The organism is Pseudomonas sp. P7758, assembly GCF_013386485.1.
Taxonomy (GTDB): Bacteria; Pseudomonadota; Gammaproteobacteria; order Pseudomonadales; family Pseudomonadaceae; genus Aquipseudomonas.
The window spans coordinates 1-55,302 of sequence record NZ_JACARS010000058.1; the positions used below are offsets into that span (position 1 = coordinate 1).

At 60.7% G+C, this 55,302-nt stretch carries 59 protein-coding genes and 1 tRNA gene (1 of these 60 only partly in view); 21 read left to right on the forward strand and 39 right to left on the reverse strand.

What is annotated here, in order from left to right; genetic code table 11:
- Positions 1-25: 25 nt before the first annotated feature.
- The 5 genes from HX873_RS12330 to colR all read right to left on the reverse strand — a co-directional run bounded on the left by HX873_RS12330 (position 26) and on the right by colR (position 3,799).
- Positions 26-256, reverse strand: coding sequence for a hypothetical protein (locus tag HX873_RS12330; protein ID WP_008433604.1), 231 nt, complete (start codon positions 254-256; stop codon positions 26-28).
- On the reverse strand, positions 256-972 hold the full coding sequence (locus tag HX873_RS12335) for a lipopolysaccharide kinase InaA family protein (RefSeq protein WP_023659223.1): 717 nt from the start codon (positions 970-972) through the stop codon (positions 256-258). Before HX873_RS12335 ends, HX873_RS12330 begins: the two co-directional genes overlap by 1 nt.
- Positions 973-976: 4 nt before the next feature.
- Positions 977-1,657, reverse strand: a complete 681-nt coding sequence (locus tag HX873_RS12340; protein WP_008433602.1) for a class I SAM-dependent methyltransferase — start codon at positions 1,655-1,657, stop codon at positions 977-979.
- 188 nt (positions 1,658-1,845) lie between these two features.
- A complete protein-coding gene (locus tag HX873_RS12345; RefSeq protein WP_008433601.1) occupies positions 1,846-3,126 on the reverse strand; it encodes a HAMP domain-containing sensor histidine kinase in 1,281 nt (426 codons plus the stop codon).
- Complete coding sequence (colR, locus tag HX873_RS12350) at positions 3,116-3,799, reverse strand: two-component system response regulator ColR (RefSeq protein WP_003208587.1); 684 nt, start codon at positions 3,797-3,799, stop codon at positions 3,116-3,118. Before colR ends, HX873_RS12345 begins: the two co-directional genes overlap by 11 nt.
- Positions 3,800-4,000: 201 nt before the next feature.
- On the opposite strand from colR, the gene HX873_RS12355 reads away from it, so the two are divergent.
- The 5 genes from HX873_RS12355 to HX873_RS12375 all read left to right on the forward strand — a co-directional run bounded on the left by HX873_RS12355 (position 4,001) and on the right by HX873_RS12375 (position 10,318).
- Positions 4,001-5,950, forward strand: coding sequence for an LTA synthase family protein (locus HX873_RS12355; RefSeq protein WP_177122731.1), 1,950 nt, complete (start codon positions 4,001-4,003; stop codon positions 5,948-5,950).
- 54 nt (positions 5,951-6,004) lie between these two features.
- Entirely contained in the window at positions 6,005-6,748 is a 744-nt protein-coding gene (locus HX873_RS12360) for a phosphatase PAP2 family protein (protein ID WP_102369811.1), read from the forward strand.
- A 73-nt stretch (positions 6,749-6,821) separates the two neighbouring features.
- Positions 6,822-7,520 carry a response regulator transcription factor gene (locus tag HX873_RS12365; protein WP_102369812.1) on the forward strand — a complete coding sequence of 233 codons (699 nt, stop codon included), beginning with the start codon at positions 6,822-6,824 and terminating at the stop codon, positions 7,518-7,520.
- Positions 7,510-8,805 (forward strand): HAMP domain-containing sensor histidine kinase, encoded by a 1,296-nt coding sequence (locus tag HX873_RS12370; protein ID WP_177022732.1) that lies wholly within the window; start codon positions 7,510-7,512, stop codon positions 8,803-8,805. The genes HX873_RS12365 and HX873_RS12370 overlap by 11 nt, the downstream gene beginning before the upstream one ends.
- 85 nt (positions 8,806-8,890) lie before the next feature.
- Positions 8,891-10,318: a glycosyl hydrolase family 8 gene (locus HX873_RS12375; protein WP_177122732.1), complete on the forward strand. Its 1,428-nt coding sequence runs from the start codon at positions 8,891-8,893 to the stop codon at positions 10,316-10,318.
- A gap of 131 nt (positions 10,319-10,449) precedes the next feature.
- On the opposite strand, the gene groL is transcribed toward HX873_RS12375, so the two are convergent.
- From groL to HX873_RS12395, 4 genes are all read right to left on the reverse strand, one after another.
- Positions 10,450-12,093, reverse strand: a complete 1,644-nt coding sequence (groL, locus tag HX873_RS12380) for a chaperonin GroEL (protein WP_003208597.1) — start codon at positions 12,091-12,093, stop codon at positions 10,450-10,452.
- A gap of 50 nt (positions 12,094-12,143) precedes the next feature.
- Positions 12,144-12,440: a co-chaperone GroES gene (gene groES, locus HX873_RS12385; protein WP_017846112.1), complete on the reverse strand. Its 297-nt coding sequence runs from the start codon at positions 12,438-12,440 to the stop codon at positions 12,144-12,146.
- 249 nt (positions 12,441-12,689) lie between these two features.
- The gene (locus tag HX873_RS12390; RefSeq protein WP_003208601.1) at positions 12,690-13,166 is read right to left on the reverse strand and encodes an FxsA family protein; all 477 of its coding nucleotides are present in this window, start codon (positions 13,164-13,166) and stop codon (positions 12,690-12,692) included.
- Between the two features lie 66 nt (positions 13,167-13,232).
- Entirely contained in the window at positions 13,233-13,964 is a 732-nt protein-coding gene (locus HX873_RS12395; RefSeq protein WP_003208603.1) for a HugZ family protein, read from the reverse strand.
- A 75-nt stretch (positions 13,965-14,039) separates the two neighbouring features.
- Here HX873_RS12395 and HX873_RS12400 point away from each other — a divergent pair, with 75 nt between their 5' ends.
- Positions 14,040-14,798, forward strand: a complete 759-nt coding sequence (locus HX873_RS12400; RefSeq protein ID WP_003208604.1) for an SDR family oxidoreductase — start codon at positions 14,040-14,042, stop codon at positions 14,796-14,798.
- A 15-nt stretch (positions 14,799-14,813) separates the two neighbouring features.
- On the opposite strand, the gene HX873_RS12405 is transcribed toward HX873_RS12400, so the two are convergent.
- A complete protein-coding gene (locus HX873_RS12405) occupies positions 14,814-15,821 on the reverse strand; it encodes a DUF481 domain-containing protein (RefSeq protein WP_003208606.1) in 1,008 nt (335 codons plus the stop codon).
- 202 nt (positions 15,822-16,023) lie between these two features.
- Here HX873_RS12405 and HX873_RS12410 point away from each other — a divergent pair, with 202 nt between their 5' ends.
- The 4 genes from HX873_RS12410 to HX873_RS12425 all read left to right on the forward strand — a co-directional run bounded on the left by HX873_RS12410 (position 16,024) and on the right by HX873_RS12425 (position 20,792).
- Entirely contained in the window at positions 16,024-16,338 is a 315-nt protein-coding gene (locus HX873_RS12410; protein WP_218166212.1) for an MGMT family protein, read from the forward strand.
- Positions 16,339-16,381: 43 nt separating this feature from the next.
- Complete coding sequence (locus tag HX873_RS12415) at positions 16,382-17,923, forward strand: AmpG family muropeptide MFS transporter (protein WP_008433581.1); 1,542 nt, start codon at positions 16,382-16,384, stop codon at positions 17,921-17,923.
- A 179-nt stretch (positions 17,924-18,102) separates the two neighbouring features.
- Complete coding sequence (locus HX873_RS12420; protein ID WP_003208614.1) at positions 18,103-19,818, forward strand: proline--tRNA ligase; 1,716 nt, start codon at positions 18,103-18,105, stop codon at positions 19,816-19,818.
- 20 nt (positions 19,819-19,838) lie between these two features.
- A complete protein-coding gene (locus tag HX873_RS12425) occupies positions 19,839-20,792 on the forward strand; it encodes a hypothetical protein (RefSeq protein WP_003208616.1) in 954 nt (317 codons plus the stop codon).
- A gap of 115 nt (positions 20,793-20,907) precedes the next feature.
- On the opposite strand, the gene dinB is transcribed toward HX873_RS12425, so the two are convergent.
- A complete protein-coding gene (dinB, locus tag HX873_RS12430; RefSeq protein WP_003208617.1) occupies positions 20,908-21,966 on the reverse strand; it encodes a DNA polymerase IV in 1,059 nt (352 codons plus the stop codon).
- A gap of 291 nt (positions 21,967-22,257) precedes the next feature.
- On the opposite strand from dinB, the gene HX873_RS12435 reads away from it, so the two are divergent.
- The 3 genes from HX873_RS12435 to HX873_RS12445 all read left to right on the forward strand — a co-directional run bounded on the left by HX873_RS12435 (position 22,258) and on the right by HX873_RS12445 (position 26,543).
- Positions 22,258-22,334 (forward strand) — tRNA-Met (locus HX873_RS12435).
- A gap of 280 nt (positions 22,335-22,614) precedes the next feature.
- The gene (gene mprF / locus HX873_RS12440) at positions 22,615-25,257 is read left to right on the forward strand and encodes a bifunctional lysylphosphatidylglycerol flippase/synthetase MprF (RefSeq protein WP_177122733.1); all 2,643 of its coding nucleotides are present in this window, start codon (positions 22,615-22,617) and stop codon (positions 25,255-25,257) included.
- Entirely contained in the window at positions 25,257-26,543 is a 1,287-nt protein-coding gene (locus HX873_RS12445; RefSeq protein WP_177122734.1) for a virulence factor family protein, read from the forward strand. The genes mprF and HX873_RS12445 overlap by 1 nt, the downstream gene beginning before the upstream one ends.
- A gap of 54 nt (positions 26,544-26,597) precedes the next feature.
- Here the strand turns inward: HX873_RS12445 and HX873_RS12450 are convergent, their stop codons facing one another.
- Positions 26,598-28,499: a potassium transporter Kup gene (locus tag HX873_RS12450; protein WP_003208622.1), complete on the reverse strand. Its 1,902-nt coding sequence runs from the start codon at positions 28,497-28,499 to the stop codon at positions 26,598-26,600.
- Between the two features lie 301 nt (positions 28,500-28,800).
- Between HX873_RS12450 and rimO the strand changes: the two genes are divergently transcribed.
- The 5 genes from rimO to tsaA all read left to right on the forward strand — a co-directional run bounded on the left by rimO (position 28,801) and on the right by tsaA (position 32,739).
- The gene (gene rimO, locus HX873_RS12455; protein WP_003208624.1) at positions 28,801-30,141 is read left to right on the forward strand and encodes a 30S ribosomal protein S12 methylthiotransferase RimO; all 1,341 of its coding nucleotides are present in this window, start codon (positions 28,801-28,803) and stop codon (positions 30,139-30,141) included.
- Positions 30,142-30,244: 103 nt separating this feature from the next.
- On the forward strand, positions 30,245-30,718 hold the full coding sequence (locus HX873_RS12460) for a GNAT family N-acetyltransferase (protein ID WP_177122735.1): 474 nt from the start codon (positions 30,245-30,247) through the stop codon (positions 30,716-30,718).
- A 71-nt stretch (positions 30,719-30,789) separates the two neighbouring features.
- Positions 30,790-31,500 (forward strand): rRNA pseudouridine synthase, encoded by a 711-nt coding sequence (locus HX873_RS12465; protein ID WP_003208627.1) that lies wholly within the window; start codon positions 30,790-30,792, stop codon positions 31,498-31,500.
- Positions 31,501-31,577: 77 nt separating this feature from the next.
- Complete coding sequence (locus HX873_RS12470) at positions 31,578-32,039, forward strand: DUF1456 family protein (protein WP_003208629.1); 462 nt, start codon at positions 31,578-31,580, stop codon at positions 32,037-32,039.
- 4 nt (positions 32,040-32,043) lie between these two features.
- The gene (tsaA, locus tag HX873_RS12475) at positions 32,044-32,739 is read left to right on the forward strand and encodes a tRNA (N6-threonylcarbamoyladenosine(37)-N6)-methyltransferase TrmO (RefSeq protein ID WP_102369819.1); all 696 of its coding nucleotides are present in this window, start codon (positions 32,044-32,046) and stop codon (positions 32,737-32,739) included.
- A 118-nt stretch (positions 32,740-32,857) separates the two neighbouring features.
- On the opposite strand, the gene fpr is transcribed toward tsaA, so the two are convergent.
- The gene (gene fpr, locus HX873_RS12480) at positions 32,858-33,637 is read right to left on the reverse strand and encodes a ferredoxin-NADP reductase (RefSeq protein WP_003189055.1); all 780 of its coding nucleotides are present in this window, start codon (positions 33,635-33,637) and stop codon (positions 32,858-32,860) included.
- A gap of 124 nt (positions 33,638-33,761) precedes the next feature.
- On the opposite strand from fpr, the gene HX873_RS12485 reads away from it, so the two are divergent.
- Positions 33,762-34,688, forward strand: a complete 927-nt coding sequence (locus tag HX873_RS12485) for a LysR family transcriptional regulator (RefSeq protein ID WP_003208633.1) — start codon at positions 33,762-33,764, stop codon at positions 34,686-34,688.
- On the opposite strand, the gene HX873_RS12490 is transcribed toward HX873_RS12485, so the two are convergent.
- The 3 genes from HX873_RS12490 to HX873_RS12500 form a co-directional block, all read right to left on the reverse strand.
- Positions 34,685-35,047 (reverse strand): diacylglycerol kinase, encoded by a 363-nt coding sequence (locus HX873_RS12490; protein WP_003208635.1) that lies wholly within the window; start codon positions 35,045-35,047, stop codon positions 34,685-34,687. The genes HX873_RS12485 and HX873_RS12490 overlap by 4 nt on opposite strands.
- Positions 35,048-35,122: 75 nt before the next feature.
- Positions 35,123-35,773 (reverse strand): response regulator transcription factor ErdR, encoded by a 651-nt coding sequence (gene erdR / locus HX873_RS12495; protein WP_003208636.1) that lies wholly within the window; start codon positions 35,771-35,773, stop codon positions 35,123-35,125.
- 254 nt (positions 35,774-36,027) lie between these two features.
- Complete coding sequence (locus tag HX873_RS12500; protein WP_177122736.1) at positions 36,028-36,738, reverse strand: tRNA-uridine aminocarboxypropyltransferase; 711 nt, start codon at positions 36,736-36,738, stop codon at positions 36,028-36,030.
- Between the two features lie 205 nt (positions 36,739-36,943).
- Here HX873_RS12500 and HX873_RS12505 point away from each other — a divergent pair, with 205 nt between their 5' ends.
- Positions 36,944-37,384, forward strand: coding sequence for a PA3611 family quorum-sensing-regulated virulence factor (locus tag HX873_RS12505; RefSeq protein WP_003208640.1), 441 nt, complete (start codon positions 36,944-36,946; stop codon positions 37,382-37,384).
- A gap of 375 nt (positions 37,385-37,759) precedes the next feature.
- Positions 37,760-38,869, forward strand: coding sequence for a TIGR00730 family Rossman fold protein (locus HX873_RS12510; protein ID WP_087695311.1), 1,110 nt, complete (start codon positions 37,760-37,762; stop codon positions 38,867-38,869).
- A gap of 168 nt (positions 38,870-39,037) precedes the next feature.
- Here the strand turns inward: HX873_RS12510 and recX are convergent, their stop codons facing one another.
- From recX to HX873_RS12620, 23 genes are all read right to left on the reverse strand, one after another.
- A complete protein-coding gene (gene recX / locus HX873_RS12515) occupies positions 39,038-39,505 on the reverse strand; it encodes a recombination regulator RecX (protein ID WP_003208644.1) in 468 nt (155 codons plus the stop codon).
- 8 nt (positions 39,506-39,513) lie between these two features.
- Complete coding sequence (recA, locus tag HX873_RS12520) at positions 39,514-40,572, reverse strand: recombinase RecA (RefSeq protein ID WP_003208645.1); 1,059 nt, start codon at positions 40,570-40,572, stop codon at positions 39,514-39,516.
- An 83-nt stretch (positions 40,573-40,655) separates the two neighbouring features.
- A complete protein-coding gene (locus HX873_RS12525) occupies positions 40,656-41,156 on the reverse strand; it encodes a CinA family protein (protein WP_003208648.1) in 501 nt (166 codons plus the stop codon).
- Between the two features lie 71 nt (positions 41,157-41,227).
- A complete protein-coding gene (locus HX873_RS12530) occupies positions 41,228-41,719 on the reverse strand; it encodes a lysis system i-spanin subunit Rz (RefSeq protein ID WP_177122737.1) in 492 nt (163 codons plus the stop codon).
- Positions 41,707-42,264 carry a glycoside hydrolase family 19 protein gene (locus HX873_RS12535; protein WP_087695309.1) on the reverse strand — a complete coding sequence of 186 codons (558 nt, stop codon included), beginning with the start codon at positions 42,262-42,264 and terminating at the stop codon, positions 41,707-41,709. Before HX873_RS12535 ends, HX873_RS12530 begins: the two co-directional genes overlap by 13 nt.
- A 30-nt stretch (positions 42,265-42,294) precedes the next feature.
- Positions 42,295-42,894, reverse strand: a complete 600-nt coding sequence (locus HX873_RS12540) for a phage tail assembly chaperone (RefSeq protein ID WP_102369821.1) — start codon at positions 42,892-42,894, stop codon at positions 42,295-42,297.
- Positions 42,895-42,902: 8 nt separating this feature from the next.
- Positions 42,903-44,228, reverse strand: a complete 1,326-nt coding sequence (locus HX873_RS32090) for a tail fiber protein (protein ID WP_177122738.1) — start codon at positions 44,226-44,228, stop codon at positions 42,903-42,905.
- 11 nt (positions 44,229-44,239) lie between these two features.
- Positions 44,240-44,839, reverse strand: a complete 600-nt coding sequence (locus HX873_RS12550) for a YmfQ family protein (protein WP_177122739.1) — start codon at positions 44,837-44,839, stop codon at positions 44,240-44,242.
- On the reverse strand, positions 44,827-45,867 hold the full coding sequence (locus HX873_RS12555; RefSeq protein WP_177122740.1) for a baseplate J/gp47 family protein: 1,041 nt from the start codon (positions 45,865-45,867) through the stop codon (positions 44,827-44,829). The genes HX873_RS12550 and HX873_RS12555 overlap by 13 nt, the downstream gene beginning before the upstream one ends.
- Positions 45,857-46,255: a phage GP46 family protein gene (locus HX873_RS12560; protein ID WP_087695304.1), complete on the reverse strand. Its 399-nt coding sequence runs from the start codon at positions 46,253-46,255 to the stop codon at positions 45,857-45,859. Before HX873_RS12560 ends, HX873_RS12555 begins: the two co-directional genes overlap by 11 nt.
- On the reverse strand, positions 46,255-46,764 hold the full coding sequence (locus HX873_RS12565; RefSeq protein ID WP_177122741.1) for a phage baseplate assembly protein V: 510 nt from the start codon (positions 46,762-46,764) through the stop codon (positions 46,255-46,257). The genes HX873_RS12560 and HX873_RS12565 overlap by 1 nt, the downstream gene beginning before the upstream one ends.
- A 16-nt stretch (positions 46,765-46,780) precedes the next feature.
- Positions 46,781-47,818: a phage baseplate assembly protein gene (locus HX873_RS12570; RefSeq protein WP_177122742.1), complete on the reverse strand. Its 1,038-nt coding sequence runs from the start codon at positions 47,816-47,818 to the stop codon at positions 46,781-46,783.
- A 3-nt stretch (positions 47,819-47,821) separates the two neighbouring features.
- Positions 47,822-49,060, reverse strand: coding sequence for a DNA circularization protein (locus HX873_RS12575; RefSeq protein WP_177122743.1), 1,239 nt, complete (start codon positions 49,058-49,060; stop codon positions 47,822-47,824).
- Complete coding sequence (locus HX873_RS12580; protein ID WP_177122744.1) at positions 49,047-50,663, reverse strand: hypothetical protein; 1,617 nt, start codon at positions 50,661-50,663, stop codon at positions 49,047-49,049. The genes HX873_RS12575 and HX873_RS12580 overlap by 14 nt, the downstream gene beginning before the upstream one ends.
- A complete protein-coding gene (locus HX873_RS31790; RefSeq protein ID WP_010170085.1) occupies positions 50,663-50,788 on the reverse strand; it encodes a hypothetical protein in 126 nt (41 codons plus the stop codon). Before HX873_RS31790 ends, HX873_RS12580 begins: the two co-directional genes overlap by 1 nt.
- A 5-nt stretch (positions 50,789-50,793) precedes the next feature.
- Complete coding sequence (locus tag HX873_RS12585; RefSeq protein WP_102369827.1) at positions 50,794-51,090, reverse strand: phage tail assembly protein; 297 nt, start codon at positions 51,088-51,090, stop codon at positions 50,794-50,796.
- Positions 51,087-51,434: a phage tail tube protein gene (locus tag HX873_RS12590; RefSeq protein WP_010170089.1), complete on the reverse strand. Its 348-nt coding sequence runs from the start codon at positions 51,432-51,434 to the stop codon at positions 51,087-51,089. Before HX873_RS12590 ends, HX873_RS12585 begins: the two co-directional genes overlap by 4 nt.
- 64 nt (positions 51,435-51,498) lie before the next feature.
- The gene (locus HX873_RS12595) at positions 51,499-52,995 is read right to left on the reverse strand and encodes a phage tail sheath subtilisin-like domain-containing protein (protein ID WP_102369828.1); all 1,497 of its coding nucleotides are present in this window, start codon (positions 52,993-52,995) and stop codon (positions 51,499-51,501) included.
- Complete coding sequence (locus HX873_RS12600; protein ID WP_010170093.1) at positions 52,995-53,177, reverse strand: DUF2635 domain-containing protein; 183 nt, start codon at positions 53,175-53,177, stop codon at positions 52,995-52,997. Before HX873_RS12600 ends, HX873_RS12595 begins: the two co-directional genes overlap by 1 nt.
- A complete protein-coding gene (locus HX873_RS12605; RefSeq protein ID WP_177122745.1) occupies positions 53,174-53,764 on the reverse strand; it encodes a hypothetical protein in 591 nt (196 codons plus the stop codon). Before HX873_RS12605 ends, HX873_RS12600 begins: the two co-directional genes overlap by 4 nt.
- A gap of 64 nt (positions 53,765-53,828) precedes the next feature.
- Positions 53,829-54,836 carry a phage tail protein gene (locus HX873_RS12610; protein WP_087695296.1) on the reverse strand — a complete coding sequence of 336 codons (1,008 nt, stop codon included), beginning with the start codon at positions 54,834-54,836 and terminating at the stop codon, positions 53,829-53,831.
- A gap of 9 nt (positions 54,837-54,845) precedes the next feature.
- A complete protein-coding gene (locus tag HX873_RS12615) occupies positions 54,846-55,058 on the reverse strand; it encodes a tail protein X (protein ID WP_087695295.1) in 213 nt (70 codons plus the stop codon).
- A protein-coding gene (locus tag HX873_RS12620; protein ID WP_087695294.1) for a phage tail protein crosses the window boundary here: on the reverse strand, positions 55,051-55,302 show its 3' portion. The gene runs 132 nt beyond the window's last position; 252 of the gene's 384 nt are visible here — the last part of the coding sequence; its start codon lies beyond the right edge, outside the window; the stop codon is at positions 55,051-55,053. Before HX873_RS12620 ends, HX873_RS12615 begins: the two co-directional genes overlap by 8 nt.

The window sequence follows — 55,302 nt, forward strand, 5'->3', positions numbered from 1 at the left end:
GCCTTTTATTTGGGCTTCAATCTCTTCAACTCTGTGGCCTCATCCCTTGGGACATCCCAAACATGAACAACAACAACTCATGATCAGGCTTGGCCGCGACACCGACCTTGGCGATCCGCGGCATCGGGCATTGCTGCCCGACACCCTGCACCGCACTGAGAACTTGTGTCCGGGGCTGCTCCCAGGCAGCCAGGGCCAGGGCAGCTATGCCCAACGCCCCCAACAGAAACAAACCTCGTGCAATTTCTAGCTTCATTACGTTAAACCCTTGATAGCGCTGCCAAACGCCGTCTCGTAAAAGTAGCTCAGTTTTTGCCAGTCCGTAGCATTCCACGACGAATGGCGGCGCAACTGCAACATGTCATGCCGGGCCGCCCGCAAAGCGGTCAAGCGCTGCCGGCACTTCTCGAAATCCAGCAACGCCACCTCAACCTTCGCCGCGTCACCCTCACCCGTCACCCGCACAAAGATATGCTTGATATACAGGCAACCATGCTGCCAACGCCCCTTGTGCATCCGCGCCAACGTACCCGCGAGTTCCTTGAGCAAACGCTCATGCACCAACTCGCCATACTGCTCACGACCACCGGCGGCGTACCAGTTTTCGATCTCGTCGAAACCGTCCAGCGACGCCGTGACCAACAACGCCTTCCATTGGTGCTCAGGATCGCGGCGGGCCTCGCAGAACACCAACTCCGGCACGCGTACATCCAGCAAGCGCAGGCCCTTCAGGGCGTCACGCTCACGCAACACAGTGGGGCGCCCAAACGGATGGAGCCAACTACGGTAGATATGACCGGTCTGGCGCTTGCTGTAGAGCAAACGCCCATTGGTGCCCGTCACCCGTTGCACACCACTTTCACCGCCGCGACGACGATTGGGCTCTTCGACCCACTCGCCCTGCTGGCGCCAGAAATAATCAAATCGCTCCTCGGGAGCTACTTCACTACCTGGTAAACACTCGACAGCCATCCTGTTACCTCTTGCGCAATACATACACTCGCCACATGGCGTAGAGCGGTATGAAGTCCAGAGATTCCTGAACACGGAAACCGGCTTGTTCAAACTCTGCCTCAACAGTAGCAGCCGGTAACACAAACCGATTTTGGTAACCTTCCTGCTCACCTTTGTTGCGACGCCGCACTTCGGCACGCTTGCGTTTCCAGGCCTTGAAATTGCCGTCCACCCACAGCGAGATAATCACGCTGTCACGGGTAACACGCTGAAATTCGCGCAGTATTGCCAGCCTGTGCTCGGGGTCACCAATGTGGTGCATCAAGCGCATGCAGAAAATACTGTCGACCGCATTATCTGGCAAATCGATATCAAAGGCAGACGTTTGCAAGGGGCGTACCCGTTTCACCACATCCGCCGGCTGGGCGACGGTGGCAATCTTCAACATCGACGCGGAGTTGTCGGCACCGATGATCACGCGGTTGGGCTTTTCGGCCAGCAACGGCCAGAAACGCCCGGCACCACATGGCAGGTCCAGCACCAGGCCAGGCTCACCGGCCATGGCCAGCGCACCACGGGCCAATTGCTCGTCGCGTTTGTGGGACAACCGGCGAGCCAGATTGTCCTGGTGTTTGAGTAAATAATTCTGCGCGTGCTGATCGTCGTACTTTTCGGAAAATTCGAGCTTGATCGGGGTAGGCATCACCGGGTCTCCAGTTACTGATGCCTACAACCTTAAAAAGAATCCTGTGATCAACAGGTCAACACGTTGTGAAAAACTTGTCCTGTCGAATCGTATACATTACAAAACTTTGCAGACACAAGTCGTGGCATGATGCCATCTTCGGCGAAAATCAGGAAGTCTGCCGCAGCTTAGCGGCAGGGCAGGCATCAGGCTTTGACTTGACTCAATTCGACGTGAAAGCGGCAGCCGTTGGGCTCCATGGTGCTGAGGCTGACGCTCCAACCCTGGTTCTCGCAGATGCGCTGAACCAAGGACAAACCCAGGCCGAGGCCTTCACCGCGCTTTTCACTGCCACGCACAAACGGTTCGAACATCGCTTCGCGCTTGTCCTCGGGAATGCCCACGCCAGTGTCTTCCACCACAAAACCGCTCGGTTCCAGGGTAAGGCGGATCAAGCCATGCTCGGTGTAGTGCAGGGCATTACGCAACAGGTTGCCCATGACCGCGTGCAGGAAGGTCGCGTTGTAGCGGGTATCCAGTGGATTGCCCGGTTGATAGATCAGCTCAAGGCCTTTGCGCTCGATCGGCTCACGCCAGATCCCCAGCAAGTCCTCGGCCACCTGGGCCAGGTTGGCCTGGGGCGACATGCCGGCCTCCTCGCGCTGGGCACGAGCCAGCATCAGGAAGGTCTGCACCAGTTCGCGCATTTCTTCACAGGCCCGCGCAATGCGCTCGACCTGCTTGCGGCCGCGCTGGTCAATCGCGGGGTTCTCCAGCAACAGTTCGCAGGAGCTGGCGAGCACCATCAGCGGGGTGCGCAATTCGTGGCTCACGTCACTGGTAAACAGTTGCTCCCGGGACAATGCCTGGCGCAAACGGCCCAGGGTGGCATCGAAGGCCACAGCCAATTCGCCGACTTCATCCGCGGCGTAATCCGGCGCCAGCGGTGGTGCCAGGCCAAGTAACTGGTCGCGGTGCCGCACCTGGCGGGCCAGGCGTACGACCGGCGCCATTACCTTGCGCGCCAGTACCCAACCGAGAAATACCGCCAGCGCCAGGCTGAGTACAAACCCCACCAGCACGACAGCAAACAGCACGCGCTCGCGTTCTTCAAAATCGCTCTGGTCTTGCAGCAGGACATAACGGCGACCGTCAACGATTTCGACCATCGCGTGGTAGGAAAGCTGTTCGCGGAACACCTCGTGAAAACCGGCGTCGAGGTGGCGCAAGTCCTTGGGCAGTTCAAAATCGCCAGGGCCGCCGCTGAAGTAGAACAACTGGTCGGGCTCGGGGCGATGGCTCCAGTCCTCGACGCTGTCCATCAGCAGCAGCCGTTGCAAGTCACCGCCCAGGCCTGCCGATATGAGTTTTTCTTCCACCAGGTGCACCGTAGCGACGATGCCCATGGCGAAGGCCCCCGCCACCAGCGCGCTCATCAAGGCGAAGGCGATGATGATCCGCTGGGCAAGGCTTTGCTTAAACTCCATCACGACCCTCGGCCAGGCGATAACCCACACCGTGCACCGTTTGCAGCAACGGCTTGGCGAAGGGTTTATCAATCACCTGACGCAGTTGATGGACATGGCTGCGCAGGCTGTCGCTGTCCGGGCAGTCATCACCCCACAGGGCTTCTTCAAGAATCTCACGGCGCAATACATGCGGGCTTTTCTGCATCAGCACCGCCAGCAGCTTCAGGCCGACCGGGTTGAGCTTGAGCAGGCGCCCTTCGCGGGTGACTTCCAGTGTATCGAGGTCGTAGTTCAGGTCACCCACCTGCAAGGCACGGCGCCCGCCGCCCTGGGCACGACGCAGCACCGCTTCGATACGCGCGGCCAGCTCCGACAGCGCAAACGGCTTGAGCAGGTAGTCATCGGCGCCGGACTTGAAGCCCTGCAGCCGGTCATCCAGTTGGTCGCGCGCAGTGAGCATGATCACCGGCGTGTCGCGGCGCGCGTCTTCACGCAGGCGTTTGCACAGGGTGTAGCCATCAATGCCAGGCAGCATGATGTCGAGCACGATCAGGTCGTAATGTTCGGTGGCAGCCAGGTGCAGGCCCGACAAACCGTCCTGCGCACAGTCTACGGTGTAGCCCTTCAGCCCCAGGTAATCGGCCAGGTTGGCCAGAATATCGCGGTTGTCTTCAACCAATAAAATTCGCATGGGCAGTGTCTCCGTACGCGGTAACGGCCGTGTTGGCTCGCGCAGCTTAAGGCCAAGTATGGCTCACGGCTAGGCCTGAAGGCCGCGCCGATTACTGTTTTCAACCGATTGGGGAACTTAACGAGTTTTTCACTATAGGTTCACAAGCTGACTACAGTGTCAGCGCGAAGATCGCGCCCATCGAAAATAAGGAACGTTGACATGGGTTTTCCAAAAACGGCGCCAATGCGCTATTTGCTGTTGGTGACCGGTGCCTGGCTGGTGGTTTTTCTACTGACCCGCAGCGTGCTGCTGGTAACCCATCTGGATGAGGTGAGCGGCAACCTGCTGCCGGTATTCGGCGTAGGGCTGCTGTATGACCTCGGCTTCCTCGCCTATGCCGCCCTGCCCCTGGGCCTGTATTTGCTGCTGTGCCCACCGGGGTTGTGGCGCCTTCGTGGCCATCGCTGGTTCCTGCAGGCGGTACTCACCGTCAGCCTGTTCGCCATGCTTTTCACCAGCGTGGCCGAATGGCTGTTCTGGGACGAGTTCGGCGTGCGCTTCAACTTTATTGCCGTGGACTATCTGGTGTACTCCAAAGAGGTGTTGAACAACCTGCTGGAGTCGTATCCGATCGGCAAGCTGCTGAGCCTGCTGGCGGTGATGGCGATTATCTTGAGCCTGGCCTTGCGTAAACCGTTCAACGCGGCGATGAACTCGCCGTTGCCTGCGATGCGCAAACGCCTGCTCAACGCCCTTGGTTTGTTGGTGGTGGCCGGCCTGAGCCTGCAACTGATCAACCAGGACAGCCCGCGCAGCCAGGGCGGTAACGCCTACAACAACGAATTGGCCAGCAACGGCCCCTATCAGTTCTTCGCCGCTTTCCGTAACAACGAACTGGACTACACCCAGTTCTACAAGAGCCTGCCGGCAGATGTAGTCGCCAAGCAGTTGCGCGCCGAACTCAGCGAGCCCAACGCACGGTTTATCGGCACGGATCCGCTGGATATCCGTCGCGCCATTACCAACCCGGGCACGCTGCGCAAACCCAACATCGTGCTGGTGACCATCGAAAGCTTCAGTGCCAAGTACATGGGCAGCAACGGCGACCCGAATAACCTCACGCCCAACCTCGATGCGCTGCGCAAACAGAGCCTGTACTTCAATAACTTCTACGCCACCGGCACCCGCACCGACCGCGGCCTGGAAGCTATCACCCTGGCCATCCCGCCAACGCCCGGGCGCTCCATCGTCAAGCGTATCGGCCGGGAAAGCGGTTTCGGCAGCCTGGGCCAGCAGCTCAACGCCATCGGCTACGACAGCGTGTTTGTCTACGGCGGCCGGGGCTACTTCGACAACATGAACGCGTTCTTCAGCGGCAACGGTTACCGCGTGGTCGACCAGAGCAGCGTGCCCGAATCCGAAATCAGCTTTAAAAACGCCTGGGGCATGGCCGACGAAGACCTCTATAAACAGACGCTGAAACTGGCGGACGCCGACTACGCCAAGCAGCAACCATTCCTGCTGCAACTGATGACCACCTCCAACCACCGTCCGTATACCTATCCGGCTGGCCGCATTGATATCAAATCCGGTGACGGTCGCGACGGCGCGGTGAAGTACACCGACCATGCCATCGGCCAGTTCCTGGAGGCGGCGCGCCAGAAACCCTGGTTCGACAACACGATCTTTATTTTCGTCGCCGACCACACGGCGGGCAGCGCCGGCAAGGAAGACCTGCCGATGGTCAATTACCAGATCCCGCTGTTCATCTACGCACCCAAGCTGGTAGACGCCGGCGAGAACGCGAAGCTGGCCAGCCAGATCGACCTCGCCCCGACCCTGCTGGGCTTGCTGAACCTGAGCTACGAGTCGACGTTTTTTGGCCGCAACCTGCTGCAGGACAACCCGCTGCCGCCACGGGTAGTGGTCGGCAATTACCAGTACCTGGGGTTGTTCGACGGCAAGGACCTGGCGATTCTCAGCCCGCGCCAAGGCTTGCGTCGGCATGACCAAGCCCTGGGCGACAGCCACGAAATCCGCGTTGGCAGCGATGACCCGTTGATCCAGCGGGCCATCACCTACTACCAGGGCGCCAGTTATGACTACAAGCAACAATTGCTGAGCTGGAGGGTGCCCAAGGACGAGGTTCCCCAAGTGAGTACACGCTAACCAGAATGCCCCGGCCAGGTCTGACCGGGGCTTTTTTTAGGGTCTGAGTTCGCCATGCACGCAATCGCTGTTCGTCCGCTATCCCAACCCCTCAACTTCTGGTTGTGCCTCGGTGTGCCTGCCGTTCTGGCGGTGGCCATGTTGCTGCTGGAGCTGACGTCGCTGGACATGGACATCGCCAGGCTGTTTTACGACGCGTCCGAAGGCGGCTTCGTGGGCCGGCACAGTTTTTTTCTGGAGGACATTCTTCACGATCGCGCCAAGCAGATGGTGATCGTGTTTTCGGTGCTGGCAATCGCCGGGCTTGCCGGGGCCTTTGTCTTTGAGCGGCTCAAACCCTATCGCCGGGAACTGGGCTGCCTGGTGCTGTCGCTGGCACTGGCCACCTCGTTCGTTTCACCGTTGAAGACGGTGACCGGGGTGCAATGCCCGTGGAGCGTCAAGGAGTTTGGCGGCCAGGAGACGTACAGCGAGCTGCTGAGCCCCAGGCCGCCGACCGACAAGCCGGGGCGTTGCTGGCCGGGCGGGCATGCGGCGACCGGGTTTGCGCTGTTTGCGTTGTTTTTTGCCCTGAGGGATCGCCGACCGCGGATGGCGCGCTCGGCGTTCATGTTTGCGCTGGGCCTGGGCACGGTGCTTTCGGTGAGCCGCACGATGCAAGGGGCGCACTTTCTTTCCCACAACGTGTGGACGGCAATTTTCAGCTGGCTGATTTGTTTGGGCGCCTATTACTTCCTGCTGTACCGGCCGGTGAAAACACCGCAGCCCGCCTTCCGCAAGCAGCCCGTGACGCCGTGATGATCAGCCCTTGCCTAGCCGGGGGCAAGGGCGCAACACTCTGCGCACTTTTTGGCAACGATCCTGCTGAGCCATGTCCGATACCCTGTTGCTGATCGAAGACGACCTGCCCCTGGCGGCACTGACGGCCGAGTTCCTGCGCGCCGAAGGCTTTACCGTCGCAGTGGAACACCGTGGCGACCACGCCGCCCAGCGTATCCAGGATGAACAACCGGCACTGTTGATCCTCGATGTGATGCTGCCGGGCATCGACGGTTTTACCCTGTGCCGACAGATTCGCGACCACTACCCTGGGCTGATCCTGATGATGACGGCCCTGGACGAGAACGCCGAACAATTGGTGGGGTTTGCCGCCGGGGCCGACGACTACGTGGTCAAGCCGATCGACCCGCAACTGTTGCTGGCAAGGATCCGCTCGCTGCTGCGCCGCCATCCCCAGGCCCCCCGCAGTTACTACCAGTGGGGCGCTTTTCGGCTGGACCTGAACAACCACTTCGCCTGGCTCGGCGAGGCGCCCTTGCAGTTTTCGGTGGCCGAATTCGAGTTACTCGCCATCTTTGCCCGCCATTGCGGCGTATTGCTCACCCGGGAAAAGCTGCTCCAGCGCCTGCGCGGCCTGGAGTACGACGGGCTGAACCGATCGATTGATATGCGGGTGTCGCGCTTGCGCAAAAAGCTGATGAGCCTTGAGTGCCCCGTGACCATCCAGACCATCACGGCGCAGGGATACCTGTTCGTCGAAATCCCGACGGGGAGCCAGCATGCTGTCTAAAGTCCGCCCGTGGATGGCCATCGCGGCCGGCACCAGCTGGGCCGCCCTCACTTTTTACCTGTTGTGGTTGTGCTCGAACGCCTCGGTGTTTATCGGCGACTACAGTTTTCTGCGGCTGATGGCCGGGCCGGGTTATCTGGTTGCCGAGCAACTCAAGGCCTTGCCCGCCGAACAACGGGAGGCGCGCATCGAGTCACTGCAAGCACGCTTTCAGTACCCGGTGAGCCTGGTGAAAAAGGATGATATCGAGCTGCCGCCTGAAGCTATTGTGATGCTCGACCACCATCAACCGGCGCAGAACAGTGATGAGGACGTCACCTACTTCCCGCTGGACGATGACACGGTGATTCAATTCGGCCCCTTGTGGGGAACCGCCGAAGTGAAGGACCTGCTGCAATATCCGGTGTACTGGGTGACCGCCTGTGTCGCCGGCCTGCCGGTACTGCTGTTTCTCTGGATTGCCCTGCGTGCCCGGCGCAAATACACCCATGACCTCGATGCCCTCAATGCCTGCATTGCTACCCTCGCCCGCTCGCCCAACACGCTGCTGCCCGCGATGAGCCAGGAGTGGGCGCCGCTGCTGCTGACCTTGCAACGGCACGCGCTGGACATCAGCTCGATGGGCGAACGCCACCGGGAGGTTTCCCAGGCGGTGTCCCACGAACTGCGCACACCCCTGGCGCGGATGCGTTTTGCCCTGGCACTGCTGAGTAAAAGCGCCGACCCCGACACCCGCACCCGCCTGCAAGAGCGCCTGCACACCGATATCGAAGAACTGGAGTCGCTGGTTCGCGCCAGCCTCGCCTTTGCCCGGCTGGCCGATGCACCCAGCGACCTGCAGCATGAGCCAATCAATCTCCATGCCTGGCTGCAGCAGGAGTTTGCCCTGCTGGACGGGCACCATCGCTTGCTGACCCTGGACACCGACCCGGCCGACCTGGAACTGATCGGCGACCGCGCCCTGCTGCATCTGATCGTGCGCAACCTGTTAAGCAACGCCATTAACTACGCCCGCGAACGGGTGAACGTCAGCGCCGCGTGCCAGGGCCAGCACCTGGTGCTGCATGTGGATGATGACGGCCCGGGCGTGCTGCCGGAAAACCGCGAAAAGATCTTCGAACCCTTCGTACGCCTGGCCATGGGCGGCGACGAGCCCAGCGGGTTTGGCCTCGGCCTGGCACTGGCCAAGCGCGCCACCCATTGGCACGGGGGTGAGCTGTCGATCACCCGCAGCCCGTTGGGCGGCGCACGCCTGACCCTGACCCTGGCACTGCGTCCGGCCTAGGCTGTTACAGCCTGTGACAGTGGAACATCCTCGCTGCCGCTAACCTCGCGACCTTGCCCTTTGGATCAGGTTGGAGAGTCAGCTCATGCGTCACCCTAGACGGCATCTGCCCACGCTGCTGTTATCACTGTGCATGGCCGCCGGTTCATGGTCAGGCGGCGTTGCGGCCCAGAATGTCCACGCGCCCTACTACCCCGGCACCATCCTGCCCAATCGCCAGCCCCAGGCGACCATGGATCAACAACTGGTCACGTTCTACAAGGACTGGAAGGCGGTTTACCTGTCGGGGGAATGCGGCAGCGGCCGGTATTTCATCAAGGTCAACGCCGACCACAAACCCGTGGGTGGTGGCGCCGCGCCCAACACCATCACCGTGTCCGAGGCCCATGGCTACGGCATGCTGCTCACTGTGATGATGGCCGACTACGATGACCAGGCCCAACGGACTTTCGACGGCATGGTGCGCTACTTCCAGGATCACCCGGCAGCGTCCGATCCCGGCCTGATGGCCTGGAACCAGACCGAGGGATGCGGCGACTCCACCGACCCTTTCCGTGGTGACGTCAGTGCCACCGATGGCGACCTGGACATCGCCTACGCCCTGTTGCTGGCCGATCAGAAATGGGGCAGCGAGGGCTCCATTGACTATCGCAGCGAGGCCAACACGGTGATGGCGGCGATCATGAAACACGAGGTGCACCCCAGGACTCAGCACCTGATGCTCGGCGACTGGGCCGGTACCGACGGTGACGCAGAGCTTGAGTACACCACCCGCAGCTCGGACTTCATGCAGTCGCACCTCTACAGCTTTTTCACCATGACCGGGGACAAGCGCTGGCAGGCGGTGCGCGACAAGACCTATTCGATCATCAGTGACTTTACCCAACGGTACAGCGCCAACAGCGGGCTGGTGCCGGACTTCATCAGCCACCTGGACACCTCGATCACCCCGGCGCGGCCCGATCTGGTGGAAGGCCCATACGACGGCAGCTATTCGTGGAACGCGGCCCGCTACCCGTGGCGCATCGGCCTGGATTACCTGATGTACGGTGACCCGCGTGCGCTGTACACCTTGACCACCTTCAACCGCTGGGCACGCGCCACCACCCACGATGAGCCGGGCAACTTCAACAGTGGCTACCGAATCGACGGCAGTGCGATCGAGGAAGCGCACAATGAGCCGGCCTTTGTGGCGGCACTCGGGGTCAGCGCAATGATCAACCCCGACAATCAGCTGTGGCTCAATAACCTTTGGGACAACCTGCAACGCCGGTCCATCCGTGACCATGACTATTACGGCAATACCCTCAAACTGCTGGGCATGGTGGTCATGTCCGGCCATTGGGAGCGGCCCCAACCGGCGCCCCTCAAAAAAACCGCACACGTGCCTGTCCATCCGTCATCCGGCACTGCGGCACCGGGACCCGTGGCATCTTTGCCGGCTGCCTCGCAGCTGATGCTGGCTCGCGGCTTCATGTTCAAGAAACTGCTGGGGCGTCGCGGCGTCAGCTGAGGCGTGCGCGTAAAGAGAGACGCGGAGCGTCCCTGGCGGCATTCCCACGCAGAGCGTGGGAACGATCAGCATAAAAAAACCCCGCCTGCATCGCTGCAGGCGGGGTTTTTCAGTATCGGGGTAAGGCTGGCTTACATCATGCCGCCCATGCCGCCCATACCGCCCATGTCTGGCATACCGCCGCCAGCTGGAGCATCTTCTTTGATCTCGGCGATCATTGCTTCAGTGGTGATCATCAGGCTGGCAATCGACGAAGCCGCTTGCAGAGCCGAACGAGTCACTTTAGCCGGGTCCAGGATGCCCATTTCGATCATGTCGCCGTATTCGCCGGTAGCCGCGTTGTAACCGAAGTTACCCGAACCCTGCTTGACCTTGTCGACCACTACGCTTGGCTCGTCGCCGGAGTTGGCAACGATCTGGCGCAGAGGTGCTTCAACCGCACGACGCAGCAGAGCGATACCGACGTCCTGGTCAGCGTTGTCGCCTTTGAGCTCGGAGATAGCCTGCAGAGCGCGAACCAGTGCCACGCCACCGCCAGGTACCACGCCTTCTTCAACGGCTGCACGGGTAGCGTGCAGGGCGTCTTCAACGCGGGCTTTCTTCTCTTTCATCTCAACTTCGGAACCCGCGCCAACCTTGATCACTGCAACGCCGCCGGACAGCTTGGCCAGACGCTCTTGCAGTTTTTCACGGTCGTAGTCGGAAGTGGTATCGGCCACTTGAGCGCGGATCTGGGTAACACGTGCCTGGATGTCAGCTTCAACACCAGCACCGTCGATCACGGTGGTGTTTTCCTTGGTCACGGTGACGCGCTTGGCATTACCCAGGTGTTCCAGGGTAGCGCTTTCCAGGCTCAGGCCGATCTCTTCGGAGATAACGGTACCGCCAGTCAGGACAGCGATGTCCTGCAGCATGGCCTTGCGACGATCGCCGAAACCAGGTGCCTTGACAGCAACCACTTTCACGATACCGCGCATGTTGTTCACAACCAGAGTCGCCAGGGCTTCGCCTTCAACGTCTTCGGAAACGATCAGCAGTGGGCGACCGGCCTTGGCAACAGCTTCCAGAACTGGCAGCAGTTCACGGATGTTGGAGATCTTTTTGTCAACCAGCAGGATCAGCGGGCCGTCGAGCTCGGCGGTCATGGTGTCTGGCTTGTTGACGAAGTACGGGGACAGGTAGCCACGGTCAAACTGCATGCCTTCAACAACCGACAGTTCGTTTTCCAGGCCCGAGCCTTCTTCAACGGTGATCACGCCTTCTTTACCGACTTTTTCCATGGCTTCGGCAATGATGTCGCCGATGGAGCTGTCGGAGTTGGCCGAGATGGTGCCGACCTGAGCGATTGCCTTGGTGTCAGCGCATGGCTTGGACAGGGACTTCAGCTCTTTGACAATGGCGATGGTCGCCTTGTCGATGCCGCGTTTCAGGTCCATCGGGTTCATGCCGGCAGCGACGGCTTTCAGGCCTTCGTTGACGATCGACTGAGCCAGAACGGTAGCGGTGGTGGTGCCGTCACCTGCGTCATCGTTGGCACGGGAGGCAACGTCTTTGACCAGCTGCGCGCCCATGTTTTCGAAGCGATCTTTCAGCTCGATTTCTTTGGCGACGGAAACGCCGTCCTTGGTGATGGTCGGAGCGCCGAAGCTCTTCTCGATGATCACGTTACGGCCTTTAGGGCCCAGGGTCGCTTTTACTGCGTCAGCCAGGACGTTCACACCGGCGAGCATTTTCTTACGGGCGGAATCGCCGAATTTAACTTCTTTAGCAGCCATGATCGATATTCCTTAAATACTTTGTAGTAACGGGAAGATGAACGGGGAAATCAGCCTTCCAGAACAGCGAGAATCTCGTTCTCAGCCATTACCAGCAGGTCTTCGCCGTCGACTTTCACAGTGTTGCTGCCGGAGTAAGGGCCGAACACAACCTTGTCACCCACTTTCACAGCCAGCGCACGTACTTCTCCGTTTTCCAGGGTCTTGCCTGGGCCAGCAGCGACAATCACACCGTGGTTGGCTTTTTCAGCAGCCGAACCTGGCAGCACGATACCGCCAGCGGTTTTCTTTTCTTCTTCACTGCGACGGATGACGACGCGGTCATGCAGAGGACGAAGCTTGCTCATTGTCGATCTCTCCTAATTGTGTTTTTCATCGGCCGGTGTCAATTCCGGCTAGTTAAATTCCGGCGGTGCCGGTCGCGGTTCGCGGCGCGAAACGCGGAAGTCTGTCTGGTGTCGCCACCAGAAACCTTGCGGTGACCGTTACATAAGGGCGCATAAGCTTATTACAAGGGTACCGAGATGAAAATTTTTGTGTCGGGGGGCGTCTTCAAAAGCCGCACGGCACCCGCGGGTGCCGTGCCAGTGAGGGGATTACTTGGGGTCGCGGTGTTCGAACTCACCTTCGATCACGTCACCTTCGCGCCCCAGGGGCTGGCGCGGGGCCGGGCCACCACGGGGTTGCAGGTCATCGGCAAAGGCGCGCTGGCGAATGGCAGCCTCTTCGGCACGCTGGCGCATCTTGCCCGCCAGCACTTTGCGAGTGAATGGCAGCAACATCACCAGGCCAACCACATCGCTGATAAAGCCCGGCAGGATCAGCAGGCCACCGGCCAATGCCATCATCAGGCCTTCGAGCATGGTCTGGGCCGGCAGCTCGCCGCGATTCAGGCTTTCACGGGCACGCAGCGCCGTGGCCAGGCCGGCGACGCGCAGCACCAGTACGCCGAGCATCGAGCCGAGAATGATCAGCAGCAGCGCCGGGAAAAACCCGATTGCCCCGCTGACTTGTACGAATACGAACAGCTCAAGCACCGGAAACAACAAAAAGAGCAACAAAAAAGGGCGCATCAAATGGTTCCTCAACGCAAGAATGCCTTGCTACTCCACCTTAGATGACGTCGCCGTTTCGTGAATTCAAGCTTCAGCGGCTGCTTTTTTCGGCCAGACCTCGGCGTGAGCCAGGAAAACCAAGGCTTCGCGTACTTGTGTCGGCGTGTTGCAAGGCTCGGCAAAGGGCAGCCAGTAGAGGGCCTGGCCAATGCGCAAGTGCATGCCTTCGCTGTCGATACCGGCCAGTTGCGCAGGCTCGGAGGTCGGCAGGCCGGCCAGTTCGACATAGTGGGCAATCGCCTTGGTGTGGTCGCTGTTCATGTGCTCGACCATGCTCAGCTCGGCCTTGCCGGCAAACGGATTGGCCAGGGTCAGTTGGTCGACCCAGTGGATCGCGCCGAACCCGCCGATATAACGATGGCGCACCGGCTTGAGCACCCAGAAGTCAAAATCATGGGCCTTGTGGTAGTTCGCCGAGTCCGGGAAATAGCGGTAATAACGCTCGGCGGCGGCTTCAATCGCAGCGCCGTCTTCGAGCTTTTCGGCCTCGGCGAGGTAGGTCAGACGCCCTACCGCTTGCACGTCGTCGGCCTCACGCTCACCGACCAGCAACGAGCACTTGGGGTCTTTCTGCAGGTTGTGGGTGTGCTGGGCGATACGGCTGATCAGGATCAGCGGCCGACCCTCGGCGTCCAGGCAATACGGCACCACCGAGCCAAAAGGGAAACCGGGCATGGCCTTGGACAAGGTGGCGAGTGCCCCACGGTATTCCTTGAGCAGTAGTTCTCGGGCATTCTTGGCAACGTGCGCGCTCAACTTATGACTCCTTCGATAAATTTCGTCAAAAAACAAACCTGGATAGCCGCTTAATTCTGCCCACAGGACTTGCGAATGCATCTCAACGACAAAGTAATCATTATCACCGGCGGTTGCCAGGGTTTGGGCCGCTCCATGGCCGAGTATTTTGCCGCCAAAGGTGCCAACCTGGCGCTGGTGGACCTCAATCAGGAAAAACTCGACCAGGCGGTGGCCGCCTGCCAGGCCCATGGAGTGAAGGCCCGCGCCTATCTGTGCAACGTGGCGAATGAAGAGCAGGTGACCCACACCGTGGCACAGATCGCCGAAGACTTCGGTGCGATCAACGGCTTGATCAACAACGCCGGGATCTTGCGTGATGGCTTGCTGCTCAAGGTCAAGGACGGCGAGATGACCAAGATGAGCCTGGCCCAGTGGCAGGCGGTGATCGATGTCAACCTCACCGGGGTGTTCCTGTGCACCCGTGAGGTGGCGGCGAAAATGGTGGAGCTGAAGAACCAGGGCACCATTATCAATATCTCGTCGATCTCGCGGGCCGGCAATGTCGGGCAGACCAACTACTCCGCCGCCAAGGCCGGTGTAGCGGCCGCCACTGTGACCTGGGCCAAGGAGCTGGCGCGCTACGGCATCCGCGTGGCGGGCATCGCACCGGGGTTTATCGAGACCGAGATGACCCTGGGCATGAAGCCCGAGGCCTTGGAGAAGATGACCGCCGGCATTCCCCTCAAGCGCATGGGGCGGCCCGAGGAGATTGCCCATTCAGCGGCGTATATCTTCGAGAACGACTACTACACCGGGCGGATTCTGGAAATGGACGGCGGGTTACGCCTTTAATTACCAAGCGGCTCGTTACCAGGCGACGCCGAACCCTGCGGTGTAGCGGGTCTTGCTCAACGCACTTTCCGAGTCGCCACTAATAATGTCGCGCTCGGCCTTGAGGTTGAGGGAGGCCCACTCGGTGACTTTGTAGCGCAAGCCCATTTCCGCATCCAGGGAGTACTCGGACGGCCCGGCCAGCGGTTTGCCCACTTCGCCATTGGTGAAGAATTCAACGGTCTTGCCCACCAGGTAGCGGTTGTAGTTCCACTTCATGGCCAGCGAATAGAAGTTGTCCTTGCCGCCGTCCTGGTATTCATAGTCGGTGCGGTTGACCAGCGAACCGAGGGAGAACGCGCCCAGTTCGTCATCCCAGAATTGGTAGCCCGGGCCGGTACCCACGGTGCGCTGGCGGGACAGGTCCTCGACCTTGTCGCGCTTGTAGGTCAAGCGGCCCTGCCAGAACCAGTGTTCGGTAATAAACCGGTCCAGGTCGTACTCCAGCGCCCAGTTGTCGGTGGTGGTCACGTCGTCCTGGAATTCGCGGTTGTATTCGCCCTCGGCGGTATGGCGCCACTGGCCATGGCGGGCAGTGGTCTTGAAGTCGATGTCGTAGTCGTTGGTGTCTTTTTCCGCGCGCTTGTAGTCCAGCGCCATATCGACATTGCCCTTCCACACCAGGTCCTCGATCACCGGCTTGGGCTTGATGATCTGCTGGATGCTCGCCAGCTCGACGGTCTTGGGCGCCTCGCCGTTGGCCAGGATGACCTTGCCATCGTCGGCCGGCTGCAGGGACTTGGCCTTCTCACCGCTGTAGGCATCCTGCTTGACCAGCAATTCCTGATCGCTCTCCAGGGTCTTGACCTGCTTCCAGTCCACCGGGATCGCGCCGGCATAGTCGGTCTGGATCAGCAGCTTGCCACCGTCGAAAACCTTGATCTTGCCGGTCAGGCGGTCACCGTTCTTCAACCAGACGGTGTCGGCGAGCAACGGGGTGGAGGCGCTGAAGACAGCGAGGCACAGCAGGGTTCTGGACAACATAAGCGGATATGGGGCTCGAGTTTGACGAAAAAACGGGCATTATCGGGGTGGATAACTTCTTAGCAAGGACTGACTCGGGTATTCGTATCGAGTTCCGCTCTCAGCCCCCCATTTTTCAGAAATTTCTTACAAATAGACGGATATTTTCATCGGATATGCCACCGTGAACGAACTGACCGACGCTCCGCAAAGCCCCGCTGAAATGCGCCGCACCGTGCTGTACCTGACCCTCGCCCAAGTGCCCGAAGGCTGCGTGATCAGCTACGGGGAGCTGGCACACCTCGCCGGTTTGGGTCGCGCCGCACGTTGGGTGGGTCGCACCCTGAGCCAACTGCCCGAGGACACCAAACTGCCCTGGCATCGCGTGCTGGGTGCCGGTGGTCGGATAAGTCTGCCGGTGGGCAGTGCCTCGGGTGACGAGCAACGTGCGCGTTTGCGCGGCGAAGGCGTCAGCATCCTGAACAATCGTGTTGATATTCAGCGTCATGGCTGGCGCCCGGTAGAGCACAGCGGTTAGAGTGCGCGCTTTATTTGCGTAATTCTGAGGCAGACTCCAGCCCATGCCCCGTAAAACCTGGCGCGCCGCGCTCGCCGCCTATGCCAGCCCCTCGACGTTAGTGCTGTTGCTGCTCGGCTTTGCTGCCGGCTTGCCTTACATGTTGGTGTTCTCGACGCTCTCGGTATGGTTGCGCGAGGCCGGCGTGGCCCGCGAAACCATCGGTTATGCGAGCCTGATCGGCCTGGCCTATGCCTTCAAGTGGGTCTGGTCGCCCCTGCTCGACCAATGGCGCCTGCCACTGCTCGGCAAGCTCGGACGTCGTCGCTCCTGGCTGGTACTGTCCCAGACGCTGGTGATCCTCGGATTGATCGGCATGGGTTTCTGTGATCCGCAAAAGCATCTGTCCTGGCTGATCGCCATCGCCGTGATCGTGGCCTTCGCTTCCGCCACGCAAGACATCGCCGTAGACGCCTACCGCCTGGAAATCGCCAGCGACAGCCAGCAGGCCGCGCTTGCCGCCAGCTATATGTCCGGTTATCGCGTGGCCGCGCTGCTTGCCACCGCAGGTGCGCTGTTTTTTGCCGAAGGCTTCGGTTCCACCGGGTTCAACTACAAGCATTCGGCATGGGCCGGTACGTACGTGCTGTTTGGTGCATTGATGGTGCCTGCGCTGCTGACCACGCTGTTCATGCGCGAACCCAATGTGCCGCTGCGTACCCAATTGCAGGCCGGGCGCTACAGCTTTGCTCACCAGCTGGTCTCGGTGTTCGTGTTGATCGTGCTGCTGGTGTCGGTGCCGGCGATGTTCACCCAGTTGTACAACACTGATTTCGCCAGCGTGCTGTTCCATGGGGTCAGCCTGCTGGACCTGCTGCTGGAAGATCGCGCGTTCCTGCGGGCCATCCTCTACATCATCCTGACCACGCTGTGCCTGTCGACCATGGGCCGCCGGGGCCTGGCGCCGGTGCTCACGCCGGTCAACGACTTTATCCTGCGCTACCGCTGGCAGGCCTTCCTGCTGTTGGGGCTGATTGCCACCTACCGCATGTCGGACACGGTAATGGGCGTAATGGCCAACGTGTTCTATATCGACCAGGGCTTTACCAAGGACCAGATCGCCGGTGTCAGCAAAGTCTTCGGCCTGATCATGACCTTGCTGGGCGCCGGCATGGGTGGCCTGTTGATCGTGCGCTTCGGGATTCTGCCGATCCTGTTCATCGGCGGCATTGCATCGGCCGGCACCAACCTGCTGTTCGTGATGCTCGCCGACATGGGCCCGGACCTGCAGATGCTGATTTTCACCATTTCCCTGGATAACTTCAGTTCAGGCATGGCGACCTCGGCGTTTGTCGCGTACCTGTCGAGCCTGACCAACCTGAAGTTCTCCGCCACCCAATACGCCCTGCTCAGTTCGATCATGTTGCTGCTGCCGCGCTTGATCGGCGGGTATTCGGGGGTGATGGTCGAGAAGTTCGGTTACCACAACTTCTTCATGATCACCTGCCTGCTGGGTGTGCCGACGCTGGTCCTGATCGCCTTGCACTGGTTTCAGGAAAGCCGGCGGATTCGCTTGAATCCTCCCGAGGAAAACGAATCACTGTAGGAGCTGGCTTGCCTGCGATTGCATCACCGCGGTGTAACTGACACACCGTGTTGCCTGCATCGCAGGCATGCCAGCTCCCACAGAAGCCCTGCTCCAGCAACCAGATGCCTGTACGTCGGCAGCAAGCGCCCGTACAATCCCAAGTCATTTCAAGTCCAAGCAACCGACAACGGCCTACCATGCGCACCAGTCAATATTTGCTCGCCACACAGAAAGAAACGCCTTCCGACGCGGTCGTGATCAGCCATCAGCTGATGCTGCGCGCCGGCATGATCCGCAAACTGGCCTCGGGCCTGTACACCTGGCTGCCCATGGGCTTGAAGGTGATGCGCAAGGTCGAAGCCATCGTTCGTGAAGAAATGAACGCTGCCGGCTCTCTGGAAGTGTTGATGCCGAGCACCCAACCGGCTGAGCTGTGGCAGGAATCCGGGCGCTGGGAAGAGTACGGCCCTGAATTGCTGCGCTTCAAGGATCGTCATGGCCGGGACTTCTGCGCCGGCCCGACCCACGAAGAAGTGATCACCGACCTGATGCGCAACGAGTTGAGCAGCTACAAGCAGCTGCCCCTCAACCTGTATCAGATCCAGACCAAGTTCCGTGACGAAATCCGCCCACGCTTCGGTTTGATGCGCGGCCGCGAATTCATCATGAAGGACGCCTATTCGTTCCACGCTGACCAGGCGTCCCTGCAGGTCACCTACGACCGCATGCACACCGCCTACTGCAATGTGTTCACGCGCCTGGGCCTGAAATTCCGCCCGGTTGAAGCGGACAACGGCTCCATCGGCGGTGCCGGCTCCCACGAGTTCCACGTGCTGGCCGAGTCCGGTGAAGACGACATCGTGTTCAGCAACGGTTCCGACTACGCGGCAAACATCGAGAAAGCCGAAGCCGTGCCACGGGAAACTTCCCGCCCTGCGCCAAGCGAAGAGCTGCGCCTGGTGGACACACCCGAGACCAAGACCATCGCGGCCCTGGTGGAGAAATTCAATCTGCCGATTGAAAAGACCATCAAGACCCTGATCGTGCGCGCCGAGGAAGAAGGCAAGCTGATCGCCCTGGTAATCCGTGGCGACCACGAGCTCAACGAAATCAAGGCCGCTCAGCAGCCAGGCGTTGCCAGCCCGCTGGTCATGGCCACCGACTCAGAACTGCGTGATGCCATTGGCGCCGGTGCCGGTTCCCTCGGCCCGCTGAACCTGCCACTGCCGATCATCATCGACCGTTCGGTCGAGCTGATGAGCGACTTCGGCATCGGTGCGAACATCGATGACAAGCACTACTTCGGCGTGAACTGGGAACGCGACCTGCCGGTTCCGACCGTGGCCGACCTGCGCAACGTGGTTGCAGGCGACCCGAGCCCGGACGGCAAGGGCACCCTGGAAATCAAGCGCGGCATCGAAGTCGGGCACATCTTCCAGCTGGGCAACAAGTACAGCAAGGCGATGAAGTGCGAAGTGCTGGGCGAGAACGGCAAGCCGATCACCCTGGAAATGGGCTGCTACGGCATTGGCGTATCCCGCGTGGTTGCGGCTGCCATCGAGCAGAACAACGACGAGAAAGGCATCATCTGGAGCGACGCCCTGGCGCCATTCCAGGTTGCCCTGGTACCGCTGCGCTACGAAACCGAGCAAGTACGCGAAGCCACCGACAAACTGTATGCCGAACTCACGGCTGCCGGTTTTGAAGTGCTGCTGGATGATCGGGACAAGAAAACCAGCCCAGGCATCAAGTTCGCCGACATGGAATTGATTGGCATCCCGCACCGGATCGTGGTCAGTGACCGCGGCCTGGCCGATGGCAATCTGGAATACAAGAGCCGGACCGAAGCCGAGGCCCAACCGTTGCCGGTGGCTGACGTGCTGTCTTTCCTTCAGGCGCGTATTCGTCGCTGAAAACCAGATCAAGAGTCGTCATGTTCAAGCGAAACACCATAGCCCTGGGGGGCGCCACGTTATGTGGCGCCCTGCTGGTCAGCGGCTGCGCCAACCAAATGTCGCAACGCAGCGAGCACGAGGAACGCATCGAGCGCAAATTGCTCGATCACAGCCTGCAGATCGACGTGGGCGAGCCGAAGGTGCTGGAGCTGCCGCAACGCCGGGTGCGCATTCACGAGCAAAAGACCTTTGAGGTCACCGAGTTCGAAGTTACCCGTCGCTACGACCGCTACACGCCCTACCAGCCCTGGCGCAAACTCTATGAGATGCCCCTGGGCGCGGTCGCGCTGGTGGCGGGCGTCGGCGCCAACGTGGCGAATGTGTTTGCCCTGGGCAACCTGCCTGCCAGCATGACCCGGGATTGGCTCAGCTATGGCGTGGACGGGCTCAACCCGTTCATGAACGTGCAATCCAACGGCCGTGCGCAACAGAACCTGGCGGGTATCGATGAAGTCCAGCGCGACAAGCGCGTGGAGTATTCGAGCCTGCCCTGGAGCGAGCGCCCGGTACAGGTGACTGCCGGCAAGCAAACCCATGAGCTGACCACCGACCGCGATGGCGTGCTGCGCCTGAACCTGTTGGACAGCCCGTTTGCCGAGCAGGACCTGAACCGCATCAGCACCCTGAAGATCAGTGTTGAAGATGCCCAGGATGACGTGCACTCGGACTCATCCCTAGCCATCAGCGGCACCCTGCGGGGCAAATTGCTCGAAGCTCACGGTTTGATCTATGACGACCTGGAAGACGACGAGGTCAACGAGTGGGTGCACCGGGTCAAGCGCCTGTCGGAGCTGGGCCTGGAAGAAGAAGCCAGCGAGCTGGAACAGAGCCTGATCGAACTGACCCGCAATGATCCGGAGTTGCAGCAGGAATTCCTGCAGGCCTTGACCAAGGATGCCGGACGCCTGGTGGCGGATCCCGGAGCACGCTGAAGCCTTTAAATGTGGGAGCGGGCTTGCTCGCGAATGCGGCGTGTCAGCCAGCACATGCGTCAACTGACACACCGCATTCGCGAGCAAGCCCGCTCCCACATTTGGTTTTCGGTTTCTACCAGGGGAATTGGAGCTGCTCGTTGCCGTTGCTCAAATCCAGCAAACGCACGCCTATTCCCAGCAATCGCACCGGCTTGTCGCCGCGATTGAACGCCTGGGTCAGCAACTGCCGGTAGCTCTCCAGGTCCCGCCCCGCCCCCGCCTGCTCCAGGGTCGTCTGGGTAAAGTCGTGAAACTTCACTTTGACGAACGGCTTGCCCGCCCGATAACTGCTGTCGATGCGCGCCATGCGCCCGGCCAGGGTGTCCATCAGCTCCGGCAGTTTTTCCAGGCAACTGGGCAAGTCCGGCAGGTCGACATCGTAGGTATTTTCCACGCTGATGGATTGCCGGCGGCTGTCGTTCTGCACCACCCGGTCATCAATCCCACGCGCCAGGCTCCAAAGCCGCTCGCCAAAACTGCCGAACTCTCGCACCAGCGCCAACTTGTTCCACTCCCGCAGTTGCAGGCAGTCCTCGATCCCCAGCCGCGCCAGCTTGTCGGCCGTCACCTTGCCCACGCCGTGGAGCTTTTTCACCGGCAGCGCCGAGACAAAGTCTTCCACCTGGTCGGGGGTGATCACAAACAGTCCGTTGGGCTTTTTCCAGTCGCTGGCGATCTTGGCGAGAAACTTGTTCGGCGCCACGCCCGCGGAAACGGTGATGTGCAACTGGTTGGAGACCCGCCGGCGAATGTCCTGGGCAATGCGCGTGGCACTGCCGCCGAAATGCGGGCTGTCGGAGACGTCCAGGTAGGCTTCGTCCAGGGACAACGGTTCGATCAGGTCGGTGTAGTCGCGAAAGATCGTCTGGATTTCCTTTGATGCTTCTTTATAAGCATCCATGCGCGGCTTGACGATGGTCAGGTCCGGGCACAGCTTCAGGGCATGGCGGGACGACATGGCCGAACGCACACCATAGGCCCGTGCTTCATAGTTGCAGGTGGCGATCACCCCGCGACGGTCTGCCGAGCCACCGACAGCCAGGGGCTTTTGCGCCAGGGTCGGGTCGTCGCGCATCTCGATGGCGGCGTAGAAGCAATCACAGTCGACGTGGATGATTTTGCGCTGCGTCATATATAAGGCAGTGGTTCTGGGCAGAAAACGGACAGGCCGGCAGTATCTCACTCACACCTGTATATAGCACCAGTAGTTTGAATCTTCCGCTTAAGCGGTAGGAAAATTCGCAGGTGAATTCATTTTCTCAATCGAAACACACCCCCCAATAGAGCTGAAAGCCTCGGCCAGACTGGCCCCGCGGCCTATCAAGGGGCCACCTTGGAGAGCTAACCGATTGAACCACAAGCGCTTTTCTTTGAATCAGCGGTTGACACACTCGCGTTCCTCTGTAGAATGCCGACACACAGACGCGGGATGGAGCAGTCTGGTAGCTCGTCGGGCTCATAACCCGAAGGTCGTCGGTTCAAATCCGGCTCCCGCAACCAAACATCAAAAAAGGCTGCTCGAAAGAGTGGCCTTTTTTGTATCTGACGAAAAAGTCCTTTTGAAACAATGGCATGGCATCTTTCATGAAACCGTACACGGTTTGTAGAGTCCATCTCATTGCAAGCTATGCTAAGTCTTCAAGCACTGTCCTTCTACGACCAATGGGCGCTGTCGCCGCACTTCGCGATACGCGTTAATATTTGTAATTATTTTGTCCATAGGGATTGGTAACTTGGCTGGATACCTCCATCCTGTCGCGCACAATCCACGAGGTGATTGATGCGCGCCAACTCGTCTGAACCACAAGACTCTGTCACAGCGACACAACCGATCACTCCCACCCGTTTGCGCTGGCTGGATCTGTTGAGCAAATACCGCCAACCCATCGGGCTGGCCGTCACCTTGTTGCTGTTCGCAATCGCCCTTATCGCCTGTCGCCACCTGTTGCTTGAACTGGATCTGTACGCGCTCCACGATTCAATCCTTGAAGTACCCAAGCCTGCACTGCTGGGTGCGTTCGGTGCTGCTGTCGCCGGCTTTATCATTTTGTTGGGCTATGAATTTTCCGGTGCCCGTTATGCCGGCGTGAAGCTGCCTGCCAAGACTCTGGCCTACGGCGGCTTTACCGCATTCGCCATCGGTAACGCGATTGGTCTGTCGATGCTCTCGGGCGGCTCGGTACGCTACCGTTTATATGCACGGTATGGCATCGGCGCTTCGGAAGTGGCACGCATGACCGTGTTTGCCAGCCTGGCCCTGGGTTGCGCCCTGCCGCCGCTCGCTGCGCTGGCCACCCTGAGCAACCTGCCTGCCGCGTCCAATGCCCTGCATCTACCCGCCAGCCTGCTCGGCGGTATCGCCGGCGCTGTGTTGCTGTTAACAGCCGCACTGTGCGTCGGCATCTACCGCCGCCGCCTGCCGGAACAACCGTATCCGGACAACCTGCTGGTCAGGGCCGGGCGTCGCACCTTGCGCCTGCCGGGCCGTCGCCTGACCTTCCTGCAACTGATCATCACTGCCCTCGACGTGGCTGCGGCCGCTACCGTGCTGTATATGCTGCTGCCGGAAGCTCCGCCCTTTGGCCCGTTCCTGCTGGTGTACCTGCTGGCCCTGGCCGCCGGTGTGCTCAGCCATGTACCCGGTGGCGTCGGGGTGTTCGAAGCAATCCTGCTGGCTGCCTTCGCCGACAAGCTCGGTGCCGCGCCACTGGCGGCCGCACTGCTGCTGTACCGGATGATCTATGTGGTGCTGCCGCTGTTGATCGCTTGTGTGTTCCTGCTGGTCAATGAAGCCCAGCGCCTGTTCCATACGCAACAAAGCCTGCGCGCGGCCTCGGGCCTCGCTGCGCCGATCCTGGCCGTACTGGTTTTTTTGTCAGGCGTGGTCCTGCTGTTTTCCGGCGCAACCCCGGAAATCGACTCACGCCTGGAAAACATCGGCTTCCTGATTCCTCATCGCCTGATTGACGCTTCGCACTTTGGTGCCAGCCTGATCGGCGTGCTCTGCCTTCTGTTGGCCCAGGGCCTGCGTCGACGGTTGTCCGCGGCGTGGATGCTGACCATGGTGCTGCTGCTGACCGGCGCCCTGCTCTCCCTGCTCAAGGGTTTCGACTGGGAAGAAGCCAGCCTGATGACCATGACGGCGGTGCTGCTGGCGATCTTCCGGCGCTCGTTCTATCGCGCCAGCCGCCTGACCGAACTGCCGTTCTCGCCGCTGTACCTGGTGGCCAGCGTGTGCGTACTCGGTGCGTCAATCTGGCTGCTGTTGTTCGCCTACCAGGACGTGCCCTATAGCCATCAGTTGTGGTGGCAGTTCACCCTCGACGCCAACGCCCCGCGGGGCCTGCGTTCGCTGCTGGGCGCGGCCGTGGTGCTGGTGGTGGTGTCGCTGACCTGGCTGCTGCGTACCGCGCGCCCGATCATCCACTTGCCGACACCGGATGAACTGGAGCGCGCCACCAAGATCCTGATGAACTCTGCACAACCCGACGGCGGCCTGGCGCTGACCGGCGACAAGGCCCTGCTGTTTCATCCCAACGACGAAGCGTTCCTGATGTACGCTCGTCGCGGTCGCAGCCTGGTGGCCTTGTACGATCCGATTGGCCCGACCCTGCAACGGGCCGAGATGATCTGGCAGTTCCGCGACCTGTGCGACATTCACCACGCCCGCCCGGTGTTCTACCAGGTGCGCGCGGAGAACCTGCCGTACTACATGGACATCGGCCTCACCGCGATCAAACTGGGTGAAGAAGCCCGGGTCGACCTCAAACGCTTTGACCTGGAAGCCAAGGGCAAAGAGATGAAGGACCTGCGCTACACCTGGAACCGCGGGACCCGTGATGGCTTGTCCCTGGAGATCCACGAACCCGGCCAGGCCCCGATGGAGGAGTTGAAAGTCATCTCCGACGCATGGCTGACCGGCAAGAACGTGCGGGAAAAAGGCTTTTCCCTTGGACGATTCAGCGACGACTACCTCAAGCACTTTCGTATTGCGATCATTCGCTTCGAAGGGCGCCCGGTAGCGTTTGCGAACCTGCTTGAGACCTACAGCCACGACCTGGCCAGTCTCGACCTGATGCGTGCGCACCCGGACGCGCCGAAACTGACCATGGAATTCATGATGGTCGGCCTGATTCAACATTATAAGAACCATGGCTACGCCCGCTTCAGCCTCGGCATGGTGCCGTTGTCGGGCCTGCAACCACGACGTGGCGCCCCGCTGACCCAACGCCTGGGCTCGATGGTGTTCCGCCGTGGCGAGCAACTGTATAACTTCCAAGGCTTGCGCCGCTTCAAAGACAAGTTCCAGCCTGACTGGGAACCCCGTTATATGGCCGTGCCCGCAGGACTTGATCCGCTGGTGGCACTGGCCGACACCGCCGCCCTGATTGCGGGCGGCTTGACTGGATTGGTGAAACGCTGATGATTCGACGCTCCTGGCGGTATGTATTGGCATTTTTGGTGGTACTGGCACTGATCCTCGGTGGCGGCTACTGGTACTGGAACCGCCCTGCACCGCAACCGACTCTGGAACAACTGCCCCAGGCCGATGGCACGGTCCTGACCCGCGTCACCCCGGGTACCGCGCCCAAGGCCCGCGTGGCCGTGGCCGTGCTGGCCGACGAAATCCTGACCGACAGCCAACTGATCGCCCTGAGCCAGGGCGGCGCAGCGCAGATCGTCCAGGTGATCCTGCCCAAGGATGACTGCAAGCTGCAGGAACAAGCCCTGCAAACCGCCCTGGGCCAGCTTGCCGGCCCAGCGACCCTGGTCAGCGGCATCGGCCCTGGCGCAGCCCTGGCCTGGCGCTGGCTGGCCGCGCAGAACGACGACAAGGCCAATGCCATCTCCGTCGGCTTCGCGCTGGCGCAGCCAGGCTGCAACGACCCGCTGCCGAAGACTTCGGCCCACGGTAGCTGGCTGGTGGCCTGGAACGATAACCCTGACGATGATGCTGCCAGTTTCGTACGCGACACACCGCGTGCCACCACCAGCATCAGCGACTACGACGTTCACTACCCGCAAGTGCTGAACAACGAGCTGCGCAAGCAACTGGTGGGCTCGGACAACGGCGGCCTGGCGATCCCGGTGGTCGAAGTGCCGGCTGGCCAGGCCAAGGACACCGTCACCCTGTTCCTCTCCGGTGACGGCGGTTGGCGTGACCTGGACCGCGACGTGGCCGGTGAAATGGCCAAGATCGGCTACCCGGTGGTGGGCATCGATACCCTGCGCTACTACTGGCAGCACAAGACCCCGGAACAAAGCGCCAAGGACCTCGCCGAGCTGATGCAGCACTACCGGCAGAAATGGGGTACCAAGCGCTTCGTGCTGACCGGCTACTCGTTCGGCGCCGATGTGCTGCCGGCCATCTACAACCGCCTACCGGAAAACGAGCAGCAGCGTGTAGACGCGATCATCCTGCTGGCCTTCGCCCGCACCGGCAGCTTCGAGATCGAAGTGGAAGGCTGGCTGGGCAACGCCGGCAAGGAAGCTGCGACCGGCCCGGAAATGGCCAAGCTGCCGGCCGACAAGGTGGTGTGCATCTACGGTGCCGAAGAAGTCGACGAGAGCGGCTGTACCGACAAGACCGCTGTCGGCGAAGCCGTGAAGCTGCCTGGCGGCCATCACTTCGACGAGAACTACCCGGCGCTGGCCAAGCGTCTGGTAGACATCATCGAGAAGCGCCAGGGCAAGACCCCGGCCGAATAAGCGCCCACAAAAAAGCCCCCGCTGCCGCAAGGCACCGGGGGCTTTTTGTTGGGCTTACATTTCTACTTGAGTGCCGAGCTCGATCACCCGGTTAACCGGCAACTTGAAGAAGCGCAGGTTGCCGTTGGCGTTCTTCAGCATGAACGCGAACAACCCTTCGCGCCAACGCGCCATGCCCTTGATGCGGGACGCGATCACGGTTTCGCGGCTGAGGAAGTAGGTGGTGCGCATCGGGCTGAAGTCCAGGTCATCCAGATGGCATAGCTTCAGCGCTTCGGGCACGTCCGGTTCATCGACGAAACCAAAGTGCAGGATCACCCGGAAGAAGCCCTCGCCATAGGAATCGACCTCGAAACGACGCTGGGCCGGTACACGCGGGATGTCTTCGTAGACCACCGTCAACAGCACCACCTGCTCATGCAGCACCTGGTTATGCAGCAAGTTATGCAGCAAGGCATGGGGCACGGCATCCGGGCGTGCGGTCAGGAACACCGCCGTGCCTTGCACGCGATGCGGCGGCTGCACACGGATACTGCTGATAAAGATCGGCAGCGGCAGCCCACCTTCGTCCAGCCGGTCCACCAGCAGCTCCTTGCCGCGCTTCCAGGTGGTCATGAGGATAAACAACACAATCCCCGCCAATACCGGAAACGCACCACCCTGCACGATCTTGGGCACGTTGGCGGCAAAGAACAGCCCATCCACCAAGAGGAAACCGATCAACACCGGGATAGCCAGTACCGGCGGCCATTTCCACAGCAACAGCATCACCGCCGACACCAGAATGCTGGTGATCAACATGGTGCCCGTCACCGCCACACCGTAGGCCGAAGCCAGGGCGTTGGAGGACTCGAAGCCCAGCACCAGCAGGATCACGCCCACCATCAGTGACCAGTTCACCGCGCCGATGTAGATCTGGCCTTGCTCGGCGCTGGAAGTGTGCTGGATATGCATGCGCGGGATGTAACCGAGCTGGATCGCCTGACGGGTCAGGGAGAACGCCCCGGAGATCACCGCCTGGGAAGCAATCACGGTGGCTAAAGTGGACAACGCCACCAGCGGGACCAGAGCCCACTCCGGTGCCAGCAGGTAGAACGGGTTGCGGGCTGCCTCTGGATTTTCCAGCAGCAGCGCGCCCTGGCCAAAGTAGTTGAGCACCAACGCCGGCAGCACCAGGGCGAACCAGGCACGGGCAATCGGCTTGCGTCCGAAGTGGCCCATGTCGGCGTACAGCGCCTCGGCGCCGGTCAATGCCAGTACCACCGCACCGAGAATCGCCACGCCCATGCCAGGGTGAACGATGAAGAAGCGCACGCCCCACACAGGGTTGAGGGCATTGAGCACCTCAGGGTGCTGGATGATTCCATGGATGCCCAGGCCGGCCAACACCAGGAACCACAGCACCATCACCGGGCCGAACAGCTTGCCGATGCGGTCCGTGCCATGTTTCTGGATCAGGAACAGCCCCACCAGCACCACCAGCGAAAGCGGCACCACCCAGCGCTCAAGGCCATCAAACGCCAGTTCCAGGCCTTCGACCGCCGACAATACCGAGATCGCCGGGGTGATCATGCTGTCGCCGTAAAACAGCGCCGCACCGATCAGGCCGAGAATCACCAGCACCGAACGCAACTTGGGGTAAGGTGCCGCCGCCCGCCGGGCCAAAGCCGTCAGGGCCATGATGCCGCCCTCGCCCTGGTTATCCGCGCGCAGGATAAACAGCACGTACTTGATCGAAACGACCCAGACCAGCGACCAGAAAATCAGCGCCAGGATCCCGAAGACCCCGTCGTGATTGACCTGAACCCCATAACCGCCAGCAAACACCTCTTTAAGGGTGTAGAGCGGGCTGGTGCCGATATCGCCGTAAACCACCCCCACTGCCGCCACCAGCATGCCGATCGGCTTTGCGTTGGACTGCTCGGCACCTGCTGCCTGACTACTTGCCTGACCCATCAACCACTCCTGCCCTTTGACCTGCGGTCTTTTATAAACAGCGCGCCTGCTGCGGGCGCCTATGCTGTCCACAGCATGCGCTGTTTTACTTCTCGTTACAGACGATTTATTGACCGAGGAAATTCACTCAGGTGCAACGGCGCGAAGCATAGCGCAGCACTCGTCGTATTTCCCTGCATAAAGCTGGTCAAGAGCGATTCCCGTCGCTAGAATTGCGCACTTTTTGATCAGAGGCACACCAAGTGCCCATCCGCCACCTTTCGTGCACGACGGGCGGCGTCATTCAATACCGAGGTTAGACATGTCCACCACCATCGCAAAAGCCAACCCCAAGGTCGGCTTTGTATCCCTGGGTTGCCCAAAGGCTCTGGTCGACTCCGAACGCATCCTTACGCAACTGCGCATGGAAGGCTATGACGTCGTGTCCACCTACCAGGACGCGGACGTGGTGGTGGTCAACACTTGCGGCTTCATTGACTCGGCCAAGGCCGAGTCCCTGGAAGTGATCGGCGAAGCCATCAAGGAAAACGGCAAGGTGATCGTCACCGGCTGCATGGGCGTGGAAGAAGGCGCCATCCGCAACGTGCACCCAAGCGTGCTGGCCGTGACCGGCCCGCAGCAGTACGAGCAAGTGGTCAACGCCGTGCACGACGTAGTGCCGCCGCGCCAGGACCACAACCCGCTGATCGACCTGGTGCCGCCGCAGGGCATCAAGCTGACGCCGCGCCACTACGCCTACCTGAAGATTTCCGAAGGCTGCAACCACAGCTGCAGCTTCTGCATCATCCCGTCGATGCGCGGCAAGCTGGTGAGCCGCCCGGTGGGCGACGTGCTGGACGAGGCCCAGCGCCTGGTCAAATCCGGCGTGAAAGAGCTGCTGGTGATCTCCCAGGACACCAGCGCCTACGGCGTCGACGTCAAATACCGCACTGGCTTCTGGAACGGCGCGCCGGTGAAAACCCGCATGACCGAACTCTGCGAAGCCCTGAGCAGCCTCGGCGTATGGGTGCGCCTGCACTACGTTTACCCGTACCCGCACGTTGACGAGTTGATCCCGCTGATGGCCGCCGGCAAGATCCTGCCGTACCTGGACATCCCGTTCCAGCACGCCAGCCCGAAAATCCTCAAGGCCATGAAACGCCCGGCCTTCGAAGACAAGACCCTGGCGCGCATCAAGAACTGGCGCGAGATCTGCCCGGACCTGATCATCCGCTCCACCTTCATCGTCGGCTTCCCCGGCGAAACCGAAGAAGACTTCCAGTACCTGCTGGACTGGCTGACCGAGGCCCAGCTGGACCGCGTCGGCTGCTTCCAGTACTCGCCGGTGGAAGGTGCTCCGGCCAACCTGCTGGACGCTGCCATCGTGCCGGACGACGTCAAGCAGGACCGTTGGGAGCGCTTCATGGCGCACCAGCAGGCCATCAGCTCGGCGCGCCTGCAACTGCGCATCGGCCGTGAGATCGAAGTACTGATCGACGAAGTCGACGAGCAAGGCGCTGTAGGCCGCTGCTTCTTCGATGCACCGGAAATCGACGGTAACGTGTTCATCGACGATGCCAGCGGCCTGAAGCCAGGCGACAAGGTCTGGTGCACCGTGACCGACGCCGACGAGTACGACCTGTGGGCTGAAAAACGCGCATAAGGTGTAAAGAATTGAAAAAGCCCTGCCTCTGGACAAGATGCGGGGCTTTTTTAGGTCTATCGTTTTGCCCATCGGCGCCAATCATCGGCAAGGGGCAGCGGGCATGCGTCAGCATTCGGTTATCCATACACCCAAATCCAGCGACTATCAGGAACTGACCCGCATCTGGGAGGCTTCGGTGCGGGCCACCCATGACTTCCTGCCGAACAGTTACATCGAGTTGCTGAAAAACCTGGTGCTGACCCGCTACCTCGACGCGGTGATGCTGATCTGCACCAAGGACTCGCGCCAGCGCATCACCGGGTTTGCCGGGGTGGCCGCGGGCAAGGTCGAGATGCTGTTTATCGACCCCGAGCACCGTGGCCAGGGCCTGGGCCGGCAATTGCTGCGCTATGCCATCGAGTCGATGAATGCCGATCAACTGGACGTCAACGAACAGAACCCGCAGGCCCTGGGCTTTTACTTCAAGCAAGGCTTTGAGGTGATCGGACGCACGGACCATGACGGCATGGGCCAGCCTTATCCGTTGCTGCACATGCGTTTGCGCCAGGCCCAGCCACAGGCGCGTCGCGGCTAAATGAAATGGAGCCGGGATTAACCGGCGCCACACAGGTACAATAGCCGCCCCCTTTTGTTTCGGCCCTTGTCATGACTGAACCCCTACGCCTCTCCAAACGCCTCATCGAACTGGTCGGTTGCTCCCGTCGGGAGGCTGAGCTGTTCATCGAAGGCGGCTGGGTCACGGTGGACGGCGAAGTGATCGACGAGCCGCAGTTCAAGGTCACCACCCAGAAGGTCGAGCTTGACCCTGAGGCCAAGGCCACAGCGCCGGAGCCGGTGACCATCCTGTTCCACGCCCCCGCCGGCGTGGATGCCGAGACAGCCATGGCGTCGATCAACGCCGAGACCCTGTCGGAAGAACACCGCTTCAGCAAGCGCCCGCTCAAGGGCCACTTCCTGCGCCTGACCGCCAGCAGTGACCTGCAAGCCAAGGCCAGCGGCCTGCTGGTGTTCACCCAGGACTGGAAGATTTTGCGCAAGCTGACCGCTGACGCGAACAAGATCGAACAGGAATACGTGGTGGAGGTGTCCGGCGACATGGTCGCCCACGGCCTGAACCGCCTCAACCATGGCCTGACCTACAAAGGTAAGGAATTGCCGGCGGTGAAAGCCAGCTGGCAGAACGAGAACCGCCTGCGCTTTGCGCTGAAAAACCCGCAACCGGGTGTGATTGCCTTGTTCTGCGAAGCCGTCGGCCTGAAAGTCGTCGCCATTCGACGCATCCGCATTGGCGGAGTCTCCATCGGCAAAGTGCCGGTAGGCCAATGGCGCTATCTGTCCGGCAAAGAAAAGTTCTAAGACTTTTTTCGCCGCCGAATCTCTCGATACCGCCTGCCTGGGCGGTGTCCACAGTTGAATGACCAGGATTGCCCACCATGATTCACAATGACGTACTGCGCAGCGTGCGCTACATGCTCGACATCAGCGACAACAAGATGGTCGAGATCATCAAGCTCGGCGGCATGGAAGTCACCAAGGACGACCTGCTGACCTACCTCAAGAAAGACGAGGAAGAAGGCTTCGTGTTCTGCCCGGACGAAGTCATGGCGCATTTCCTCGATGGCCTGGTGATCTTCAAGCGCGGCAAGGACGAGAGCCGTCCACCGCAGCCGATCGAACTGCCGGTGACCAACAACATCGTCCTGAAGAAACTGCGCGTGGCCTTCGAACTGAAGGAAGACGACATGCACGCAATCCTCAAGGCCTCCGAGTTCCCGGTGTCCAAGCCTGAGCTGAGCGCACTGTTCCGCAAGTTCGGCCACACCAACTACCGCACCTGTGGTGACCAGCTGTTGCGCAACTTCCTCAAGGGCTTGACCCTGCGCGTTCGCGCCTAAACCCGTGAACTACAGCGTCTCGCCCATCGGCTTTGTCCGCTCCTGCTTCAAGGAGAAGTTCGCCATCCCGCGCCAGCCACAACTGGCGCCTGCCGCCCGGGGCGTGCTGGAGTTGGTGGCGCCATTCGACCAGGGTGAGGCGGTGCAGGGTTTGGAACAGGTCAGCCATGTGTGGCTGCTGTTCCTGTTCCACCAGGCGCTGGAAGACAAGCCCCGCCTGAAAGTGCGCCCGCCTCGCCTGGGTGGCAACACGTCCATGGGCGTGTTCGCCACCCGCGCGACGCACCGGCCCAACGGCATCGGCCAGTCAGTGGTCAAGCTGGACAAGGTGGAAGATGGGCGCCTGTGGATATCCGGGATCGACCTGCTGGATGGCACACCGATTCTCGACATCAAGCCGTACGTGCCGTACGCAGACATAGTTGACACTGCGACCAACAGCATCGCCAGCGCTGCGCCACCGCTGATTCCCGTGCAGTGGCTGAAGACTGCGCTGCAACAGGCAGAAGGCCACGCTCAGCGCCTTGGCGAGCCATTGGTGGCGTTGATCGAGCAGTGCCTGGCGCAGGATCCACGGCCGGCGTACCAGACGCCGGGGCCGGAGCGGGAATACGGGGCGCAGTTCTGGGATGTTGATGTGCGCTGGCACTATCCCGAAGCCGGGATGATTTGTGTGCTGGAAGTCGTGTCGGCCGGGTAAACCGGAAACAAATGTGGGAGCGGGCTTGCTCGCGAAAGCGGTGGATCAGTCAATACATCTGGTGACTGTTACACCGCTTTCGCGAGCAAGCCCGCTCCCACATTTTTTTGCGTCGCGCTTATTTCTCGACGAACGCACGCTCGATCAGGTAGTCGCCCGGCTCACGCATACGCGGGGAAACCTTCAAACCGAAGCTGTTGAGCACTTCGCTGGTTTCATCCAGCATGCTTGGGCTGCCGCACAGCATGGCGCGGTCGTCTTCAGGATTGATCGGCGGCAGGCCGATATCGCTGAACAGCTTGCCGCTGCGCATCAGGTCGGTCAGGCGGCCTTCGTTTTCGAACGGCTCACGGGTCACGGTCGGGTAGTAGATCAACTTGTCACGCAGGGCCTCGCCGAAGAACTCGTTCTGCGGCAGGTGCTCGGTGATGAATTCGCGGTAGGCGACTTCGTTGACGTAACGCACGCCGTGGCACAGGATCACTTTTTCGAAACGCTCGTAGGTTTCCGGGTCCTGGATCACGCTCATGAACGGCGCCAGGCCAGTGCCGGTGCTGAGCAGGTACAGGTGTTTGCCCGGCTTCAAATCGTCAAGCACCAGGGTGCCCGTCGGTTTTTTGCTGATGATGATCTCGTCGCCTTCCTTCAAGTGCTGCAATTGGGAAGTCAGCGGGCCATCAGGCACCTTGATGCTGAAGAACTCCAGATGCTCTTCCCAGTTCGGGCTGGCAATCGAGTAAGCGCGCATGAGCGGGCGGCCGTTGGGCTGTTGCAGGCCGATCATCACGAACTGACCGTTCTCGAAGCGCAGGCCCGGATCGCGGGTGCACTTGAAGCTGAACAGAGTGTCGTTCCAGTGATGAACACTGAGGACACGCTCGTGGTTCATGTTGCTCATGTACGGGGGACTCCTGGAAATGGGTCTGCGCCAAATGATGGATGCGCAATTGCACAGCATTCTAATGGCGGCGACAATATCTGTTAACTGGATTATTAAGATAAGGGTTATCGGTTATATCGATATGCGATTTACTCTACGTCAACTGCAAGTCTTCGTCGCCGTCGCCCAGCAGGAAAGCGTCTCGCGCGCTGCTGGCCTTCTGGCCTTATCTCAATCCGCCGCCAGCACGTCGATTACCGAGCTGGAGCGTCAATCCAGCTGCCAGTTGTTCGACCGCGCGGGCAAACGCCTGAGCCTCAACGCCCTCGGTCACCAGCTATTGCCCCAGGCGGTGGCACTGCTGGACCAGGCCAAGGAGATCGAGGACCTGCTCAACGGCAAGTCGGGCTTCGGCTCCCTGGCGGTCGGGGCCACGCTGACCATCGGCAACTACCTGGCCACGCTGCTGATCGGCAGCTTCATGCAGCAGCATCCCGAGAGCCAGGTGAAGCTGCATGTGCAGAACACTGCGCATATCGTGCATCAGGTGGCGCACTACGAAATTGATCTGGGTCTAATCGAAGGCGACTGCAGCCACCCGGACATCGAGGTGCAAACCTGGGTGGAAGATGAACTGGTGGTGTTCTGCGCACCCCAGCACCATTTGGCGAAGCGCGGCCAGGCGACCATGGAAGAGCTGACCCATGAAGCCTGGATCCTGCGGGAACAAGGCTCTGGAACACGCCTGACCTTTGACCAGGCCATGCGGCATCACCGCAGCGCGCTGAATATCCGCCTGGAGCTGGAACACACCGAGGCAATCAAACGCGCGGTGGAATCAGGCTTGGGGATTGGCTGCATTTCCCGGCTGGCGCTGCGCGACGCCTTCCGGCGTGGCAGCCTGGTACCGGTGGAAACCCCGGACCTGGACCTGGCCCGGCAGTTCTACTTCATCTGGCACAAGCAGAAGTACCAGACCTCGGCGATGCGCGAATTCCTCGAGCTGTGCCGGTCGTTCACCGCCGGGGTGCAGCGCAGCGACGAGATTGTACTGCCGACCATTGCCTAGATCAGGATCACGGCCCAGACCAGGGTAATCATGGTCAGCGCTACGAACTGCGCGGCGCTGCCCATGTCCTTGGCGTTTTTCGACAAGGGGTGCAGGTCCAGGGAAATCCGGTCGATCGCCGCTTCGACGGCGGAGTTGAGCAACTCGACGATCAATGCCAGCAGGCACACGGCGATCAGCAGCGCCCGCTCTACCCGGCTGACGTTAAGGAAGAAACTCAGCGGGATCAGGATGACATTGAGCAACACCAGCTGACGAAACGCCGCCTCGCCGGTGAAAGCCGCACGCAGGCCATCCAGGGAATATCCGCCTGCGTTGAAGATACGTTTGATACCGGTTTGACCCTTGAAAGGCGACATAGAGTAGGCAACTGAGCAAAAAGGTGTGGGGAAACTAGAGTAAGCAAAGTCAAAAAAACGTGAATGAACAGCGTCTTAATGCTGCGAAATTGACTCAAGTTGTTGCAAGAGCAGCGCCGCCTGGGTTCGCGTACGTACGCCGAGCTTGCGGAAGATCGCCGTGACGTGAGCCTTGATGGTCGCTTCCGACACGCTCAGCTCGTAGGCAATCTGTTTGTTCAATAGACCTTCGCAGACCATGGTCAATACGCGGAACTGCTGGGGCGTGAGGCTGGCCAGGCCATCACGTGCGGCCTTGGCTTCGTCGGAGACGTTGATCTCTTCAAAGGCCTGCGGCGGCCAGGAGACATCGCCATCCAGCACCGTGCGCACGGCTTTCTGGATGTCTTCCATGGAGCTGGACTTGGGAATGAAACCACTGGCACCGAACTCCTTGGAGCGCACCACCACCGACGCCTCTTCCTGGGCCGATACCATCACCACTGGTATCTGCGGGTATTGCCCACGCAGCAGCACCAGCCCGGAAAAACCGTAGGCACCCGGCATGTTCAGGTCCAGCAGGACCAGGTCCCAGTCGGACTTTTCGGTAAGGCGGGTTTCCAGCTCGGCAATGCTGGCGACTTCGACGAGGCGTACATCCGGCCCCAGGCCCAGCGTGACCGCCTGGTGCAGCGCACTGCGAAACAGCGGGTGGTCATCGGCAATCAGGATTTCGTATGTGGCCATTTATTAAATGATCCTGTTTTTTAGGGCGGCACTGATGGGTTCAGTGCTCGCCAACGCGCAAGGTGGCTGCCAGGCCAGCAGTCACCAAAGGGCGCGCTCAACGTCAAAAAGCGACGTATCCAATCTGTGACAGCGCCCCAATCGGCGCCAAGCATGCCCAGCGTAGCCTGGGTGGTCAAGCGCTACGCCCGTGGCTATTTTAGCGGGCTGCGCGTTTGCGCGGCCATCATGCAAAGGTCGGCTGGCCATGACACCTATAGATAAAGTGCAAGGCGAGTATGGACGACATCGGCCGGGTCCAGCGCCAGTTGAAACTTGGCGGCCAGGTAGTGGGTGCTGAATACGTCCAGGTAGGCATCCAGGACTTCACTGGCTGCGGCATCTTCAGCCAGCTCCAGGCACAGCGCGGCGACTTCGGCGGTGCAGAAGTGGTCATCACGCTTGGAGCGACGCAGCTTGTAGCGCGACAGTTGCTCGGGCGCCAGGCTCAGCACCGGCAAGTGCTCCAGGTACGGGCTCTTGCGGAACATCTTGCGCGCCTCGCTCCAGGTGCCGTCCAGCAAAATGAACAGCGGGCGCTTGCCCTCCTCCAGCCTGACCTGATGGACCACCCGCTCCGGGGCCACGAATTCGCCGGGAAAGACGATGTATGGCTGCCATTGCGGGTCGGCCAGCAAGGTCAGCAACTCCGGCTCAACCTCAGTGCGCGACCAGGGGAACGCAGTCGTGTCGTTGATCACATCGGCAATCAGCCAGCCGGTGTTGCTGGGTTTCATCGGCTCTACGTCGTGCATCAGCAGGCACATGCCGGATCTGGCCTGGACCTTGGGCCGCCAGGCGCACAGGCAGTACTCGGGAATCACCCGGCAGCCGGGGCAGCGTTCGGCCCGCGAGCCTCGCGCTACAAACGGTTTTACGGCACGGGCCAGGCGCTGCGTGCGCAAACGGGAGACGGCATGGCTCATCGGGTGCGCCGCAGGGAAGTGGAAATCGACACGGATAGAACTCGGAAGGCAAAAGTTACCGCAGTTTACCAGAGCCGCCCCCGGCCACCTGCACTTCCCGGCAATAGGCTGGCCCTAGGGGCAAGCGGTCACCTATAATCCCGCGCCACTGAACGCACAGCGCAGTGGCTGGTCTATGCACCAGTAACCGAATCAGGAGAGTTTCATGCTGCGTCTTATGCCACGCCTTGTAGTTCCGTCCGTCGCCCTCGCGCTGGTGTTGCCTCTGGGTGCCCAAGCGGCCTCGTTGCTGGAGGCTCAACTGAACAGGAAGCTGCAAAGCGTCGCAGAGGAAACCAACAAAGAACTGCCACGGGAAATTGACGAAAAGACCCTGGAAGTTGCCTACACCGTTGAAGGCTTGCAGCTGATTGACCATCTGAGCGTACTGCCCGACCGCGCCGAGCAAATGCGCGCCAACCCCAAGGCTGTTTACTTCCAGCTCGGCCAAAGTGTGTGCCTGAACAAGGGTTACCGCGAGCTGATGGCCAAGGGCGCGATCATGCGCTATGAAATCACCGAGAACAAAACCAACCGCCCGGTAGCCTCGGTGAAGTTCCAGGAAGCAGATTGCCCGGCACCGGCTGCCGCGAAGAAGAAAAAGTAAGCGATAACTCCTGTCGCGCGCCGCTGACCAGCGGCGCGCAATATCCCCCTCTGCACTCTCCGCCATTGCCCGCCCGCGGCAGCGTCTAAACTCCCTCAGAAGTGATCAATAAGCGGTTGCCAGCCAAGACTTTATAGGCTCATGATCAATTCATCCTGAACGCCTGGAACATCGGGTTTTCACACCGTCCTGTAACATTTTCAGGGCAAAAGAGGGTTGCCCTCCTGAGCGTGCAATGCAAAGGTTTTTAATCATAAGGAATATACAGAACCGGTTTCGCCCACCTCGTTAATCAGAGGCAACGACACATGCAGTGTCGTGGTCCCGACGAATCTCTCGCCGGCACCCAGGGTTCTGTGAAGAAGGAGAAGTTGAATGCCTTACGAACCGAATGAACTCCTGATCCGTCAATTTGAAGAAAACGGCACCGACCTCACGCAGCAGGTCGACGCGCAACTCCATTTGATTGCGCCCAACAGCCCGAATATTCCCCTTTATCGCGACATGATCTTCACCGTGTTGCGCATGGCCCAGGACGACCGCAGCCGCTGGAATGCCAAGATAACCTTGCAGGCGATCCGGGAACTGGACCACGCCTTCCGCGTGCTCGAACAGTTCAAGGGGCGGCGCAAAGTCACGGTGTTCGGCTCGGCGCGCACGCCGGTGGAAAGCCCGTTGTACGCACTGGCCCGGGAAGTGGGCGCGGTCCTGGCCCGTTCGGACCTGATGGTGATCACCGGCGGTGGCGGCGGCATCATGGCGGCGGCCCACGAGGGTGCCGGCCTGGAGCACAGCCTGGGGTTCAACATCACCCTGCCCTTTGAACAGCACGCCAACCCGACCATCGATGGCACCGAAAACCTGCTGTCCTTCCACTTCTTCTTTACCCGCAAGCTGTTCTTCGTCAAGGAAGCCGACGCCTTGATCCTGTGCCCGGGCGGTTTCGGTACCCTGGATGAAGCGCTGGAGGTGCTGACCCTGATCCAGACCGGCAAAAGCCCGCTGGTACCGGTGGTACTGCTGGATGCACCAGGCGGTAGCTTCTGGCAAGGCGCACTGGACTTTATCCGCAGCCAGCTTGAGGCCAATCGCTACATCCTGCCCACCGACCTCAAGCTGGTCCGCCTGGTGTACAGCGCCGAAGAGGCGGTGGACGAAATCAACCAGTTCTACGCCAACTTCCACTCCACCCGCTGGCTGAAGCGCCAGTTTGTGATTCGCATGAATCATCCGTTGAGTGACCGCGCACTGGCCCATCTGCAGGAGGCATTTGCCAGTCTTCGCCTCAGTGACGACTTCCAACAAATCGCGTACACCGGCGAAGAGCATGACGAGCCAAGCTTCAGCCATCTGACGCGGCTGGTGTTCAACTTCAACGGGCGTGATCAGGGACGGTTGCGGGAATTGGTGGATTACATCAACTTGCCGGAAAACTGGGCCCAGGCTCAGGGGAAAACGCAGCAGCGGGTGACGGAGACGGCGTGACCTGACACTGAAACGAAAAAAGGCCCGCTATTTTCATAGCGGGCCTTTTGGGTTGTGTCAGGTAGAACGATGCGCAGGTTAGGGCCGCTGCGCAGCCCAGCGGGAGCAAGCTCCCTCGCCACACCAAGCCCCGCAATGATCAGAGCAACCATTTACCAGGCGCAGACTTCAGTCATCCATATCCCGACCGCTCAACAGGCGACTGATCATCTCCATCGAAAACCCGCGATAACTCAGGAAGCGACCTTGCTTAGCCCGCTCACGCGCATCAATGGGCAGATGACCGGCAAACTTGCGCCGCCAGGTTTCTTCCAGTTGCGCCTGCCAACTGATGCCACACTCACGCAACGCGAGTTCGATATCAGCCCGCTGCAGGCCACGCTGGCTCAGCTCTTCACGAATTCGTGCAGGGCCATAGCCGGATCGGGCTCGGTAGGAGACGAAACTTTCGAGGTAACGGGACTCCGACAGCAGCCCTTCTTCCGTCAAACGGTCAAGGGCTGCGTCGATCATCTCGGGATCTGCGCCACGCTGACGCAGCTTACGCGTCAGCTCGACTCGACCATGCTCGCGCCGTGCGAGCAGGTCCATTGCAGTGCGCCTTACGGCGACGGGTGTATCCAGGACAACGCTCATCGTTTGCTTCAGATGTCAGTGTCGACTTCTTCTACTTCTTCAACCGGCTCGCGGTTGGCGGCAGCCTTGACGTCAGGTGCCGGGGTCAGCAACTTGTCGCGGATCTGCTTCTCGAGCGTAGCGGCAACATCCGGGTTATCCGCAAGGAACTTGGCCGAGTTGGCCTTGCCCTGGCCGATCTTGCTGCCGTTGTAGGCATACCAGGCACCGGATTTCTCGACGAAACCGTGCAGCACGCCCAGGTCGATCATCTCGCCGTTCAGGTAGATACCCTTGCCGTAGAGAATCTGGAACTCGGCCTGACGGAACGGCGGGGCCACCTTGTTCTTCACGACTTTAACGCGGGTTTCGCTACCGACAACCTCGTCACCTTCCTTCACCGCGCCAGTACGACGGATGTCCAGACGGACCGAAGCGTAGAACTTCAGCGCGTTACCACCGGTGGTGGTTTCCGGGCTGCCGAACATCACGCCGATCTTCATCCGGATCTGGTTGATGAAGATCACCAGGCAGTTGGCGTTCTTGATGTTACCGGTGATTTTACGCAAGGCCTGGGACATCAAGCGGGCTTGAAGGCCCACGTGCATGTCGCCCATTTCGCCTTCGATTTCAGCCTTGGGTACCAGGGCTGCCACGGAGTCGACCACGATCACGTCGATGGCGTTGGAGCGCACCAGCATGTCGGTGATTTCCAGCGCTTGCTCACCGGTGTCCGGTTGCGAAACCAGCAGGTCGTCAACGTTGACGCCCAGCTTGCCGGCGTATTCAGGATCCAGGGCGTGCTCGGCATCGACGAACGCACAGGTGGCGCCCATTTTTTGTGCCTGGGCAATCACCGACAGGGTCAGGGTGGTTTTACCGGAAGATTCAGGACCGTAGATCTCAACGATACGGCCTTTTGGCAGGCCGCCAATGCCGAGCGCGATGTCCAGACCCAGAGAGCCAGTGGAGATAGCCGGGATCGCCTGACGGTCGTGATCGCCCATACGCATTACGGCACCCTTGCCGAATTGACGTTCGATCTGACCCAGGGCCGCAGCCAAGGCTTTCTTCTTGTTGTCGTCCATTAAAGTCCTCACGTAATCAATAAGGCCTGGCGGCCAACACCTGTATAAGTAGACAGTATTGTTCCACAAAGATCCGTGATCGCCTACCCCTGATTTTCTATTTCTGCTGCAGCTCGTCGCAACAAGCCCTCTAGCGCGGCCTTTACCGTTTGTCGGCGGACCTCGTCGCGGTTGCCGGGAAAGTGTTCGAGCTCGGCGGTAACCTCATCGCCCACGCCCCAGGCCAGCCATACGGTGCCCACCGGCTTGTCCGGCGAACCGCCATCGGGCCCGGCCACGCCGCTGACTGCCACGGCAAAACGCGCCAGGCTTTTCTCCTGGGCGCCCCGCACCATCGCCTCCACCACTTCGCGACTGACGGCACCGACCTTGGGGAACAGGGCCTCCGGCACATTCAGCTGCCGGGTCTTCTGGCGATTGGAATACGTGACATAGCCCGCCTCGAACCAGGCCGAACTCCCGGGAATCCGCGTGATTGCCTCGGCGATACCGCCGCCGGTGCACGACTCGGCCGTTGTGACGTGGGCATTGAGAACCTGCAAGCGTCGGCCAAGTTCAGCGGCGAGTTGAGTAATTTCCTTCACGGTCATCTCCTGGAGTGGACGGGCGTTCGCCTACCCTACAGGAGCCCATGGGCCATGCAAGTTACAAGAGACTAACGCGCGACGGCCCGGACATACGCCTGGCAGGCGCGCAAGGCGATCATTGCGTTATCGCCGTCGTCGGTGATGCCGATAATTCGTTGAGCATGCGCCGGGTCAAGTCGGGCTCGCGGGGCGCCATGAACCAGGCGGCCGGAGGGGGTGGTGGCTGGCATTGCACAGCCGCTGGCTGAATCGCTGGCGTCGAGAAGGACTGACAACCGCACATCAGCAGTGGCCAGGCGATCCCGCAGGTGAGCCTGAGCGCGTTGTGCATCGGAAAGCTCCCGGGTGTGTTGTTGGTCGCTGGCGCTGAGTTGTTGCTCCAGTGCCAGCCGTTTGTCCTGTTCCACCTGTTGTTGCTGGCTGAGTGCTGCGGCATGCAGAGCCTGCAGGTGCTCGAGTTGTGCGCCATATCGCCAAGCCTGTACCTGCCAGGCAACACCCGCCGAAACTGCGAACAACAGGCAAAACCCAAGCAGGCGACACGACGTCAGGAAGCCCATGACACCGCCTTCGCCCGCGCCCACAGTTGCATACGGTTCTCCAGACCGTTGAGGCCACCATTGATGCGCCGGGTGATCGTGGTGAACTGGTCCTGGTCAGCCAGCTCGTTCAAGCCATTGCGCTGCCAGAACCACGCGGCAGATTCGCACGCCCATTGCGGCGTCTCCAGCAACTCCGGTTGGTGCAACAAACGCTCATCGCCGAACAGTGCCTGACTGCACGCCAGGTAGTTGCGCCGGCCGGTGATCTGGATCAGGCCGCGGCCGCGATACTTCTGGCCATCGCCGTCGGCTTCCGGGGAGTTGCCCAGACGGGCGGCCAAGGTACCGGTGTCGTATTTGCTCAGGTATTGATCGCTGCCCAGTTCACGTACGTAGCGCAGTTCGCCGGATTCGTGGCCGATTTGGGCGAGGAAGGCGGCGATGCGTTTGGGTGTGGTGATTTGGCGGTTGGACATGGCTGTGTTCAGCGCAGATACGAAAACGCCCGCTTGGGCGCGGGCGTTGGGCATGATTTGCACAAGATCATTCTGGGTTATCGGCATGAAAAAACCTCCGAACTCACGAGCACCACACTATTGTACAAGGCCAACCATCCAGTCCGGTTTAACCGGCCGAAATTCGGAGGCTGGAAACTTCGAGTTCTGCGGCCAATCACGCAGCAGTTGGAAATAAGCCAGCAGTTGCGCAAATTGTCCTTCTGTCAGCGTGGTATCTCGCTTCAGATCGGACTCATCCCGATGGCGCTCGCGAAGCCACTTGATACTGTCGATTTCCGAATCCCGCCAGAGTCGTTCGGATTCACATTCGTTCGTGTTCCTCAGCTTTTCATCGAGATGCCAGGACGAGCCATCCCAAACGTGATCTGACCCGGGGCGTTTCAGCGAGGTAAGCTCCAACGGCAACTCACCTAACTGCTGCCATTGGATCTCCTCGCCGGTATCCGTTCGATACACAAGGCCGCGCAGGTCCGGAACCAGGTTCCAGATAGCTTGAGCATCTTTAACGTGAACCGCAGCAAAGCCGGGCTCGGTTACAGGCGGGGCTTCACTGAAAGCCATGGAGGGGATAAGCCAGGCCCCCTCGACAAGTGGATCGGGGTCAGCAAAAGCCGTTCCGATGTATTCGCCCGTCACCGGGTGTGCCTGATAAACAACAGGGGCAGAAGCAGTCATGATTGACCTCAGTACTTGATGCACATAAGACGGGAAGTGTTGCGCGGACGCGTTTCGTTGGCGGTGCGTGGAACACCATTGACGCCGTTGGTTACGGGGTCACCGGTGCTGCCAATGTTGAACGATGCGTTGGAACCACCGCCCACGCCGTTCCAGTTGCCTGGGCTCCCGTTCAGGGTGGTGCCAGGACGAGGGCCGTGCCAATGGCCTTGCATCGCATCCAGTTGCAACGACCCCAGCCCGCGTTGCGGGTCCACGCCGCGTCCATCGTCAAAGCCACGGATGAACTCACCACGGCTGTCCGGCAGGTTAAACGTAGTGCTTCCGTCACCAGCGCCAAACGTCGTCCCTATCACGTCAAACAGCTTTGAATAGGCTGTACGAGAAACCGCAGCACCGTTCTCTTTCAAAAACCCAGCCGGTGCCGAGGCACCGCAATACTGAATCGTCGTCCCGACCGGAACCCCCATCGACGCTGGGTCGAGATTTCCAGAGTGCCAGAGCCTTCGTGTTGGGCTCCAGACCTTAGCCTGAGAGCAGCCTCGGATGTAGACATCCGGTTCTGTGTTCCCCTGCTGAAAACCAATCTGCCCCGCGTAATTTCCGTCGCCGTAAGGGATATTCACCAATCCGACGTAGTTGGCGAAACTGGTATTCCCGGCACTGTAATAGTAAAACCCGCCGGGTAGCCCAACGGTATCAATCGCGGCAGCAGGTGCAACATTGCCACCCAGTCCGTATTGACCAATGCTCAGCGCATCTGTCACACCATAGCCCGCAAGGGTCGTAGCCTTATCCGCTTTGATTGAAGGGTTGAAGTTGATCTCAGACCAAATTTTCTTCGAACTCCAGAGCAACTCACCGTCCGCGTTCATCGCGAGTGCTCGAGCAATTATCTTGCCCCAATGGAACATGATTCGTGGTGCATAGTTGAAATCTCGTGTGGAATCAGAAACTTCTTGCGCTTCACGAATTTCCAGTGCGCCCCCCTGTCCATTGCCGATCTCACCCAATATGCTGGAAGAAAGACTTGGGCGCTGCTGGGACGTACGGCCTACCACCAGAGCATCCGTAATCCCATACCCCGCCAACGTCGTCGGCTTATTCCTCAACTTCAACCAATCACTCAACACACTCAACGCTTGCGCCAGCTGATCGGTCTTCGTCTCATCCGGCGCAATCCCCGCCGCCGCCAGCACATTCAAAATCTCCTGCGTAACCCCATTCCCCCAAGCTGCCGGAATCAAACTCCCCGGCGTCCCGGTCACCGGGTTTTCATCCACAAACTTGCCATTCACCAGCCCAACGCTGGGCACACTCTTTGGATAATCCACGCTTCTACCCTCTAGTCATAATTGATGTGCACCTGCGTATGAGCAGGTGCGCTGCGATGAATCAGGCACTCCAGGGCATTGCCCGGGTTGACGCCAAACCGCTCTCCCCAATAACTCGCCCCAAACCGCCGCCCCAGGTGCTGGCGGCCGCCGGTGTTGAGCGTCCACATGAAGTGCGCCTGCCAGGTGCCAAAATGCGCCGCGCCAAACCGTGAGCGGCCCATGCGCGGGGCGCGATGTTCAGTGACACTGGCGTCGGGATAACCCTGGCTGCGGGCGATTTCGATGTAGTACGCGGCGCGCTGGCTGCCCACCGCCAACAGACGTCGACGCACCGCCAGGCGACGGTCGTCGTACAGCGGGCTCAAGCCCAGGCAAGGGTCAGGCAGTTGCATCACCCTTTCCCACTCCGGCACCAGTTCGCTGACGGTCACGGGGTCCATTTCGTTTTGCAGGTCGCAGGCGCGGGCGTCGATGCGCGTAAGTTCTTCGGCGATGCCTTTGAGCACCGTCTGCAACTGCGGCATGGTCTCCAGGTACCAGGCCGGACCGCTGGGCAACAGGGCGATCAGTTGCTCCTCGTACTGGCCAGCCGTCCTTATCCCAGCCATGTGATACCTCCAAACACCAGTAACTGGTTTGTCGCCGCCGTAACGTCCGCCAGCGGGCTTGTCAGTTTGTGATCGGTCTCACCGGTGGCGGTGCTGATGGCTTCGGCGATGTGGGTCAGCAACAAGCTGTCGCCCAGCCCCGCTTCGCGATTGTGCAAATCTCGCAGTTGGGCCTCGACGGCCGCACGCACGGCGCTGGTGTCGGGGGTCAAGCGCAGTTGATAAGCCACTGGTTTCATCACCGGCGCCAACACATACACATCAGCGGTCACTGGCCGCAGCGGTTCGATATGGGCTTGAACCTGCACCAGCTGCGCGGCATTGGGGATCGGCTGCGGGTCGTCGTCACGCATCACGAACACCCCCACCGTCCCCGGCCCCAGGTAATTGCCGCGACACCATGCGCGGGTAATGCCGGGCACTTCGAGGGACCAGGTCTCGTAATCCTGTGCCGAACCGCCCTGGGGAATAACGCGATAGGAACGAATCACCCGCGCCCGCAGCGACTCCAGGGTTTCTCGTGCCACACCGCCGGTCAACCCCGGCGCCAGCACGGTAAAGGTCGAACCAATACCTTGCAGCGGCTGGACCGCGATCAGGCTCAGCCCGGCATCAGCGTTGCCCAGCGTGCCGGCATCAATCGCCTGCACCGTGGCGGTGTTGAGGCCTGCATGGGTGGTACCGGCAGCGGTGACTTTGAAGCTGCGACCATCACTGGCTTGCAGCACCGTGTCCACATCCAGCACCGCGCCCGCCGCTGCGGTAAAACTCACGGTGCCACTGGCGGCTACCGCCGCCTTGCGTGCCTGGTTCAAACGCAGCGCAGCGATGCGTTCCAGGGTGGATTCATCGGCGGTATCCGGCAGGATCTGCTCAGCGATCCAATCGAGATAACCGTACAGGCCGAACGCAGCGCCACTCAGTGTGCGCGCCAGGACCTGGGCATCGGACTGGCGCAGCGAATCGCTGGCCAGGTCGCTTTGGGTGCGTTTGATCAGCACCGGCAGCGAAGGGGTTTCAAACGGCATAGATCACCTGCCAACTGTTATCAGGGTTGATGTCCAGGCGCTCGCCATCGGCCAGGGTCAGCTGCGTGCGCAGGTTGAGCCGCTGGGCGTCGAGGCGCTCACTGAGGACTTCGATGGCGCTGCAATGCCCGTCGTCGATCAGCCATTGCAAGGCTTCGCGGGCATAGAATTCGGCGTCCAGTTGCGTCTGGCGGGTCAGCTTGACCCGGCGCAGCAACCACAACCTTGAGCCGATACGGTCGTCGGCCACGCTGGGAAAACTGTCGCCCCACCAGCCGAAGCGCTCGTCATCGTCAACAGGGTCATCCGGCGCGGCACGGCGCCAGGTGAACAGGCTGATCAGCACCGAGCGGGTCAGGGCCTTTTTCAGGTTGTCGGAGACAAACATCACTGGCCTCCCGCCGGCGCACCGGTCTGACCGCTGCCGGGCTGGACGCCCACATGCACGTGCTGGATCTGGCTGATGCCGCCGGCAATCTGGTCGCCCTGGGAAATGATCTTGCCGCTCTGGGTCAGGGTCGGCGTATCGATGTTCACAGCGTGGCTGGCGCGGATATTCAAGGTGCCGGTTTCAATGTCGATTACCCGCCCGCGCTTGAAATGAACTTTGTCGCCTTCGTCGGTATAGATCGCCACTTCACCCGGCGCCAGGGACTGCAAGCGATAGCGACGGTCTGCCACCACCAGCACGATGGCATGGGAGCGGTCACCGCCCAGGAAGGTAGCGATGCCTTCAGCACCCGCCAGAGGGTTGCTGGTAAAACCGTAGGGTTCGAAGTGCTCCATGTCGTCGTTCACTTCGCCTGCCGTCAGGCGCATTTGCAGCGATTGCAGCTTGGTGGCCGAGTGGGCGAGCACGACAGTGCCGCGCGCCAGCAGGCGAGTCAGTAAGCTCATGGAAATTCCTTGGTGGTTAAGCGGATGGCAACGGATTGGCATCAAAGGTGGACGGCGGCGCCACCTGTAGCGTGGTGATCGAACCTTGGTCGGAGAGCGACCAGGTGACCTTGGAGATCAGCATGTCCTGGTCAAAGCCCAGCACCGGATCGATCACCCGCACCAACAGGTTGTGGCGCCACAAATCGCCGTTGGACTGCCGCCAGCCTTGCACGGTGTAGGTGGTGGTCAGGGCTTTTCCGGTACGGGTGGCGCGTTCCCAGTCGGCGCGTTGCTGGGCCAGCTCGGGGGTCAACTGCGTCGGTTCGCTGATCACCGTGACGCGTTTTCGCGTGGCTTTTTCATCCCGGGAAATCCCTGAAACCTCACTGACCGCCGCTGCACTTTTCTGATCATCGCCCTTGTGCTGGCCGATGACGCGGTACTCGGAAAATACCGAGCTGAAGTCCATCGGTGCGTTAGCCGAAAGGATGTTCTGTCCCAGCTCCAGGCTGTCATTCGCACGCCCTGCACTACCGGGCGATGCCAATACCAGGCGCCCATCCGCATCGTCGGTGGAGAACACCCGATACAACGTCAGCAAGCGGTCGATGGATTGAAATACCGTCTCCCCGGGCACGATGCTGTGGGTATGCAGGCGCGCAGTTTCGGCAATCTCGCTGTGCACCTCCACGCCATAGGTGGCCGTCAGCGCCCGGACGATGCTCAGCACACTTTGCCCGCGCCACTGGCCGGGCTGGTTTATCGCTGCGCAGTCCACAAGGTCCTGGGTCACTGAACCGCCCTGAATACTCAGGCTGATCTGTCGGCCGTCGTAACTGATGGGCGCCTTGAACACAAAGCCGGTGAGCACCAGGTCGCAACCGATGCGTACCTGGCAACGGACGCCGGGCTTGATCGGCGCCGCCAGGGTTTGCCCGGGCCATTGCCAGGTGATGTTGAGGGTGAAGGTGCGAAATTGACGCTCCAGGTCGGCGCTGATTTCCACGCTTTTCCAGCCGCCATAATCCAGGCCGTCCACGGTCAGGGTGACGGCATTGTCCAACTCGTTCATGGGTTACTCCCTGACCACTTGCAGGTCCGCCGGTGGCAGGAAGCCCGGATGGGCCACCCGATTGCGCTGCACCACCTCGCCCACTCGCGTCGCGTCACCGAAGCGCTGATAGGCCAACAGCAAGGCGGGCATGCTGCGCATCGGCGTCAGATTGACCAGCCGGACACCGGACGAAGCCACCGCCGTCAGATGCGCGAACATCTGTTGGCGCAGGTCGTTCAGCGCAACATAGTGCCCGGCGTCGGCCTTCAATGCGGCTTGCCACATGGCTTCGTTCAGAAGGTCACGCAGCACCAGCACATCGTCGGCCACCGGCACTTCGCGGCGCTGCACCGGCTGTGCCGCCTGTTGCGCCACGGATGGCGTGGTACTGAGGGTCACCGCTTTTGTCGCCACCGGTACGTCCGCCAGCCAATGGGCGATCTTCACCCACAACGCATCCTGTACCAGGTTGGCAGTGGCTTGCACCGCCGCCACGCTGTCCTTGCCGGTGGTCAGCTTCGGCACGTCGATAGTGCGAGCCGCTTCCACCTGCTGCGAGAGGTTGGCCAGCATGCCGCGATAGCCGTTGCGGGCAAATGCCTTCAACTCCTTCACATCACCGAGCAAGCCCTTGAACTCGGTGCTCAATTCCTTGGGCACTTCCTTGATGGCTTTGACCAAGGCATTCAGGTCGCCATACAACTGAATCAGTGGGGCAAACTGCTGTTCAATCACCTGGTAAACCTCTGCCAGGCCATTGCGCAACGCCTGGATGCCCACCCGCGCCTGCTTCACCAGTGCGACGGCCTGCTCAAAGCGCAGCACCGCCGAACCCAGCAAACTGTCGGCCGACACCAGCAACAGCTGGCGGGTATTGACCGCCGTAGTGGGAAACTTCAAAGGTTCGTCGGGATAGAACTTCAGGGCAAAGGTCACCAGCCCGCCGTCCTGGCGGGTTTGGGTCATCTCGCATTCGCCGACCTTGACCTGCAACCGTCCAAGCCACGGGTGCACCAGCTCGCCGGCCCCCTCCTCCAGGGCCTTGAGCAACTTGTCGCGTTGCTCCAGGCAATCCTCGCCCACTACAAATGCCGTCAGCTCATGCACCCTGGACTGTTGGCCCAGCCCTTCAAAAAAAGGCAGGTCGCGCTGAGGGTATTCGTGCAACTGGCCCTTCTTGCCGACCGGGACTTTCGCCTGGTCAACCCAAAACCCGACGCCACGAAACGACGCCGGCAACAAACGATCACGCCAGCTCATTGGAGCCTCCAAGGGACAGGGAACGGTAGCCGACACGTGGGGTGACGCTCAGGCCGGGCTGGTTGGTTCTGGGCTGGTCGACCCGCAGGCCCGCCGGTGCATTGTCGAAGCTCACCCGCAAATCGCCGTTGAGCTGCGTGCGGTTGTTGGCAGCGGTTTGTTGCAGCAGCGAACTGGAGCTGGACGCCAGCGGTGATACCAAGCCAGGCCCCTTGCGGAACCAGGACGGATCGCGCGCGCTTTCGGCATTACGTTCCTGTTGCTCGGTGGTCAACTCCAGCACACTGCCGGTCGCCTGGTTGATCACCTCACCCAGCCCACCGTTGAACAGCTTGCGAATCGGTGCGGTGATCACCGCAAGCTTCTCCGAGAGCGCCGTGAACCAACTCAGCACCGGTGCCCACATGGCTTCAAGTTGCTCCATCGGATGCCAGTCGTCGAACAGGCCACTCAACACTACAAAGGCGTCCTGGGCCTGCAACTTGATATCGCCCCAGATCGAGGCGAATGCACCGCTGACGCTACCCCAGACGGCAGAAACCTTGTCCAGGGGCGACCAATCGAAGTAACTGCTGACGATGGTAAAAGCCGCCAGCGCGGTGAGTTTGAAGTCACTCCAGATCGCCGCAAACATCTCACTGATCACGCCCCAGTTGGCAATGATTTGCCCTTGGGGTGACCAACTGAACAGGCTTTTCATGAACTCGACCACCGGCACACTCAGTGCCTTGAGCAAGTCCCAGAGGGCCGCAAAAAAGCCGCTCAACGGCGTCCAGTTGTTGACGATCAAACCCATTGGCGACCAGGAAAACAGTGTGGTGAAAAAGCCGACCAAGGGCTGCGCCATTACCTTCAGCGACGTCCACAACCCTGCAAAAAAGCCTGTGATCGGCCCCCACAAGCGCATCACCTGTTCCAGCGGACGAAACGCAAAGACCGTCTGGAAAAACTCGCCCAAGGTTCCAATCGCCGCCATCACCCGTTCGCCGAGCCCGACAAAAAATGCCGAAATCGGCTTCCAGTTGGCAACGATCAAGCCTGCCGCGACGGCAATGCCTACAGCCACCAAAACTATCGGATTGGCGCTGAGCACCAGCTGCATCAAGCCCAGTGCCTGAGACACGCCGGTGACGGCCGCCTGCATCGCGGTAAACGCTACTGCGCCGGCAGCCAGGCCCTGCACCAGTTGCGGATTTTCGGTGAGCACCTGGGCCACCGTCGTCAGCAACGGCTCCAACCCGACCACCACCGCCGTGACGGCCGGCAACAGCGCAGTACCAAACGCCACCGACACCTTGTCCAGCGACGCGTTGAAATCCTTCAGCCCTTGCGCCGCCGTTTCGGTAACGCCCTGCCCCACGACGGCATTGACCTCGCCGACCTCAGCCCTGAACGCCATCGCCGATTTGATACCGCTGATAAACGGTGCCGCCAGCCCACCGCCCTTTACCAGGCCCGCGATATCGAGTTTGCCGAGACCGGTCTGTTCCAGGTTCTGCCTGAAGCGCCCGACCATGGCCTGCAGCGCAGCGAGCTTGGGCGACAGCTGGTCGATGCCGGTCAGGCGCACGGCGGTACTTTCTACTTTCTGAGCTTCTGCCATCACTGCACCTGCTGCATCGCATTGATCCGTTGCGCATGCTCCAGGGATTCCCGGAGCGTATCCAAAGGCCTGGCCAGCATCTGTTCGGGATCAACCTTCCAGAACCAGGCCAGGTCATAGGCCACCGCAATCAGCTCGGCGACGGAGCCTGCGCCGCACTCATGAAAAAACCAGCGACGGCCCAGCTCAGCGCGTTGAAGTCCATCAGGTCGAGCTGGTTGACCGACGACGGCGGGATACCCGCGCACACGGCGATGTACTTGGCGGCGACGTCAAGGTCCAGACTCACGTCTTCGCCCTTGTCGATCTTGTACGGCAGCGCCTTGATTGCCCGCACCTCCTGCACCGTCGGGCGGCGCAGGGTGAGTTCGGTCAATGACTCGCCGTGGGCCTCGATGGCCGCTTGCAGCTTCACCGTATCGGTCATTGCCAGGTCCCCTTGATGCCTTCGAATTTCAGCTCGATCACGGCATCATCGCCCTTGGCCACCGGCTCTTCCACCAGGTAGGCACCGGCCAGCACGTAGACCTTGCCGTTGTTGAATTCGCAGGTGACGGTCATGTCGGTGCCGGCGATCAGTTGCTTCAATGGAAAGTCCGGCGTGTGCAGCGCGGTAACTTTGAAAGACGGGGTGATGTCGGTTTCCTTATAGAAACCCGGCACCACGGTTTCCCGCTTGACGGCCATCAACGGTGCTTCGCAGCCGCCGTTGATGGTCAGTTGAGCGCCGTCCACTTTGACGTAGCAGGTGCCCGCAATCAGTTGACCCATGATGTTTCTCCCAAAAATAAGCCCGCACTCGGCGGGCTGGAATCAGTTGCGAAAAGCGCGGGGCCTACACCGCCGCGTCGTACTGCAAACGGAACTGGTTGAGCAGCGCGAACACCCGCAGCCCGTTGACGTAATCCGGCGGGAACAGCACGTTGACCCGGCTCGGGTCCTGGCTGTCGCGCTCGACGATCAGGTGCTCGGCGAACAGCTCGGCGTTCTCCACATGGCCTTCCAGTTCGAGCTTGGCGTACTGGGCAATCAGCTCACCGCGGATGGTGCTCGGGGTGACGATCGGCTGGCCGGCGCCAAAGCGCGTGCCGTCAGCAGCGAGTTTGTGGCGCCCGTACTTGCTGGTGATCACGCTCTGCAGGCGGCGCACGATAAAGGCCGACTGGTGCAGGGTTTCGCTGTCCAGATAGGAATTGTCCGCCTGGCCGAACGCGTTCTTCTGGTAAGTGGTGATCGCCCGCTGAATGCGCACGTAACCGCCTTCGTAGTAAGCGGTGGCGATGCCGTAGTTGAGCAGCGATTGGCGCTCGGTCAGAGTGAAGCGCTCGCTCGCGTCGGCCGGATCGAGGCCCGGCAAGCTGCCGCTTTGGGTCGGACGACTGGCATCGGCAGAGATGAACACCGCCGTGCGTGCAGCCAATGCTGCGGCCTGGACCCAGAACGGTTGCGGCACGCCCGGCTCCATGGCCTGGATGGTCACGTGCTGGTCATTTCGCCCTTGCCCGGCCGCCACCAGGGTGCCGATAGTGCCGCGCTTGGCGGTGTAGACGTGGCCGAACAGTTGCTTGGCCCACGACCAACGACCGCTGTTGTCATCCATCACCGCTTGCCAGGCGTTGAGGCTGGTGGTGTCGGCCCAGGGCATGCAGATGAACTCGAACGGCTCGTCGCCCAGCGCAGCCAATGCCGCGAGCTGGTCCGGCACACCGGCGCCCGCCGCCATTTTGCCGAGCACGGCGGTCAGGCCGTCGGGGGTTTGTTCGCCGTTGCTCTGGCCCAAGCGGTTGAGCTGCAGGCTGATGTCGTTGCCACTCTCACCGGTCCACTTGGCGGTCAGGGTGACGGTGCCATCGGCGGCTACCGCACTGACCGGCAGGTCGGCACTGGCGTTGATTTTCAGCGCCAGGGCGGTGGCAGCCACGGCAGCCGTCGCACCATTGATCACGGTCGCTTGAACCCGGGTGCCGCCGACGTACAGGCTGAGAATGCCACCTTGGGTCGCGGCGCCGGTCAGCTTGAGCTCGGCCTTGGCCGCGCTGCCTTCGGTGCTGTGCAGCGGCAGGCACCAGATCTCGCCCACCGGGTCACTCTTGCGGAACGTCTCGTACATAGACGCCAGCATCGAACCCTGGCCACCGATACGCTTGGCCATGGCCGCGCTCGATACCAGCACCAGGCTGCCGATTTCCGGGCTGGTGACGTTGTCGTTGACCTGGGCCACGATCAGCCGGCGCAAGGCCGACGACGCACTATTGGCCGCCGAATTGTCCATCTCGGCGTAGAACAGCGGCACACGAATGTCCGCCGGAATATGACTGAATCCGATCGCCATTACTTGGCTCCCTGTGGTTTTGCCGCCTTGACGGCTTTGGTTGTGATGTCGCCATCGGCCAGACGTCGACGCCACCAGGCGTTGTCCGGGACTTCGCGGCCTTCGGCGGGCAACAGATCGCCCGCCTCCGGGTCAGGTACGGCACGGCCGGAAACCGGCAGTACGGTGATGCGTTTGCTCATGGTTTTACCTCGGCAGAAAACGTCATTTCCAGGCGCCCGTCGGGGCCTGGGCGTTGCAGGTTGGGGTCGGCTGGGTCGATGGCATCGACCCGCACCGTCACCCCGTTGAAGGACGGCAAAGCGTCCAGTTCAAGCTCGAGCCAGGTTTCCGCCGGCTGCGTGCTGAGGTTGCGTCCCAACTGGCTCTCGAGAAAAAACCGCAGCCGGTACAACCCGCGAACCTTGCTGAGCAACAGCCATTCGCCAGCGTCGTACTGGATGGGCTCGTAGAACCCCTCGGGCCTGTAGCCCACCAGCGCCCGCCAGACCTCGGCGCGCAAGGCATGCAGCTGGTCCATCGCCTGGGCTTGCTGGCCCTCCGGCAAATCCAGCACCAGCACCACGCCAAAATGTTCGCGCAGGGGTTGGCGACTGCTGTTTTGCGCAGCGTTAGGGCTGGCCTTGTCACTGATCGGCGTCACGACCGCCTGGGGTGAGTCGAGCACTGGCAGGTTTTGCAGCGCGTCGAGGTCGAGGCCGGCGCGGATGTGTTGGTTGAACGATGGGCAGTGATCCCGAAGATGACTGACCAGGGAGGTGATCTTCATGGCATCTCACCGGGCAATAAAAAACCCGCAACGACGGGTGGGTGAATGGGGATTATTGGAGGTGTCATTCAGGTGCGGACAACCCGCTCGCCTTGACTGTGCAGCGGTAGCTCTCTTTGCGCTTGCCGCTGGCCGTCACCGTATCGATCGACCAGCGCCCTTGCATGAAGCCGGGCCAGGTCTCATCCAGCAGTAACAGCCCTTCAGCCCCCAGCGCCGGATCGCCCGGGCAGACCACATTGATGACCAGACCTTCACGGCCAACCCTGCGCATCTCGCCTTCAGCCGCAGCCCGGGCTTCTTCTTCGCTTTGATAACGCTGCGACAGAATTTTGAACGGCGCGAAACCGACCTCTACTTCACGTTTTTTACCGGCAGATGCATCCCACCAGGACGCCTGACCACCATTGAATTTAGCGCGGCTTGTCTCGGTAAAGCTGGCACTGATGAACGCATGGTCGCCGGGGCGATTATCGCGGGTTACCGACAGCGGCACGTCTGGCAACACCTTGCCCGACAATGTGGTGATCTGGCCTTTGCGGCCCAGTACGTACAGCTCGTCAACCGGCTTGGCCACTGCATCAAAACGCCGGGCAAGCCGGGTCAGGAAGCTCATGTCGCTTTCATTGGTCTGGTCGATATGGCTGATCATCTGACCGTCCAGGTCCGGCGCCACGCGCGGTGAAAATCCATAGCGTGTCGTCAGTTGGCGAAACAGTGCGCCCAATGTGATCGGTCCATGGCTGGCGGTGCGACGCTGTTTGAATTCGTGCTCGTCAAACGGCGCCGCGGTGGCGACCAGTACCAGGCGCATGGGAAACAGGTATGGCGTGCGCTGAGTAATCTTGAACAGGCCTTTATCTACCAGGCCCGACTCGAGATACCCGACACGCAAACCGATCCTGCCGCCCAGATCGGGCAAGCCCTCAAGCCCTTCAATGTCGAGGGTCAGCTTGAGCTGGTCAGACACGAAACCCGCAGTGTCGGTATGTTCCCACTCCAGCAGTCGCTCGTTGAGCAACACGGCATTGGCCCCGTAAATCTCCACTACCGGTGTGAATCCTAGTGCCATGAATCCTCCTTAATCCCACGCCGAAACCGGACTTTTCGCCACAGGGCGCACGCTCAGTTCCGGCACGATCACGCCAATGCCGGCAGGCAATACCGCGCCATGCTCCGCAAGCTCGGGATTCAGGCTCCACAGTGCTTCCTCCGCCGCATCATCGCTGCGGCCCAGTTCACGGTAGAGCAGCAAGTTCACCGAGTCACCGGCAATACTTCGAACTTTACGCATTGACGAACTCCTCCAATGTCAGCGTCCAATTGATCAGCATCGCCGTGCCGTCGTCGATCACGTTAGCCTGCTTCTCGTCCACCGACTTGATCGTCCACAACCCCCAGTTACGACCTATGCCATCTACCAGCGGCAACGGCGTACGCATGGCTTGCAACGCACGAAGTTCATCCAGCCGCGCCATCCCTGTCGCCCGCGCCGCCTTGCCACCGAAGGTCAATGTCTCCAGGGCCTGGCCGGTCTG

What these genes read in the sequence shown, in the direction of transcription:
- HX873_RS12330 (WP_008433604.1), bottom strand. Translation starts at nt 256, where the DNA reads ATGAAGCTAGAAATTGCACGAGGTTTGTTTCTGTTGGGGGCGTTGGGC.
- HX873_RS12335 (WP_023659223.1), bottom strand. Translation starts at nt 972, where the DNA reads ATGGCTGTCGAGTGTTTACCAGGTAGTGAAGTAGCTCCCGAGGAGCGA.
- HX873_RS12340 (WP_008433602.1), bottom strand. Translation starts at nt 1,657, where the DNA reads ATGCCTACCCCGATCAAGCTCGAATTTTCCGAAAAGTACGACGATCAG.
- HX873_RS12345 (WP_008433601.1), bottom strand. Translation starts at nt 3,126, where the DNA reads ATGGAGTTTAAGCAAAGCCTTGCCCAGCGGATCATCATCGCCTTCGCC.
- colR (WP_003208587.1), bottom strand. Translation starts at nt 3,799, where the DNA reads ATGCGAATTTTATTGGTTGAAGACAACCGCGATATTCTGGCCAACCTG.
- HX873_RS12355 (WP_177122731.1), top strand. Translation starts at nt 4,001, where the DNA reads ATGGGTTTTCCAAAAACGGCGCCAATGCGCTATTTGCTGTTGGTGACC.
- HX873_RS12360 (WP_102369811.1), top strand. Translation starts at nt 6,005, where the DNA reads ATGCACGCAATCGCTGTTCGTCCGCTATCCCAACCCCTCAACTTCTGG.
- HX873_RS12365 (WP_102369812.1), top strand. Translation starts at nt 6,822, where the DNA reads ATGTCCGATACCCTGTTGCTGATCGAAGACGACCTGCCCCTGGCGGCA.
- HX873_RS12370 (WP_177022732.1), top strand. Translation starts at nt 7,510, where the DNA reads ATGCTGTCTAAAGTCCGCCCGTGGATGGCCATCGCGGCCGGCACCAGC.
- HX873_RS12375 (WP_177122732.1), top strand. Translation starts at nt 8,891, where the DNA reads ATGCGTCACCCTAGACGGCATCTGCCCACGCTGCTGTTATCACTGTGC.
- groL (WP_003208597.1), bottom strand. Translation starts at nt 12,093, where the DNA reads ATGGCTGCTAAAGAAGTTAAATTCGGCGATTCCGCCCGTAAGAAAATG.
- groES (WP_017846112.1), bottom strand. Translation starts at nt 12,440, where the DNA reads ATGAGCAAGCTTCGTCCTCTGCATGACCGCGTCGTCATCCGTCGCAGT.
- HX873_RS12390 (WP_003208601.1), bottom strand. Translation starts at nt 13,166, where the DNA reads ATGCGCCCTTTTTTGTTGCTCTTTTTGTTGTTTCCGGTGCTTGAGCTG.
- HX873_RS12400 (WP_003208604.1), top strand. Translation starts at nt 14,040, where the DNA reads ATGCATCTCAACGACAAAGTAATCATTATCACCGGCGGTTGCCAGGGT.
- HX873_RS12405 (WP_003208606.1), bottom strand. Translation starts at nt 15,821, where the DNA reads ATGTTGTCCAGAACCCTGCTGTGCCTCGCTGTCTTCAGCGCCTCCACC.
- HX873_RS12410 (WP_218166212.1), top strand. Translation starts at nt 16,024, where the DNA reads ATGCGCCGCACCGTGCTGTACCTGACCCTCGCCCAAGTGCCCGAAGGC.
- HX873_RS12415 (WP_008433581.1), top strand. Translation starts at nt 16,382, where the DNA reads ATGCCCCGTAAAACCTGGCGCGCCGCGCTCGCCGCCTATGCCAGCCCC.
- HX873_RS12420 (WP_003208614.1), top strand. Translation starts at nt 18,103, where the DNA reads ATGCGCACCAGTCAATATTTGCTCGCCACACAGAAAGAAACGCCTTCC.
- HX873_RS12425 (WP_003208616.1), top strand. Translation starts at nt 19,839, where the DNA reads ATGTTCAAGCGAAACACCATAGCCCTGGGGGGCGCCACGTTATGTGGC.
- dinB (WP_003208617.1), bottom strand. Translation starts at nt 21,966, where the DNA reads ATGACGCAGCGCAAAATCATCCACGTCGACTGTGATTGCTTCTACGCC.
- mprF (WP_177122733.1), top strand. Translation starts at nt 22,615, where the DNA reads ATGCGCGCCAACTCGTCTGAACCACAAGACTCTGTCACAGCGACACAA.
- HX873_RS12445 (WP_177122734.1), top strand. Translation starts at nt 25,257, where the DNA reads ATGATTCGACGCTCCTGGCGGTATGTATTGGCATTTTTGGTGGTACTG.
- HX873_RS12450 (WP_003208622.1), bottom strand. Translation starts at nt 28,499, where the DNA reads ATGGGTCAGGCAAGTAGTCAGGCAGCAGGTGCCGAGCAGTCCAACGCA.
- rimO (WP_003208624.1), top strand. Translation starts at nt 28,801, where the DNA reads ATGTCCACCACCATCGCAAAAGCCAACCCCAAGGTCGGCTTTGTATCC.
- HX873_RS12460 (WP_177122735.1), top strand. Translation starts at nt 30,245, where the DNA reads ATGCGTCAGCATTCGGTTATCCATACACCCAAATCCAGCGACTATCAG.
- HX873_RS12465 (WP_003208627.1), top strand. Translation starts at nt 30,790, where the DNA reads ATGACTGAACCCCTACGCCTCTCCAAACGCCTCATCGAACTGGTCGGT.
- HX873_RS12470 (WP_003208629.1), top strand. Translation starts at nt 31,578, where the DNA reads ATGATTCACAATGACGTACTGCGCAGCGTGCGCTACATGCTCGACATC.
- fpr (WP_003189055.1), bottom strand. Translation starts at nt 33,637, where the DNA reads ATGAGCAACATGAACCACGAGCGTGTCCTCAGTGTTCATCACTGGAAC.
- HX873_RS12485 (WP_003208633.1), top strand. Translation starts at nt 33,762, where the DNA reads ATGCGATTTACTCTACGTCAACTGCAAGTCTTCGTCGCCGTCGCCCAG.
- HX873_RS12490 (WP_003208635.1), bottom strand. Translation starts at nt 35,047, where the DNA reads ATGTCGCCTTTCAAGGGTCAAACCGGTATCAAACGTATCTTCAACGCA.
- erdR (WP_003208636.1), bottom strand. Translation starts at nt 35,773, where the DNA reads ATGGCCACATACGAAATCCTGATTGCCGATGACCACCCGCTGTTTCGC.
- HX873_RS12500 (WP_177122736.1), bottom strand. Translation starts at nt 36,738, where the DNA reads ATGAGCCATGCCGTCTCCCGTTTGCGCACGCAGCGCCTGGCCCGTGCC.
- HX873_RS12505 (WP_003208640.1), top strand. Translation starts at nt 36,944, where the DNA reads ATGCTGCGTCTTATGCCACGCCTTGTAGTTCCGTCCGTCGCCCTCGCG.
- HX873_RS12510 (WP_087695311.1), top strand. Translation starts at nt 37,760, where the DNA reads ATGCCTTACGAACCGAATGAACTCCTGATCCGTCAATTTGAAGAAAAC.
- recX (WP_003208644.1), bottom strand. Translation starts at nt 39,505, where the DNA reads ATGAGCGTTGTCCTGGATACACCCGTCGCCGTAAGGCGCACTGCAATG.
- recA (WP_003208645.1), bottom strand. Translation starts at nt 40,572, where the DNA reads ATGGACGACAACAAGAAGAAAGCCTTGGCTGCGGCCCTGGGTCAGATC.
- HX873_RS12530 (WP_177122737.1), bottom strand. Translation starts at nt 41,719, where the DNA reads ATGGGCTTCCTGACGTCGTGTCGCCTGCTTGGGTTTTGCCTGTTGTTC.
- HX873_RS12535 (WP_087695309.1), bottom strand. Translation starts at nt 42,264, where the DNA reads ATGCCGATAACCCAGAATGATCTTGTGCAAATCATGCCCAACGCCCGC.
- HX873_RS12540 (WP_102369821.1), bottom strand. Translation starts at nt 42,894, where the DNA reads ATGACTGCTTCTGCCCCTGTTGTTTATCAGGCACACCCGGTGACGGGC.
- HX873_RS12550 (WP_177122739.1), bottom strand. Translation starts at nt 44,839, where the DNA reads ATGGCTGGGATAAGGACGGCTGGCCAGTACGAGGAGCAACTGATCGCC.
- HX873_RS12555 (WP_177122740.1), bottom strand. Translation starts at nt 45,867, where the DNA reads ATGCCGTTTGAAACCCCTTCGCTGCCGGTGCTGATCAAACGCACCCAA.
- HX873_RS12560 (WP_087695304.1), bottom strand. Translation starts at nt 46,255, where the DNA reads ATGTTTGTCTCCGACAACCTGAAAAAGGCCCTGACCCGCTCGGTGCTG.
- HX873_RS12565 (WP_177122741.1), bottom strand. Translation starts at nt 46,764, where the DNA reads ATGAGCTTACTGACTCGCCTGCTGGCGCGCGGCACTGTCGTGCTCGCC.
- HX873_RS12570 (WP_177122742.1), bottom strand. Translation starts at nt 47,818, where the DNA reads ATGAACGAGTTGGACAATGCCGTCACCCTGACCGTGGACGGCCTGGAT.
- HX873_RS12575 (WP_177122743.1), bottom strand. Translation starts at nt 49,060, where the DNA reads ATGAGCTGGCGTGATCGTTTGTTGCCGGCGTCGTTTCGTGGCGTCGGG.
- HX873_RS12580 (WP_177122744.1), bottom strand. Translation starts at nt 50,663, where the DNA reads ATGGCAGAAGCTCAGAAAGTAGAAAGTACCGCCGTGCGCCTGACCGGC.
- HX873_RS12585 (WP_102369827.1), bottom strand. Translation starts at nt 51,090, where the DNA reads ATGACCGATACGGTGAAGCTGCAAGCGGCCATCGAGGCCCACGGCGAG.
- HX873_RS12590 (WP_010170089.1), bottom strand. Translation starts at nt 51,434, where the DNA reads ATGGGTCAACTGATTGCGGGCACCTGCTACGTCAAAGTGGACGGCGCT.
- HX873_RS12595 (WP_102369828.1), bottom strand. Translation starts at nt 52,995, where the DNA reads ATGGCGATCGGATTCAGTCATATTCCGGCGGACATTCGTGTGCCGCTG.
- HX873_RS12600 (WP_010170093.1), bottom strand. Translation starts at nt 53,177, where the DNA reads ATGAGCAAACGCATCACCGTACTGCCGGTTTCCGGCCGTGCCGTACCT.
- HX873_RS12605 (WP_177122745.1), bottom strand. Translation starts at nt 53,764, where the DNA reads ATGAAGATCACCTCCCTGGTCAGTCATCTTCGGGATCACTGCCCATCG.
- HX873_RS12610 (WP_087695296.1), bottom strand. Translation starts at nt 54,836, where the DNA reads ATGGCACTAGGATTCACACCGGTAGTGGAGATTTACGGGGCCAATGCC.
- HX873_RS12615 (WP_087695295.1), bottom strand. Translation starts at nt 55,058, where the DNA reads ATGCGTAAAGTTCGAAGTATTGCCGGTGACTCGGTGAACTTGCTGCTC.